This window comes from Ruegeria sp. HKCCD7181 (assembly GCF_057221055.1).
The window spans coordinates 111534-168366 of sequence record NZ_JBWVBC010000008.1; the positions used below are offsets into that span (position 1 = coordinate 111534).

53 protein-coding genes (2 of these 53 only partly in view) are annotated in these 56833 nt (G+C 57.4%); 22 read left to right on the top strand and 31 right to left on the bottom strand.

Annotation, left to right across the window (positions count from 1 at the left end; translation table 11 throughout):
- Positions 1-49, top strand: the final stretch of a protein-coding gene (locus tag AC2TCY_RS16195; RefSeq protein WP_480848889.1) for a hypothetical protein. 92 nt of this gene lie to the left of the window's left edge; 49 of the gene's 141 nt are visible here — the last part of the coding sequence; its start codon lies beyond the left edge, outside the window; its stop codon occupies positions 47-49.
- 325 nt (positions 50-374) lie between these two features.
- The gene (locus tag AC2TCY_RS16200; protein WP_480848891.1) at positions 375-1238 is read left to right on the top strand and encodes an urea carboxylase-associated family protein; all 864 of its coding nucleotides are present in this window, start codon (positions 375-377) and stop codon (positions 1236-1238) included.
- Positions 1239-1287: 49 nt separating this feature from the next.
- Here the strand turns inward: AC2TCY_RS16200 and deoD are convergent, their stop codons facing one another.
- The 3 genes from deoD to AC2TCY_RS16215 form a co-directional block, all read right to left on the bottom strand.
- Positions 1288-1998 carry a purine-nucleoside phosphorylase gene (gene deoD, locus AC2TCY_RS16205; protein WP_480848893.1) on the bottom strand — a complete coding sequence of 237 codons (711 nt, stop codon included), beginning with the start codon at positions 1996-1998 and terminating at the stop codon, positions 1288-1290.
- A 20-nt stretch (positions 1999-2018) separates the two neighbouring features.
- Complete coding sequence (locus AC2TCY_RS16210) at positions 2019-2336, bottom strand: H-NS histone family protein (RefSeq protein ID WP_480848895.1); 318 nt, start codon at positions 2334-2336, stop codon at positions 2019-2021.
- Between the two features lie 121 nt (positions 2337-2457).
- Complete coding sequence (locus AC2TCY_RS16215; RefSeq protein WP_480848897.1) at positions 2458-4425, bottom strand: protein meaA; 1968 nt, start codon at positions 4423-4425, stop codon at positions 2458-2460.
- Between the two features lie 147 nt (positions 4426-4572).
- On the opposite strand from AC2TCY_RS16215, the gene AC2TCY_RS16220 reads away from it, so the two are divergent.
- The 6 genes from AC2TCY_RS16220 (at position 4573) to AC2TCY_RS16245 (ending at position 11480) form a co-directional block, all read left to right on the top strand.
- Entirely contained in the window at positions 4573-5955 is a 1383-nt protein-coding gene (locus tag AC2TCY_RS16220; protein ID WP_480848899.1) for a 1-acyl-sn-glycerol-3-phosphate acyltransferase, read from the top strand.
- A gap of 114 nt (positions 5956-6069) precedes the next feature.
- Positions 6070-7356 carry a crotonyl-CoA carboxylase/reductase gene (gene ccrA / locus AC2TCY_RS16225; RefSeq protein ID WP_480848901.1) on the top strand — a complete coding sequence of 429 codons (1287 nt, stop codon included), beginning with the start codon at positions 6070-6072 and terminating at the stop codon, positions 7354-7356.
- 362 nt (positions 7357-7718) lie between these two features.
- The gene (locus AC2TCY_RS16230) at positions 7719-8438 is read left to right on the top strand and encodes a helix-turn-helix transcriptional regulator (protein ID WP_480848903.1); all 720 of its coding nucleotides are present in this window, start codon (positions 7719-7721) and stop codon (positions 8436-8438) included.
- 84 nt (positions 8439-8522) lie between these two features.
- On the top strand, positions 8523-9161 hold the full coding sequence (locus AC2TCY_RS16235) for an acyl-homoserine-lactone synthase (RefSeq protein ID WP_480848905.1): 639 nt from the start codon (positions 8523-8525) through the stop codon (positions 9159-9161).
- Positions 9162-9222: 61 nt separating this feature from the next.
- On the top strand, positions 9223-10755 hold the full coding sequence (locus AC2TCY_RS16240) for an ATP-dependent DNA helicase (protein ID WP_480848907.1): 1533 nt from the start codon (positions 9223-9225) through the stop codon (positions 10753-10755).
- Positions 10752-11480: an SDR family oxidoreductase gene (locus AC2TCY_RS16245; protein ID WP_480848909.1), complete on the top strand. Its 729-nt coding sequence runs from the start codon at positions 10752-10754 to the stop codon at positions 11478-11480. The genes AC2TCY_RS16240 and AC2TCY_RS16245 overlap by 4 nt, the downstream gene beginning before the upstream one ends.
- Positions 11481-11483: 3 nt before the next feature.
- Here AC2TCY_RS16245 and AC2TCY_RS16250 read toward each other — a convergent pair whose 3' ends face one another.
- The 13 genes from AC2TCY_RS16250 to trpS form a co-directional block, all read right to left on the bottom strand.
- Complete coding sequence (locus AC2TCY_RS16250) at positions 11484-12248, bottom strand: TIGR02186 family protein (protein WP_480848911.1); 765 nt, start codon at positions 12246-12248, stop codon at positions 11484-11486.
- Between the two features lie 2 nt (positions 12249-12250).
- The gene (locus AC2TCY_RS16255) at positions 12251-13171 is read right to left on the bottom strand and encodes a sulfite exporter TauE/SafE family protein (protein WP_480848912.1); all 921 of its coding nucleotides are present in this window, start codon (positions 13169-13171) and stop codon (positions 12251-12253) included.
- 257 nt (positions 13172-13428) lie between these two features.
- Entirely contained in the window at positions 13429-14397 is a 969-nt protein-coding gene (locus AC2TCY_RS16260; RefSeq protein ID WP_480848914.1) for an ABC transporter permease, read from the bottom strand.
- On the bottom strand, positions 14397-15491 hold the full coding sequence (locus AC2TCY_RS16265; RefSeq protein ID WP_480848916.1) for an ABC transporter permease: 1095 nt from the start codon (positions 15489-15491) through the stop codon (positions 14397-14399). Before AC2TCY_RS16265 ends, AC2TCY_RS16260 begins: the two co-directional genes overlap by 1 nt.
- Position 15492: 1 nt before the next feature.
- Complete coding sequence (locus tag AC2TCY_RS16270) at positions 15493-17022, bottom strand: ABC transporter ATP-binding protein (RefSeq protein ID WP_480848918.1); 1530 nt, start codon at positions 17020-17022, stop codon at positions 15493-15495.
- A 94-nt stretch (positions 17023-17116) separates the two neighbouring features.
- A complete protein-coding gene (locus AC2TCY_RS16275; protein WP_480848920.1) occupies positions 17117-18115 on the bottom strand; it encodes a BMP family lipoprotein in 999 nt (332 codons plus the stop codon).
- A 151-nt stretch (positions 18116-18266) separates the two neighbouring features.
- Positions 18267-18686 carry a GNAT family N-acetyltransferase gene (locus tag AC2TCY_RS16280; RefSeq protein ID WP_480848922.1) on the bottom strand — a complete coding sequence of 140 codons (420 nt, stop codon included), beginning with the start codon at positions 18684-18686 and terminating at the stop codon, positions 18267-18269.
- Positions 18683-19273 carry a tRNA (adenosine(37)-N6)-threonylcarbamoyltransferase complex dimerization subunit type 1 TsaB gene (gene tsaB / locus AC2TCY_RS16285; RefSeq protein WP_480848924.1) on the bottom strand — a complete coding sequence of 197 codons (591 nt, stop codon included), beginning with the start codon at positions 19271-19273 and terminating at the stop codon, positions 18683-18685. The genes AC2TCY_RS16280 and tsaB overlap by 4 nt, the downstream gene beginning before the upstream one ends.
- Entirely contained in the window at positions 19263-19826 is a 564-nt protein-coding gene (locus AC2TCY_RS16290) for a NifU family protein (RefSeq protein ID WP_480848925.1), read from the bottom strand. Before AC2TCY_RS16290 ends, tsaB begins: the two co-directional genes overlap by 11 nt.
- A 69-nt stretch (positions 19827-19895) precedes the next feature.
- Entirely contained in the window at positions 19896-20489 is a 594-nt protein-coding gene (locus AC2TCY_RS16295; RefSeq protein ID WP_480848927.1) for a DsbA family protein, read from the bottom strand.
- A gap of 10 nt (positions 20490-20499) precedes the next feature.
- Positions 20500-20955: a universal stress protein gene (locus tag AC2TCY_RS16300; RefSeq protein ID WP_480848928.1), complete on the bottom strand. Its 456-nt coding sequence runs from the start codon at positions 20953-20955 to the stop codon at positions 20500-20502.
- A gap of 67 nt (positions 20956-21022) precedes the next feature.
- Positions 21023-21886, bottom strand: a complete 864-nt coding sequence (locus AC2TCY_RS16305; RefSeq protein WP_480848930.1) for a branched-chain amino acid aminotransferase — start codon at positions 21884-21886, stop codon at positions 21023-21025.
- Between the two features lie 63 nt (positions 21887-21949).
- The gene (gene trpS / locus AC2TCY_RS16310) at positions 21950-22972 is read right to left on the bottom strand and encodes a tryptophan--tRNA ligase (RefSeq protein ID WP_480848931.1); all 1023 of its coding nucleotides are present in this window, start codon (positions 22970-22972) and stop codon (positions 21950-21952) included.
- 86 nt (positions 22973-23058) lie between these two features.
- On the opposite strand from trpS, the gene AC2TCY_RS16315 reads away from it, so the two are divergent.
- On the top strand, positions 23059-23745 hold the full coding sequence (locus AC2TCY_RS16315) for a rhomboid family intramembrane serine protease (RefSeq protein WP_480848932.1): 687 nt from the start codon (positions 23059-23061) through the stop codon (positions 23743-23745).
- A gap of 4 nt (positions 23746-23749) precedes the next feature.
- On the opposite strand, the gene murJ is transcribed toward AC2TCY_RS16315, so the two are convergent.
- From murJ to AC2TCY_RS16330, 3 genes are read right to left on the bottom strand one after another with little or no spacing between them, the layout of a single operon-like run.
- A complete protein-coding gene (gene murJ / locus AC2TCY_RS16320) occupies positions 23750-25291 on the bottom strand; it encodes a murein biosynthesis integral membrane protein MurJ (RefSeq protein ID WP_480848933.1) in 1542 nt (513 codons plus the stop codon).
- Positions 25288-28107 (bottom strand): [protein-PII] uridylyltransferase, encoded by a 2820-nt coding sequence (locus AC2TCY_RS16325; RefSeq protein ID WP_480848934.1) that lies wholly within the window; start codon positions 28105-28107, stop codon positions 25288-25290. The genes murJ and AC2TCY_RS16325 overlap by 4 nt, the downstream gene beginning before the upstream one ends.
- Positions 28067-29239, bottom strand: coding sequence for a penicillin-binding protein activator (locus AC2TCY_RS16330; RefSeq protein ID WP_480848935.1), 1173 nt, complete (start codon positions 29237-29239; stop codon positions 28067-28069). The genes AC2TCY_RS16325 and AC2TCY_RS16330 overlap by 41 nt, the downstream gene beginning before the upstream one ends.
- Before the next feature lie 88 nt (positions 29240-29327).
- Here AC2TCY_RS16330 and rsmI point away from each other — a divergent pair, with 88 nt between their 5' ends.
- The 3 genes from rsmI to gshB all read left to right on the top strand — a co-directional run bounded on the left by rsmI (position 29328) and on the right by gshB (position 31552).
- Positions 29328-30185, top strand: a complete 858-nt coding sequence (rsmI, locus tag AC2TCY_RS16335) for a 16S rRNA (cytidine(1402)-2'-O)-methyltransferase (RefSeq protein ID WP_480848937.1) — start codon at positions 29328-29330, stop codon at positions 30183-30185.
- Between the two features lies 1 nt (position 30186).
- Positions 30187-30558 (top strand): YraN family protein, encoded by a 372-nt coding sequence (locus AC2TCY_RS16340; RefSeq protein WP_480848939.1) that lies wholly within the window; start codon positions 30187-30189, stop codon positions 30556-30558.
- Between the two features lie 61 nt (positions 30559-30619).
- On the top strand, positions 30620-31552 hold the full coding sequence (gshB, locus tag AC2TCY_RS16345; protein WP_480848941.1) for a glutathione synthase: 933 nt from the start codon (positions 30620-30622) through the stop codon (positions 31550-31552).
- On the opposite strand, the gene AC2TCY_RS16350 is transcribed toward gshB, so the two are convergent.
- The 4 genes from AC2TCY_RS16350 to cobU are packed head-to-tail and all read right to left on the bottom strand — an operon-like array spanning position 31549 to position 35150.
- Positions 31549-33063: a YifB family Mg chelatase-like AAA ATPase gene (locus AC2TCY_RS16350; RefSeq protein ID WP_480848942.1), complete on the bottom strand. Its 1515-nt coding sequence runs from the start codon at positions 33061-33063 to the stop codon at positions 31549-31551. The genes gshB and AC2TCY_RS16350 overlap by 4 nt on opposite strands.
- Positions 33064-33110: 47 nt before the next feature.
- Positions 33111-33995: a glutathione S-transferase gene (locus AC2TCY_RS16355; RefSeq protein ID WP_480848944.1), complete on the bottom strand. Its 885-nt coding sequence runs from the start codon at positions 33993-33995 to the stop codon at positions 33111-33113.
- Positions 33996-34053: 58 nt separating this feature from the next.
- Positions 34054-34632: a histidine phosphatase family protein gene (locus AC2TCY_RS16360; protein WP_480848946.1), complete on the bottom strand. Its 579-nt coding sequence runs from the start codon at positions 34630-34632 to the stop codon at positions 34054-34056.
- Positions 34629-35150, bottom strand: a complete 522-nt coding sequence (cobU, locus tag AC2TCY_RS16365; protein ID WP_480848948.1) for a bifunctional adenosylcobinamide kinase/adenosylcobinamide-phosphate guanylyltransferase — start codon at positions 35148-35150, stop codon at positions 34629-34631. Before cobU ends, AC2TCY_RS16360 begins: the two co-directional genes overlap by 4 nt.
- Before the next feature lie 100 nt (positions 35151-35250).
- Between cobU and AC2TCY_RS16370 the strand changes: the two genes are divergently transcribed.
- The 6 genes from AC2TCY_RS16370 to AC2TCY_RS16395 all read left to right on the top strand — a co-directional run bounded on the left by AC2TCY_RS16370 (position 35251) and on the right by AC2TCY_RS16395 (position 41824).
- Positions 35251-36129, top strand: coding sequence for an RNA polymerase factor sigma-32 (locus tag AC2TCY_RS16370; RefSeq protein WP_480848949.1), 879 nt, complete (start codon positions 35251-35253; stop codon positions 36127-36129).
- Complete coding sequence (locus AC2TCY_RS16375; RefSeq protein WP_480848951.1) at positions 36126-36950, top strand: ChaN family lipoprotein; 825 nt, start codon at positions 36126-36128, stop codon at positions 36948-36950. Before AC2TCY_RS16370 ends, AC2TCY_RS16375 begins: the two co-directional genes overlap by 4 nt.
- Positions 36951-37013: 63 nt before the next feature.
- Entirely contained in the window at positions 37014-38210 is a 1197-nt protein-coding gene (gene coaBC / locus AC2TCY_RS16380) for a bifunctional phosphopantothenoylcysteine decarboxylase/phosphopantothenate--cysteine ligase CoaBC (protein ID WP_480848953.1), read from the top strand.
- An 18-nt stretch (positions 38211-38228) separates the two neighbouring features.
- A complete protein-coding gene (gene dut, locus AC2TCY_RS16385; RefSeq protein WP_480848954.1) occupies positions 38229-38684 on the top strand; it encodes a dUTP diphosphatase in 456 nt (151 codons plus the stop codon).
- Positions 38684-39733, top strand: a complete 1050-nt coding sequence (locus AC2TCY_RS16390; RefSeq protein ID WP_480848955.1) for a HesA/MoeB/ThiF family protein — start codon at positions 38684-38686, stop codon at positions 39731-39733. The genes dut and AC2TCY_RS16390 overlap by 1 nt, the downstream gene beginning before the upstream one ends.
- A 75-nt stretch (positions 39734-39808) precedes the next feature.
- Entirely contained in the window at positions 39809-41824 is a 2016-nt protein-coding gene (locus tag AC2TCY_RS16395) for a M3 family metallopeptidase (RefSeq protein WP_480848956.1), read from the top strand.
- A gap of 13 nt (positions 41825-41837) precedes the next feature.
- Here the strand turns inward: AC2TCY_RS16395 and AC2TCY_RS16400 are convergent, their stop codons facing one another.
- Genes AC2TCY_RS16400 through AC2TCY_RS16425 form a run of 6 tightly spaced genes read right to left on the bottom strand, consistent with a single transcriptional unit; the run spans position 41838 to position 48406 of the window.
- Positions 41838-42770 (bottom strand): 2-hydroxyacid dehydrogenase, encoded by a 933-nt coding sequence (locus AC2TCY_RS16400; RefSeq protein ID WP_480848957.1) that lies wholly within the window; start codon positions 42768-42770, stop codon positions 41838-41840.
- A 15-nt stretch (positions 42771-42785) separates the two neighbouring features.
- On the bottom strand, positions 42786-43925 hold the full coding sequence (gene rodA / locus AC2TCY_RS16405; RefSeq protein ID WP_480848959.1) for a rod shape-determining protein RodA: 1140 nt from the start codon (positions 43923-43925) through the stop codon (positions 42786-42788).
- The gene (gene mrdA / locus AC2TCY_RS16410; protein ID WP_480848960.1) at positions 43922-45871 is read right to left on the bottom strand and encodes a penicillin-binding protein 2; all 1950 of its coding nucleotides are present in this window, start codon (positions 45869-45871) and stop codon (positions 43922-43924) included. The genes rodA and mrdA overlap by 4 nt, the downstream gene beginning before the upstream one ends.
- On the bottom strand, positions 45868-46404 hold the full coding sequence (locus AC2TCY_RS16415) for a rod shape-determining protein MreD (RefSeq protein ID WP_480848961.1): 537 nt from the start codon (positions 46402-46404) through the stop codon (positions 45868-45870). Before AC2TCY_RS16415 ends, mrdA begins: the two co-directional genes overlap by 4 nt.
- Positions 46397-47299, bottom strand: coding sequence for a rod shape-determining protein MreC (gene mreC / locus AC2TCY_RS16420; protein WP_480848962.1), 903 nt, complete (start codon positions 47297-47299; stop codon positions 46397-46399). Before mreC ends, AC2TCY_RS16415 begins: the two co-directional genes overlap by 8 nt.
- A gap of 60 nt (positions 47300-47359) precedes the next feature.
- Positions 47360-48406 carry a rod shape-determining protein gene (locus tag AC2TCY_RS16425; protein ID WP_480844102.1) on the bottom strand — a complete coding sequence of 349 codons (1047 nt, stop codon included), beginning with the start codon at positions 48404-48406 and terminating at the stop codon, positions 47360-47362.
- Positions 48407-48563: 157 nt separating this feature from the next.
- Between AC2TCY_RS16425 and AC2TCY_RS16430 the strand changes: the two genes are divergently transcribed.
- Positions 48564-49355 carry a 23S rRNA (adenine(2030)-N(6))-methyltransferase RlmJ gene (locus AC2TCY_RS16430; RefSeq protein WP_480848964.1) on the top strand — a complete coding sequence of 264 codons (792 nt, stop codon included), beginning with the start codon at positions 48564-48566 and terminating at the stop codon, positions 49353-49355.
- A gap of 111 nt (positions 49356-49466) precedes the next feature.
- Entirely contained in the window at positions 49467-51206 is a 1740-nt protein-coding gene (locus AC2TCY_RS16435) for an adenylate/guanylate cyclase domain-containing protein (protein WP_480848965.1), read from the top strand.
- 73 nt (positions 51207-51279) lie between these two features.
- On the opposite strand, the gene AC2TCY_RS16440 is transcribed toward AC2TCY_RS16435, so the two are convergent.
- Complete coding sequence (locus tag AC2TCY_RS16440; protein ID WP_480848967.1) at positions 51280-52854, bottom strand: 2-isopropylmalate synthase; 1575 nt, start codon at positions 52852-52854, stop codon at positions 51280-51282.
- Between the two features lie 288 nt (positions 52855-53142).
- Here AC2TCY_RS16440 and AC2TCY_RS16445 point away from each other — a divergent pair, with 288 nt between their 5' ends.
- The gene (locus AC2TCY_RS16445) at positions 53143-53808 is read left to right on the top strand and encodes an SDR family NAD(P)-dependent oxidoreductase (protein WP_480848969.1); all 666 of its coding nucleotides are present in this window, start codon (positions 53143-53145) and stop codon (positions 53806-53808) included.
- 6 nt (positions 53809-53814) lie between these two features.
- On the opposite strand, the gene AC2TCY_RS16450 is transcribed toward AC2TCY_RS16445, so the two are convergent.
- Positions 53815-55302, bottom strand: coding sequence for an MORN repeat-containing protein (locus AC2TCY_RS16450; RefSeq protein ID WP_480848970.1), 1488 nt, complete (start codon positions 55300-55302; stop codon positions 53815-53817).
- Positions 55303-55456: 154 nt separating this feature from the next.
- Here AC2TCY_RS16450 and AC2TCY_RS16455 point away from each other — a divergent pair, with 154 nt between their 5' ends.
- Positions 55457-56833, top strand: partial view of an NAD+ synthase gene (locus AC2TCY_RS16455; RefSeq protein ID WP_480848972.1) — the 5' portion only. It continues 282 nt past the right edge of the window; the window shows 1377 of its 1659 coding nt (coding positions 1-1377); its start codon is at positions 55457-55459; the stop codon falls past the right edge of the window.

Here is a 56833-nt window from a genome sequence, read left to right on the forward strand (position 1 = left end):
GGAAAACTCGCACGAGCCGGAATTGTTCGAATACGCCAACGCAGCTTGAGAGCTGTTTTTGCGTACCTGCCACGGATCACACAGCCACAGCACTTGAAAAACCCGTGTGAATCGGCAAAGCAGAGGGATGCCCGTCCTTCTGCTTTTACTTGCTGCCGGAGTGTTCGCCTATTTCGTCTGGCGTTCTCGGACGTCTTCGTTGTCACGTGAGTGCCGGTGGAGACAGCACAAGGCCCAAGGAGTCTGGCAGTGCAGCTTTTGTGGTGCGATCTCGCCTTCCGATGCGCAGCCGACGCAATGTCTTAAAGGCCAGTCTTAACGGTTGCGCATGACAGGGGTTTCCCGCGGCTTCAAACTGCGCCACTTTGCGGGTTATGTCCGAATCCGAGATTAAAACCCGCCCGCCCTTGGACGCAGAAGCCCGTCGCGCCGCGGCACCCGTCATCTGTTACCCAAATGATGAATTGCCCAAGCCGGATCTGACTTGGATGCGCGCCATTCGAAATGGTGCGACGAAAACAGATGAAGTTTTGATCCCACCACGCGAGGCTCGCTGCTTCGAGGTACCTGCAGGACATTTTTTTCGGATTACGTCGGTAGAAGGTCCGCAGGTCGGAGATTTGAACCTGTGGAATGTGAATGATCTGTCCGAGCGGTTTTACTCTGGCAAGACACGCGCTTTGCACGGCACTCACCTGACGACGGGCGAGCGGATGTGGTCCAGTTTCCCGTCATTGCGCCCGATGGCCACAATCATTGCAGATACGTTGGGCTGGTACGGTATCGACGAATTCGGTGGCTCGGTTCACGATGTGATTGGCACGCGATGTGATCCTTACACGGGAAATCTGTTGTCCGGGTCCCATTATCACCATTGCTGTCATTCCAACCTGACACGTGCTTTGGCTGATCATCAGAGTGTTCCGTTATCCGAGGCTGAGCTTGCTGTACACGACGTATTGAACGTGTTCATGTGTACAGGGTTTACGCGAGAGACCGGGCAGTACTTCATGAAGGCGTCACCCGTTCGACCTGGAGACTATCTGGAATTCTTTGCTGAGATTGATCTGCTCGGAAACCTCAGCGCCTGTCCGGGCGGCGATTGCTCGTCTGAACACTCCTCGGATACGGCGGCATGCCATCCGCTGTTGGTCGAGGTTTTTTCCCCCGCGAAGGGCGCGTTGGACGGATGGCAAAGCCCGGCTCGAAACGGATATGACGGCTCTCATGGGAGATGAGCTGTATCTGATCTGCAAGCGCGGAGACCCGGGCTTGCAGACATGTCATTCAGTTGGTTGGAAACGCGGCCTGAAGTGCAATTTCTACCATATCGCCAAAGCTGCTCTCGCGATCGGACGAGGGTAGGGCCTCTCCGGTCAGCAGATGGTCGGAAACCGTCAACACGGCCAAAGCCCGGCATTTGTGACGCGCGGCCAGAATGTAAAGCTCTGCCGCTTCCATCTCGACGCCCAGGATGCCATGGCGCACCATTTGTTCGTTCAGGTCAGGGCGTTCGTCGTAGAACACGTCCGAAGAGTAAATGCCGCCGACATGGGTCGGAGTGCCTTTGGCCGCCGCTGCCCGAGCTGCCGCCTGAAGCAAATCCCAATCGGCACAAGGGGCAAAGTTGAGCTCTTTCATGATGCCACGGGATGGCGTGCTGAGCGTGCTTGACGTCATGGCCAGAATGACATCGCGCACAGCGATGCTATCTTGCATCCCGCCACACGACCCGATGCGGATCAGAGTTTTGGCGCCGTAATCCCGGATCAGTTCATTTACATAAATCGAAAGAGAGGGCATGCCCATGCCGCTACCCTGAATAGTGACCGGATTCCCTTTCCAAGTGCCGGTGAAACCCAGCATGCCACGAACATTATTTATCTGTTTTACGTCGCTCAGAAATGTTTCCGCGGCCCATTTCGCGCGATAGGGATCACCGGGCAATAGAACGGTTTCTGCTATTTCGCCTTTTTCGGCGCCAATGTGAATTGTCATTTTGATACAGTACCCTTGATCTAAATTTCCAAATCGGAAATATCGGCACCGGCTTTCAAAGCATCGTGAATCCATTGCGGTTTGCGACCACGCCCCGACCACGTCTGGTCTGGGTCCGCGGGATTGCGATACTTCGGCTTGGCTTTGGTCGCCTTGGCAGAGCGTTGCGTGCCAGAAGACAGTTCGGACAAGGAAAAGCCAAACTCTGCCGCCGCAGCTTCCGCGGCCTTCAACGCTTCCTGGCGTTCTCGGGTTTCAGCATTTTTCAGGGCTTTTTCGATTTGGCCGCGCAATTCCAGTAATTCTTTGCGAGACATTTTTTCAAGATTGATCCCCATCATTATTCTCCGTGCGTTTCAGTTTGTTCGATAAGTAACGCGCACCGTAATTCTATTTGCGGACATTATCTATCCCCAATTAACCGCAAACAGTTTGAGAAAATGGCAGTGAATTAAGTTTCTATTCCGCTGCCAGGTTTTGTGGATCTGCCAATGACACAATATCACCCATAATTGCGTTCAGCTCAAAATTCTTGGGAGTATACACTTTGGCAACGCCCATTTGTTTCAGCCTTTCCGCGTCGTCGTCCGGAATGATGCCGCCGACAACTACCGGAATATTACCAAGACCGGCTTCGGCCAATCGGGTAATCACGTCCTGAACCAGAGGCAGGTGGCTGCCGGACAGGATCGACAGACCGATGACATGGACGTCCTCTTGGGCAGCGGCGGCCACGATTTCTTCGGGGGTCAGGCGAATACCCTCATAGGTGATGTCCATGCCGCAATCGCGGGCACGAAAGGCGATTTGTTCTGCCCCGTTTGAGTGCCCGTCGAGACCAGGTTTGCCAACCAGGAACTTCAAGCGACGTCCGAGGCTGTCGCTGACTGCGTCAACGGCCGAACGCAGGTCGTCCAACCCTTCGGTTTTGTTGGAAACCGACCCCGAAACACCTGTTGGACCACGGTAAGTTCCATAGGCCTTGCGCATTTCTTCCGCCCATTCGCCGGTTGTGACACCAGCTTTGGCTGCGGCAATTGACGGCTCCATCACATTGCTGCCGGTCCGTGCCGCCTCGCGCAGCGCTGCCAAGGCACCGGCGACCGCAGTCTCGTCTCGTTCCGCGCGCCAGGCGTTCAGCCGTGTGATCTGTTCCTGCTCGACCGCAGGATCGACAACCATGATTCCGCCGTCTTCGGTCTGCAGTGGTGAGGGTTCGCCCTCGATCCATTTGTTGACGCCGACAACAACGGTTTCGTTCCGCTCGATCCGGTTCAGACGATCCGCATTCGAGTCAACCAGGCGCGATTTCATATACTCAATCGAAGCAACGGCACCGCCCATGGAATCGAGGTTGGCTAGTTCGGCACGCGCACCGTTTTTGAGTTCTTCGACTTTGGCATCAACGACAGGATTGCCGTCGAACAAATCGCCGTATTCCAACAGATCGGTTTCGTAAGCCAGGATCTGTTGCATCCGCATCGACCATTGCTGATCCCAAGGGCGCGGCAAACCCAACGCCTCGTTCCATGCCGGTAACTGAACGGCACGTGCCCGTGCCTTTTTGGACAAGGTCACTGCCAGCATTTCGATTAGGATGCGATATACGTTGTTTTCAGGCTGCTGTTCGGTGAGGCCGAGAGAATTTACCTGCACCCCGTAGCGGAATCGGCGGTACTTAGGGTCTACCACTTCATAACGTTGTTGTAGAATTTCGTCCCAAAGATCGACAAAGGCCCTCATTTTGCACATTTCGGTAACAAACCGAATGCCCGCATTCACGAAAAACGAGATGCGGCCACAGAGCGCCGGGAAATCTTCGGCCGGAACGCGCGGGCGCAGCTCATCCAGAACGGCGATGGCCGTGGCCAAAGCATAAGCAAGTTCCTGCTCCGGTGTCGCGCCAGCTTCTTGCAGATGGTAGGAACACACGTTCATCGGGTTCCATTTTGGCACGTTGGTATAGCAATACTCGGCCACGTCGGCGATCATCTTCAGCGATGGTTTCGGTGGGCAAACATATGTGCCCCGGCTCAGGTATTCCTTGATCAGATCGTTCTGGACCGTGCCCTGAAGTTTCGAGACATCTGCACCCTGTTCCTCGGCTACGGCAATATACAGTGCAAGCAACCAAGGGGCCGTCGCATTGATCGTCATCGACGTATTCATTTGCTCCAGAGGAATCTGATCGAACAGAATCCGCATATCGCCAAGATGGCAGATCGGAACGCCGACCTTGCCAACCTCGCCCCGCGCCAAGGTGTGGTCGCTATCATATCCTGTCTGCGTGGGCAGATCGAAGGCCACCGACAACCCCGTCTGCCCTTTGGTCAGATTGCTGCGATACAGTGCGTTTGACGCCTGTGCGGTTGAGTGACCGGCGTAAGTCCGGATGAGCCAGGGGCGATCTTTCTGCGACTGCGTCATGGTGCGGGGCCTCGTGATCCAAGGGGTAACAAAATTTCACACAAGGCCTCTAAAGCGCAATTTTATGGACATGTCAATTCGCTGCATCGCGGCATCTTTGTGTTACTACAGATTGTGAGTGGAGGCGTTTGATGTCACTGTGCACCCATGACGCAGACCGTGGAACTTCCGCTTTGGTTATTTGTGCTGATCGTGGTCTTTGCCACGGTCACCTTTGCTTCGCATTTTTTGTTCCCGTCCGTGCGCTGGTTTTTTCGCAGACGCCTGGAGCGCGCGGTTGCGCGGCTCAACCAGCGACTGCAACGCCCGATTCAACCGTTCAAATTGGCTGAACGCCACGACATGATCCAACGGCTGAGCTATGACCCACAGGTCAGCAAGGCCGCGCAGCAATATGCGCAAGAAAATGGCGTGCCCGAGGCCGTGGCTTCGGAAATGGCGCGCCGGTACGCGCGTGAAATTGTGCCTTCGTTCTCGGCGACGGTTTATTTCAGCGTTGCCATTCGTCTGACCCGTTTGCTGAGCAACACGTTCTACAACGTCCGACTCAGCTATGAGGATGAAGAAGCCATAAACACGATCGATCCGGAAGCGACCGTGGTTTTTGTCATGAACCACCGCAGCAATATGGACTACGTTCTGGTCACCTATCTGGCGGCGCGCCAGTCGGCGCTGTCTTATGCTGTTGGGGAATGGGCAAGGGTATGGCCGCTCAGCCGTCTGATTAGGGCAATGGGAGCTTATTTTATCCGACGTAAATCGGGCAGTGATTTGTATCGGCAGGTACTGGCCAGTTACGTGCGCCACGCGACCGAGGCCGGTGTAACGCAGGCAATGTTCCCTGAAGGCGGGCTAAGCCTGACCGGGCGGTTGGGCCGACCGAAGCTGGGATTGTTGAAGTACATTACTGACGGGGCAGACCCTACGGGGCGAGACGTTGTCTTTGTGCCGGTCGCTCTGAACTACGACCGGGTGTTGGAAGATACGATCCTGACGGCCGCGGCTCTTGGAACCGACCGACGGTTCAGAGCGCGGATTGGCGTGATCACCCGGTGGACGCTAAAACAAATCTGGCGACGTCTGATCGGGCGATACAAACGGTTCGGTTTGGCATCCGTCCGCTATGCAACGCCGATTTCTCTGCAAGAATTCCGAAAGGAACACGAACGCGATCTGACCACCGATCTGGCACGTGAGTTGATGCGTCGTATCGCAGGTGCGATCCCATTCGTTCCTCTGCCTGCCGTATGTCGGTTGGTGCAGGAAAACGGTGAGGTCCCTGAAGGCCAACTTGTTGATCGGTTATCTTCCCTAATGGGCAGCGAATTGACGAGCGGTGATAAGCAAACTGTTCAGGATGCTGTCGATCAGCTGGTAGACCGGCGAATTTTGTTGCGTGAAAACGGCATCTTGCGGCCATCTGGGCAGCGCTCGGACCTGTTGGCTTACTATGCTGCGTCCTCCGCCCCAGGAGAACAACCACCTGATGCCGCAGGAGCGAAAGAAATTTCTGCATCTGCTGGGTCATAAAATTTCAAAAACTATATCAAAAACAGTTGCAATATTTCTCGGTGATTAATATTTCATGCTGAGAAGGCCGCGATTCTGCGTCGCGGCAAGAACTGTCACAATAGGGAGGCCAGCATGGCTTTGGACATCGACAGCGGCATCGCGTCGTACGAGGCGCCGGAAAAAGACCTCTATGAGATGGGTGAAATCCCTCCGATGGGATACGTGCCCAAACAGATGTATGCATGGGCTATCCGCAAGGAACGTCACGGCGAGCCCAACACAGCCATGCAGCTTGAGGTCGTCGATGTGCCCAAGCTGGACAGCCATGAGGTGCTGGTCCTCGTGATGGCGGCTGGCGTGAACTACAACGGCGTTTGGGCGTCGTTGGGTAAGCCGATCAGCCCGTTTGATGGCCACGGTCAACCTTTCCATATCGCCGGCTCGGATGCCTCGGGCATCGTATGGGCCGTCGGTGACAAGGTTAAGCGTTGGAAAGTCGGCGACGAGGTTGTGATCCACTGCAACCAGGACGACGGCGATGACGAAGAATGCAACGGCGGCGATCCGATGTATTCACCCAGCCAGCGTATCTGGGGGTACGAAACACCCGACGGATCGTTCGCGCAGTTCACCAATGTTCAGGCCCAGCAGCTGATGCCGCGACCCAAGCACCTGACCTGGGAAGAAAGCGCCTGCTACACGCTTACGCTGGCCACAGCCTACAGAATGCTGTTTGGGCATGAGCCGCATGATCTGAAACCGGGTCAGAATGTTCTGGTCTGGGGCGCGTCCGGTGGTCTGGGTTCCTACGCGATCCAGTTGATCAACACAGCGGGGGCAAACGCAATCGGCGTGATCTCGGACGAAAGCAAGCGTGATTTTGTTATGAGTTTGGGTGCCAAAGGCGTTTTGAACCGTAAGGATTTCAATTGCTGGGGCCAGCTGCCGACGGTCAACACGCCCGAATATGCTGAGTGGTTCAAAGAGGCCCGCAAGTTCGGTAAGGCCATCTGGGATATCACCGGTAAGGGCGTCAATGTCGACTTGGTCTTTGAACATCCAGGTGAGAGCACATTCCCCGTGTCGACCTTTGTGGTCAAAAAAGGCGGCATGGTCGTCATCTGTGCAGGCACCACTGGCTACAACTTGACCTTTGATGTGCGCTACATGTGGATGCACCAGAAGCGCTTGCAGGGTTCGCATTTTGCCCACCTGAAACAGGCGGCCGCCGCGAACAAGCTGATGGTGGAACGGCGTCTTGACCCGTGCATGTCCGAAGTCTTCACCTGGAACGACCTGCCTGAGGCGCACATGAAAATGTTGCGGAACGAACATAAGCCCGGGAACATGTCGGTGCTGGTTCAGGCCCCGCAAACTGGCATGCGAACGCTGGAAGAGGTTCTTGCTGCTCGCGGTTGATTACTGAAGTTTAAAACGAAACACCCGCACTACGCTCAGCCGTTGTGCGGGTGTTTTCCGTTATTAAGCTACTCTTTGTCATTACAAAGACTTAATTACTGCAACCCCGCTATTTCTGGGGAGTAGAAAGCAGTGAATATGCCAAAATAATCCATACATGTTATGGTTGTGTTAACCCTTCGTTAACTATTTCGGGGACACCCTGATGGCGCAAAATGAGTGGATACTGGACGTGTTGTCGGACCTCAACGCCTTTGCGGTGGCGAACGGGTTAACTGCGCTCGCTGAACAGCTTGATGACACCAGGCTGATCGCCGCGGCCGAAATTGCGTCCATTCAAGATGAGGCACGGGCGCCCGCGAATGGTAACAAAGTTCGATTTGAGCCAAATTCCGGGGGATTTGGAAAACACCAGCACGCTTGAAGAGCTGACGGGTATTGCGGTTCGCTTGCGGGACAGCCTGAAGCTGGATCATATCATCTACCATTGGGTTGACGGGGCGGGGGACCAATACGGGTTTACGACCTATCCGGACGCCTGGGCCGATCGCTATCAGGACAGAAACTACCACCGGATTGACCCTGTTATTCTGGGGTGCTTCCAGCGGTTCCATCCGGTCGACTGGAAGCAGTTGGATTGGTCTGGCAAAGCGGCCCGCGCCTTTTTACAGGACGCGCGGGATCACGGTGTCGGAAATCAGGGGTATTCGATCCCGCTGCGCGGGCCCAGCGGCCAGTTCGCTTTGTTTACCGTGAATCATTCGTGTGATGACGAAGGCTGGCAGGCCTTCGTCGGAACTTACGCCCACGATCTGATCCTGATTGCACATTTCTTCAACCGAAAGGCGTTGGAATTCGCCAAAGACCGGCAACCTGAAAACCGACGTGGGCTTTCCCCCCGAGAGATTGATGCAATGACATTACTGGCGCTCGGTTATAGCCGCGCCCAAGTTGCCCATTCTTTGTCCATCTCCGAGCACACTTTGCGTGCTTATATTGAAAGTGCCCGCTCGAAACTGGGCGCGCAAAACACAACACATGCCATCGCGACGGCGCTCAGCCGTGGGTTAATAGTCGTTTAAGCAACGCACGTTGCTCTCATTTTAAATTAACCATGCCTTCGTACCCCCTTTGTTCCAGCTATTGGACGACAAGGGGATCAAGTCATGTTGCGGTACGTTTATGCCGATGAATTACACAAGTTTCCGGATCTGGCCGAGGGAATGTTTCACGATCGTGCCGACCAGTTCAAAACGCGCCTTGGATGGGACGTTCAGGTCGACAAAAACGGATATGAGCGCGATCAATACGATGATCTGAACCCACTATATGTCATTTGGGAAGAGGTTGATGGCAGCCATGGCGGGTCAATGCGGATCTTGCCGACAACCGGCCCAATCATGACAAATGACGTCTTCGGACATCTGACTGGGGGCAAACCGATTCGGAGCCCCCTGATCTGGGAGGTGACTCGTTTCTGCCTGTCACGCACCGCAAGTCCGCATACCGCCGGCGCCATCATGCTCAGCGGGGGGGAAGTGATGGAGGGGTTCGGCCTGACTCATATCGCGGGTGTATTCGATGCACGGATGATCCGAATATATCGGATGATCGGGTCGTCGCCGATTGTTCTGGGATCTCAGGGCAAAGGGCGCGATCAGATTTCAGTGGGATTGTGGCCTTATTCGGCCGAGGATTGTTACCGCGTTGCTGAACGCGCGGGCGTCTCGCGTGAGCTGTCGCGACTGTGGTTCCGAGCCGCGTTTGGAAACGTTGCACAGCACCGATTTGCTTTGTCCGCCTAAGGACATGGAAAAACGGATTCCACATCTGGCCGAGGATGGCGCGGCCCTGTAGGGTCGCGCCATGTCCTTGCCCCTCGTGACCTTTTCCGAAGACCAGGCCGCTGCGTTTGACAGTATCTCAGCGATGCTCAAAACCGCGGGTGTTGACCTGGATGACGACGCCCTGCTGAAGCTGCCCGGCGCCGGAAAATCAGGAGTTATGGCGGTAATTGGTAAGGCTGGATCAGGTAAAACCCTGTTGCTGGCAGAACTATACAAGGCACTAGCTGAAACTGGCGTTCAGATTGTCTCGGGCGATTTCGAAAGCCGCAAGAGCCGCGACAAACGCAGCCTCGCCATTCTGGCGCCGACCAACAAGGCCGCAAGTGTTTTGCGTCTGCGCGGCGTTCCGGCAACGACTATTCACCGGATCCTCTACACACCGGTTTACGATCCGGAATACGAACGCATCGCTGAGTGGCTGGCAGGCAATGACGAGCGGCCTGAAATCGAAGGATTGACGGACGAAGCTCTTGACCGCGCCGCTGCGTTCTATGCCAACAACAAATCTATCCCTGGCGCATTGGCGGCGGCGGGTTTGCGTGGTTCGGATTTCATCACTGGTTGGAAGCGCCGGGATGAGCCTTTGGACATCGGGTTCATTGATGAAGCTTCGATGCTGGATGACCGGCAGTTCGAAGACCTTCAAGAAATATTTCCTACTCTAATTCTGTTTGGTGATCCGGCGCAGTTGGCACCGGTAAACCAATCTGGTTCGATGGTTTTCGAAAGCCTGCCAGAGCCACGCAAGCTGACTCTGCACCGTGTACACCGGCAGACTGCCGATAACCCGATCCTCGACCTTGCTCATGCCCTGTCCGATCCGACCATGGGTTTCGAGGATTTCGAACGCCTTATCGAAGAGACCGCCCGCAAGGATGATCGCGTGGTTTGGGGACAGCGGGTCGAGGTCGATCTGATGGCCCGCAGCCCAGTTCTCGTCTGGCGCAACGCCACTCGCATCCGGCTGATTCAGGCCTTTCGCAATGTTCATGGTGCCCCGGACACCGAATTGCTGGAGGGCGAGCCGCTGATCTGTGATGGCATCGAATTGCCGCTGAAGCACCGTAAGAAACGTTTGGATCTTGAAGCCAGAGGACTGATCAAAGGTGCACAGGTCATCTATTTGGGGCCGGGACGGAAGCCGGGTTTCTCACGGCTGCATGTTATGGGGGCCGAGGACCCGCAGGTCAGTGCGGCATCAATCGTGCAGATTGAAAAGCCAGATGAAGAAGAACCGTTTATCCCCTTTGCCGCGCGCATGGGTGCGACTTTCCTGCATGGGGCTGCTGTCACGATCCACAAGGCGCAGGGTTCGCAGTGGGATACGGTTCAGGTGTTTGCGCCAGACATCTATGCGGCAGCGCGCATGGGCCGGACCGAGGCCGGACAACCGTTGTGGAAACGTTTAGCTTATGTAGCAATCACACGTGCGCAGCAAAGGCTGATCTGGGTTGTTCGCAATCGCTTGTCCAAACCAACATATCCGCTGCGAGTGGATGACTTGCGGTCGATTCCGGCGGCGTCGCTGACCTTGGAGGCGGAAGAGATATGAAAACCATCATCGTCACGGGTGCAAGTTCCGGCATAGGCCGCGCCACGGTTGAACTGTTTCTGGCAGAGGGCTGGACCGTTGGGCTGTTGGCGCGCGGCGCCGTAACGCTAAATGCGATGGCGGAAAGCCATGATAATGCGATCCCGTTGATTGCGGATGTAACCGATCCCGATGCGGTGGAAACGGCCTTTGCGACTTTTACGGATCGTGCAGGGCGGCTGGATGTATTGTTCAACAACGCGGGAGTTTTTGCGCCCGGCGGAACGATTGACGAAATTGCACTGGAGGATTGGTCGCAATCCGTCAACGTGAACCTGAACGGCATGTTTTTTTGCGCTCGCTCGGCCTTTGCCTCGATGCGGCGGCAGTCGCCTCAGGGTGGTCGTATCATCAACAACGGGTCCATTTCAGCGCACGTGCCACGGCCTAACTCGGTGCATTACACGACAACGAAACATGCCATCACCGGGTTAACCCGCAGCCTGTCTCTGGATGGGCGCGCTTTCGGGATTGCCTGTGGTCAAATTGACATCGGCAATGCCAGAACACCGATAGTGCAAGACCTTGTCGACACCGCCATCGCTGAGGGGCGTACGCCTGATCCGACCATGGACGTCGCGAATGCAGCGGCGTCAGTGTTGCACATGGCCTGTCTGCCGCCCGAGGCAAACGTGCAATTTATGACCGTGATGGCAACGACGATGCCCTATATTGGTCGCGGTTAGCGGTCAGCTTTCCCGCAACAGACGGAAAGCTGTCGAAGCACCCCAGCCAGCGGCAATGGCTATAGCCAGCGACATGAGTCCGTACCAAATGGGCTGTTCGCGGGACAGGTTGTAAAGGAACCGTTCCAGCCCAACCTTGCGTACATCAATGACAGTCTCAAGCTGTGAAACAATTTCCCCATCACGCGTCAAAAATATACGTGCCAGGTAATCGCCTTCAGTCAGATCTGCGGGCATTTCTATGGAAGTTCGAAACAGGGTTTGCTCGTCTACGGCCACGGTGTTTTCCCGGACCGAGTAAAGGTGCTCTGCCTTGCGGATACGAATGACCGCGTCGGCAAAGTCCTGCGCGCCTCGAATATGCATAGCGGCCCCGACCGAGCGGATGGCGCGCTCGATCGAAATACGATAGCGCAGATCTTCTGTGTCTGTCAGGATGTCATCAAACGGAGCACTGGTCGCGACCGCATAGAAGCTGGGCGCGGAATCAACTAGAACACTGTCTGTATTCACCCAAATCCCGAATTTTCTTTCCTTGCGCCGGACCGTCACCGGTTCGGAAGGGCCGACAACCGAAACGATCACCTCCAGCGGGGGTCCTTCAGGAATAGGCGCCTCGCGCTTGACCGCCCCGAAAATGAGGATTTCCGAACCGTCGAAATTGGCCGTGATTGACACGCGATCCTGGCTGAGGCCCAGAACCACCTGTTCCTCTGCGGCTAGTGCGGGCAGGCAGAGCAAACACAGTGCGGCAATCATTCGGATCATGATCAATGCCCCCCTGTGTCGCCCAGCGAAAACAGCTCGGCCGGTTGCAGCAGCAGATCAAGTCCCAGTTTCCCGCAGACTACCAAAACCAGCGCGGCAAGCAGAACACGAAGCTGTTCGGCAGGCATCCGAGCCCCGATGACCGTACCGATCTGGGCACCGACAACGCCGCCGACCAAAAGCAGAACGGCCAGAACCACATCGACGGTATAGTTTGTTGTGGCATGCAACATGGTGGTGAAGGCAGTGACGAAGATAATCTGAAACAACGACGTGCCGACAACCACCTTGGTCGGCATGCCTAGCAGGTAGATCATGGCGGGCACCATGATGAAACCTCCGCCGACACCCATGATGGCTGACAACACGCCGACAAACAGACCCACGGCGATTGGCGGGATTACCGAAATATACAGGCCCGAAGTTCGAAACCGCATTTTGAACGGCATCGCATGAATCCAACCACGTTGCCGTCTTTTGGGTGCCGTTGTGCCAGCCTTACGTGATTTGCGCAGTGCATTGACGCTTTCGATAAACATCAGACCGCCGATGACACCAAGGAATACGACGTAGCAAAGCTTGACCAGCAGATCGACCTGACCCAGGCTTTTGAGGTAGTTGAATACAACCACACCCAGTGCGGCCCCGGCCAAGCCTCCGACCAATAAAACCGAGCCCATTTTTAGATCAACGGTTTTTCGTCGAAAATGCGCCAGAACGCCTGAAAACGAAGAGGCGACAATCTGGTTTGCCTCGGTTGCCACAGCGACTGCAGGCGGAATGCCTATAAAGAACAACAGGGGCGTCATCAGGAACCCGCCCCCGACGCCGAACATGCCGGAAAGGATTCCGACCATACCGCCCAGCCCAAACAGCAAAAAGGCGTTCACTGAGACTTCGGCGATGGGTAGGTAAATCTGCATGGCTACTTCTAAACGGTCCCGGCTGCGCCGTGCAACGCGACAAAGCCTCTGGTGACATTAATCTCAAGTGGCGGAACGCAGAGCGCGGACCGAAAAGAGCACATCCCTAACGCCGTTCGAGCACAGGGGATTTCCATGTTGAACAAGGTGAAGCGGGATGCATCCATACCCCCTTAGAGCGGTTGCGGCATGCAAAATCAACTCTGCATGCCGCTTTGCAGCAATCAGGACTGAACATGTGTCCTGAACTGGACCTATCAGCGTTCTTTCACATAGGGTTCGCCGCCTGCGCGCGGAGGAACGGCTTTGCCAACAAACCCGGCCAAAATCACCACTGTCAGGATATAGGGCAGGGCATCCATCACCTGCACTGGAATGACCACGCCACCCAGATCAATGTTCTGGAACCGAAGGGCAATCGCCTGCAGTAATCCGAACAGCAAGCAGGCCCCCATTGCGTGCCAGGGCCGCCACTTTGCAAAGATCAACGCGGCCAGCGCGATGAACCCTCGCCCGGCGGTCATGTCCTTGACGAAACCGGCCTGCAACGCCGTGGCCAGATAAGCCCCTGCTATGCCGCACAAAATACCGCAGATCGCAACGGCGGCATAACGCAGGCCGACAACCGAAACACCTGCGGTATCCACAGCTGCTGGGTTTTCGCCCACCGCGCGCAGACGCAGGCCGAACCGGGTGCGGAACAGAATCCACCAGGTTGCCGGAACCATCAGGAACGCGATGTAGACAAGGATCGAATGCCCTGACAGCAGCTCGGAATAGATGGGTCCGAATATCGGAACGCCACTGAGCGACTCGGCAAAAGGAAAGTTGATTGGCTCAAACCGTCCGCCGCCGAAAAGGGACGGTGTGCGCCCGCCTTGGCTGAACCAGCTCTGGGCCACAAGAACCGTCATACCGGCAGCTAGAAAGTTGATGGCAACACCCGAGATCAACTGATTGCCCCGGAACGTGATCGAAGCCATCCCATGCAGGCCTGATAACACCAGCGAAGATGCAATACCTGCCAAAAGCCCCAGCCAGACCGAACCTGTCACAGCTGCGACAGCAGCAGAGAAGAAGGCGGCCATCAACATCTTGCCTTCAAGCCCGATGTCGAAGATCCCGGCGCGTTCGGAATAAAGCCCTGCCAGACAGGCCAGCAGCAAAGGCGTGGCCAAACGGACGGTTGAATCGAGGACCTGGATCAGTGTTAGAAAGAACTCCATCAGGCCGACCCTTTCCGCAGTGCCATGAACAGCTTCTCAAGCGGCATACGCACCATGTTGTCCAGTGCTCCGGTGAACAGAATCACAAGCGCCTGGATGACCACGATCAGTTCGCGCGGGATTGAGGTCCAAAGCGCCAGTTCGGCACCGCCCTGATAGAGGAACCCGAACAGGATTGCCGCCAGGAAAACACCAAATGGATGGGATCGCCCCATCAGCGCCACCGCGATGCCGATAAAGCCCGCGCCTTCGGTCGAATTCAGAACCAGTCGTTCTGCCTCGCCCATGACGTTGTTTGTCGCCATCAGACCCGCCAGAGCGCCCGAGATCAGCATGGCGACGATGGTGATGCGCACGGGGGAGATACCGGCATAGACAGCACCGGTTTCCGAGTGGCCGTAAGCACGAATCTCATATCCCAGCCGCGTGCGCCAGATCAGCGCCCAGACGACAAAACAGGCCAGTATTGCCACGAAGAACGAGACGTTGGCAGGGGCGCCGCGGAAAACAACATTTTCAGCAGTCGAGAACATCGATTGGAAGGTTGGCAGATGCACTGCTTCGGGGAAGCGTGCAGTTGCCGGGTCCATCGAACCCTGCGGGCGCATCACGTTCACCAGCATGTAGTTCAGGAAAGCGGCTGCAATGAAGTTGAACATGATCGTGGTGATCACGATGTGGCTGCCGCGTTTCGCCTGCAGATAGGCCGGGATGGCGGCCCAGGCGGCCCCAAACAACATGGACCCCGCGCACGCTGCGAGCAAAGCTATGCTCCAGTGTGGCCAGGGAATATAGAGGCAGACCATGGCGACACCAAGACCGCCCAACATCGCCTGACCTTCACCACCGATGTTGAATAGGCGCGCATGGAACGCCACGGCCACGGCAAGGCCGGTGAACATGAAGTTCGTGGCGTAGTAAAGCGTATAACCCCAGCCATATGTTGACCCCAGCGCGCCGGTGACCATCAGGTTCACTGCCTCGACAGGGTTTTCACCGATGGCGAGGATGACCAGCGCTGACAGTATTGCGGCCAATATCAAGCTGATGACAGGGATCAGCACCACATCGGCCCATTTGGGCATCTTTTCCATGTTACGCGGCCTCCCCCGCAACACCGGCCATCAGAAGGCCAAGTTCTTTTTCATCTGTTTCGTGGGGCAGGCGCTCGCCCATAATATGTCCGTCAAACATCACGGCGATCCGGTCGGAAAGCGAGAAGATTTCTTCGAGCTCAACTGAGACCAGCAAGATCGCTTTACCCTGATCGCGCAGTGCGACGATCTGTTTGTGAATGAACTCGATCGCGCCGATATCCACGCCTCGGGTCGGCTGACCAACTAGCAACAAGTCGGGGTTGCGTTCTATCTCACGTGCAACAACGATTTTCTGCTGATTGCCGCCCGAAAAGTTCTTGGCAGACAGCCATCCATCGGGTGGGCGCACGTCGAATTTCTCGATCTTGCGTTCGGTGTCGGCGCGTAGGGCAGCGTTGTCCATGAAAATACCGCGATTGTAAGCCGGATCACGGTGATAGCCGAAAGCCACATTTTCCCAAGCGTGGAAATCCATGATCAGCCCTTCGCGCTGACGGTCTTCTGGAACGTGCGCAATATGTTGCGCGCGCCGCGCTTGACCGTCTGATCCGGCACCGCTTAGTGCCAGAGGCGCACCGTTCAGTTTGATCGAACCTATCCCGGGGCGCATCCCGCCCAGGACCTCGAGCAACTCCGACTGTCCGTTGCCGGCGACACCGGCGATACCGACGATCTCGCCCGCGCGGACGGCCAAGTCGATGCCCTTGACGCGCTCGACACCCGCTTCGTCGATGACACGCAGATTTTCAATTTCGAGTATCGGTTTTCCGGGTTGCGCCGGAACTTTGTCCACCTGCAACAGAACCTTGCGGCCAACCATCAGTTCGGCCAGTTCCTGCGGATTGGTTTCCGCGGTTTTGACGGTTGCCGTCATCTGGCCACGACGCATCACGGAGACGGTATCGGTGGCCTCCATGATCTCGCGCAGCTTGTGGGTTATCAGGATGATCGTTTTTCCTTCTGCCCGCAAACGGTCGAGGATACGGAAAAGCTGATCCGCCTCGGCTGGGGTCAGAACGCCCGTTGGTTCGTCCAGAATCAGAATCTCTGCCCGACGATAAAGCGCTTTAAGGATCTCTACACGCTGCTGGGCCCCAACGCCGATTTTATCGATGCGCTTGTCCGGGTCGACGAACAGCTCGTATTCTTCCTCAAGCTCTTTCAGCTCTTTGCGCGCCTTGGTCAACGACGGGGCAAGCAGTCCGCCGTCTTCGGCGCCCAGAATGATGTTTTCAAGTACGGTGAAATTTTCGACCAGCTTGAAATGCTGGAAAACCATCCCGATACCGGCTGCAATCGCGGCCTGGCTGTCGGGGATGTCGGTCTTTTGACCGTTGATCCAGATCTCACCTTTGTCTGCTTTGTAGAAACCGTAGAGAATGCTCATCAGCGTGGACTTGCCCGCACCGTTCTCACCGATGATTCCGTGGATCGTGCCGGGGGCGACGCTGATGGAAATGTCCTTGTTGGCCTGAACCGGCCCAAAGGCTTTGGATATCCCTTTGAGCTCAATGGCGGGGACGGTCATGTCTTGTCCTCAATTGCCGAAGGGGTTGCACGATTGCCAAATGGCAAAGCGGCAGAGTGGAAGCGGGACGGGGGGGTCCCCGTCCCACGCGATATCAGAACTGCAGCGCCGGGCAGCTGTCGTTCTCGTAGTAGCTTACAACCGCGACGTTGCCGTCGATGATGTCCTGACGTGCCTTGTCGACAGCGGCTTGCATGTCTTCTGACACCAGTGCCGCGTTGTTGTCGTCCATTGCTACGCCAACACCCTCTTCAGCCAGGCCCATAGTGAAGACTCCGGTTTCGACACCTTCACCCGCACTCATTGCGTCATAAACAGCAACGTCTACGCGTTTCAGCATCGAAGTAAGGACTTTGCCCGGATGCAGGTGGTTCTGGTTGCTGTCAACGCCGATCGATAGGATACCTTCGTCGGCCGCGGTCTGAAGAACACCAACGCCTGTACCGCCAGCAGCAGCATAGATCACGTCAGCGCCCTGGCTGATCTGAGCTTTGGTCAGTTCCGAACCCTTCACCGGGTCGTTCCAGGCCGCCGGAGTGGTGCCGGTCATATTGGCAACAACATTGACGTCAGGGTTTACAGCCTTGGCGCCCTGGGCATATCCGCAGCCAAAGTGACGGATCAGTGGGATGTCCATGCCACCGATGAAACCCACGGTGCCTGACTGCGACGCCATCGCGGCCATCATGCCAACCAGATAAGAGCCTTCGTGCTCGGCAAAGCTGACCTGACGAATGTTCGGGTTCTCCAGCCAGTTCACATCAACCGCGACGAACTTGGTGTCAGGGTAATCCCCTGCAACGGCAGACAGCGGGTCGGCCATGGCAAAGCCCATGGTTATGATCGGGTTCGCGCCCGCCTCGGCAAAGCGACGCAGGGCCTGTTCACGCTGCGCTTCGGACTGAAGCTCGATTTCGCGATAGCTACCACCGGTTTCTTCGGCCCAGCGCGAGGCGCCGTTGTGCGCGGCTTCGTTGAACGACTTGTCGAACTTGCCGCCCAGATCAAAGATCAGAGCCGGTTCGGCCATGGCAGCGCCTGCAGTCAGCGCAACTGCAGCTGCGGCACCCATCAAGGATTTCATCAGGGTCATTTCTTACTCCCGTTGTTATCGTTGGTCCGAGGCCAAGATAGCCTCGATTACCCACTCAGAGCGAGCATAACTGTTGTGATGGCGGGAATTAAGGCCGTTTGCAACAGGTTGGGTCAACAGAAATTTGACCAAACGGTTCAAAAAACTTTACTTAGGGCCGATCCAGGGCACATTCCATTAGGACAGCGTCCACTTTTGGGCCGTTTTCACGTAGGTAATATTCCTTCCGCGACCCGCACGGGACATAGCCACAGGCCTTATACAAAGCGATTGCCGGGTGATTATCCGCAGCGACGTCTAAAAAACCGCGGGCCGCACCCAATTTCTGCGCGACAAGGTGCCACTCTGCCATGCATTGCCGGGCCAAACCCCGTCGCTGATGGGCGGGGTGGGTCGCAATGGTCAGCAATTCGGCCTCATCCACGACAACTTTGAACAGGGCAAAACACCGTGGGCTGCCAACAGCTTGTACAAATGGGTTGGCCAGCAGATCAGCAAACTCTTCAGCCGTCCAGGGGCGCGAATTTAGAAACGCCGCTGCATGAGTTGCTGCCATGTCGTGCGGTGTCATTCGTCCAACATCACTGGCGGTAAATCCTTAGACGGCGCAGCATCCGCCGGTCGGACATAGAGCGGTGCAGGAGGTTCAGCCACAGTCGTTGCCCTGCGCGCGGCAATCGTAGCAATCGCGCGCACTTGGGCCGCGGGATCGTCGCAGAAAAAAAGGGGACAAGGCAATTCAAGTTGCTCAAGCGCGATCAGTTTAGGCTCTTCATTGGGCAATCGGATGTAAGCCTGTTCGCGAGGTGCACTTATCGCAGGGATTTGACCGTCTGGCGCAAATTCCGCCAATGCATCAAATCCATCAATCCCGATGGCCGGAACCCCAAGGCCAAGTGCGAGGCCCCGCGCGGCGGCGACCGAAATGCGTATGCCTGTGAAATTGCCGGGGCCGGTGCCAACGCCAATGGCGTCGAGATCCTGCCAACTGCACCCAGCTTCGCTCAGAACTTCTTCAAGCAGCGGCATCAGGCGTTCAGCCTGCCCGCGTGTCATAGGTTCGAAACGGGATATCACGATGCGGCCAGCGCGCAGCAAAGCGGCCGCGCAATGCGCGGCCGACGTGTCGAATGCCAATACTGTCAGGTCAGACGGCAACCGGACGAACCTCGGTCACTTCGGGAATGTAGTGACGCAGCAGGTTCTCGATCCCCATCTTCAATGTGAGGGTCGAGGAGGGACAACCCGCGCAAGCCCCTTGCATATGCAGATAGACAACCCCCCGGTCAAAGCCGTGGAAGGTTATGTCACCACCGTCTTGCGCCACGGCAGGACGCACGCGACTGTCCAGCAGGTCTTTGATCTGGTTGACGATTTCGGCATCTTCACCGGTGTGTTCGGCATGGGCAGGCGCCGTTTCAACGCCTGCGCCCATGACGGGCTGACCGGACTGGTAATGCTCCATCACCGCGCCCAGAATCGCGGGTTTGATGTGATCCCATTGTACGTCGTCGGATTTGGTAACCGTGACGAAATCATTCCCGAAGAACACGCCCGTTACGCCGTTTACGCCAAAAATGCGTTGTGCCAGTGGAGATTTTCCTGCGGCTTCAGCAGTTGGAAAATCAGCTGTGCCAGCGTCCAGAACTGTCTGACCAGGTAAAAATTTCAGGGTGGCCGGGTTGGGGGTGGATTCGGTCTGGATGAACATAGCGCGGCTCCGTTTGGGTTGCCTTTGATATGCGCGCGCAGGCAAGGGAAGTCAAGATTTGGAACGATTCTAAATCTTGGATGCGTAAGCAATTGCGCTGTCGAGGCGGTCGTCACCCCAAAATAGCTCATCCCCGGAAACAAAACTCGGGGCGCCGAAGATTCCAAGGGTTTTTGCTTGACCTACTTGTTCATGGAGCTTGGCCTTGATTTCTGCGTCACCTGTACGAGAAAGCAAATCAGGGGGTGCGTCAGAAGCGCTCAGGCAATCTGCCAGAATGGCTTCATCCGAAATATCGTGGCCCGAGCCGAATTCGGCGGAATAAACCGAGCGAACAAATTGTGCTCTTTGGTCTTGGGATTCGATGGCTAGTGCCAGGCGCGCTGCCCTAAGGCTGTTACGCGGAAACTCGGCCGGGCGCTGAAAGGGCAGGTCATGCTCAGCACACAGACGTTCCATGTCGCGCCACATGTAGCGCCCCTTGGCAGGATAGATATTAAACGGAGAGTTGTTCCATCCCTGTTCGGCAAAGATCGGGCCCAGCAGGAATGGCTGCCACGAAACGCTAACTCCTTTTGCTGACGCGGCCCGCTCGATCCGCATCGCGCTGACGTAGGAATAGGTCGAGGCAAAATCGAACCAGAACTGGATCTGCGTGGCCATACGATCGCTTTCAGGTGATCTCTTCCAGCTTTTCCTTGCTCAAGTCGCCTGGAACGATGGTGATCGGAATCGGTAGGCTGCCTGAGTTGCGGGTAAGCTGAGTCACAAGCGGTCCGGGCCCTTTCTTGTCCGTGCCTGCGCCCAGAACGAGCACGCCGATCTCCGGGTCGGCCTGAACGTGTTCGATGATCTGAGGCACCGGATCACCCTCGCGAATGGCCAATTCGGGCTCCACGCTTTGTTTGTCGCGCATCCATTTCGCGAAAACTTCGAAATGTGCGTGGATCCGTTCGCGGGCCTCTTCGCGCATGACTTCGGCCACACCGATCCAGTGGTTGAATTCATCCGGTGGAATCACCGACAGAATTGTAACACCGCCACCAGTATGGGCCGCACGCATCGCAGCAAAACGCATAGCGTTCAGGCATTCGCGGCTGTCATCCAGAACGACCAGGAATTTGCGCATGATTGTCCTCATTATTTTCCGGGATCATGCCCGACCGGTTGCGCCCTGGCAACTGGAACGGGATGGCCTAGCGTGTGCTGGCCGCCCAATCCCAGTACATTTCGCGGGCTCGACGGGCAATAGGGCCAATCTGGTATTGCGTGTCATCCAGCGCCGTGATCGGGGTGACCTTGTTCATGTTGCCGGACATGAACACTTCGTCGGCATTGTGGAAATCGTCGAAACTCAGAACAGTTTCGTGGACCGTCACACCGTCTGTACGCAGATTCTTGATGTGACGCGCGCGGGTGATGCCGGCGAGGAACGTGCCATTGGGGATCGGGGTAAACACCTCGCCGTCACGGACCATGAAGATATTGGCCGTGGCCGTTTCGGCTACATGTCCCATTGCATCAGCGACCAGGGCGTTCGCAAATCCTTTGGACCGAGCCTCATGCAGCATTCTGGCATTGTTCGGGTAGAGGCATCCTGCCTTGGCATTCACCACCGCGGATTCCAACAATGGGCGGCGAAAGCGTGTGGTGGTCAGCGTGGCCGATGCGGTTTCGGATGCCATCGGGATTTCCTCCAGGCAGACGGCAAAGCCGGTACTGTTTTCCTGCGGAACGATCGCAGTGGCATCCCCGTCGATGCCCCAATACATCGGACGGATGTAAACTGCGGCATCTGGCCCATAGGCCTGCAAGCCTTCTTTGACAATCTCTACCATCTGTTCCGTCGTGACGGTCGGTGTCAGCATCAACGCCTCGGCCGAGCGGTTCACACGGGCGCAATGTGCATCAAGATCGGGTGTCACTTTGTCGAAAAACCGGGCGCCGTCAAAGACAGACGATCCCAGCCAGGCACCGTGATCTGCCGCGCGCATAATGGGGGCGTCACCGTCGTGCCACCGACCTTCGAAATAAGTACGGATATTCTTGCCGACTGCCATGCGCCCTCCCAAGCTTTTGGCAAACCTAGGAAGGCGTTGCACCAAGGTCCAGCGTAATCAGCGCTATTTTGCGCCGACCATGCCCACGATTTCGTAGGTCTGCCGCAGGATCGGAGCCGCAATTTCCCGCGCTCGCTCAGCACCACGGGCCAGAATACGGTCAATCTCGGCCTCGTCGCCCATCAATCGCGCCATTTCGGTCGAGATCGGCGACAGTTTGGAAACGGCCAATTCGGCAAGCATGGGTTTGAATTCACCAAATTGCTTACCGCCCGCTTCGGCCAGAACTTGTTCGACAGTCTGATCACTGAGCGCGGCATAGATATTCACCAGGTTCCGTGCTTCGGGTCGGTCTTCCAGGCCCTTTACTTCGGAAGGCAGGGCACCCGGATCCGTTTTTGCCTTGCGAATCTTTTTGGCAATGGCGTCGGCATCGTCGGTCATGTTGATCCGGCTCATATCGGACGGATCTGACTTCGACATCTTCTTTGACCCGTCCCGCAGGCTCATGACACGGGTTGCAGCGCCCTCGATAACAGGCTCGGTGATCGGGAAGAAATCGACACCAAAGTCATTGTTGAATTTGATCGCAATGTCCCGGGTCAACTCAAGATGCTGTTTCTGGTCATCGCCCACTGGCACATGGGTCGCGTGATAGGTCAGGATGTCCGCGGCCATAAGAGACGGGTAGGCGAACAGCCCCAGCGAGGCGTTCTGCTGGTTCTTTCCCGCCTTGTCTTTCCACTGTGTCATCCGTTGCATCCAGCCCATGCGGGCGACGCAATTGAAAATCCAAGCCAGTTGCGCATGTTCAGGAACCTGGCTTTGGTTGAACAGGATCGATCCCTCGGGGTCGATTCCGGCTGCGATGAAACCTGCACACAATTCGCGGGTTGAGTGCGCCAGCTCCTTGGGGTCTTGCCACACGGTGATCGCGTGAAGGTCGACCATGCAATAGACCGTCTCCATCTCGGGGCCCTGCATATCGACAAAACGCTTTAGCGCACCCAGGTAATTGCCAAGGTGCAGGTTTCCCGAAGGCTGGATGCCGGAAAACACGCGCGGCGTGAACTGGGTCTCAGTCATCGAAGGGAACTCCCGTCTGGAAAAATCAGCCCCCGTCGCTTACCCATGAGGCCAAGGGACGTCAACAGCCTCGAAAGGCCAGCCCAATGAGCAGTGAGCATTATGCACCGCCCGTGAACCCATTGCCGCCCGTCGTGGTGGCTTTGACCCTGTTCATCATGGGGATCGAACTGGCCTTTATGCTGGGAAGCCGGGGGCTGATCGGAGGACCATCAGCGGTGGGCTGGCGGTTGGATGCGCTACAGCATTACTCATTTTCACCAGATATCTTCGATTGGATGCTTCAGAATGGACGCTGGCCGTTCGAACATGTCATCCGTTTTGTGACTTACCCCTTCGTGTCAGGCAGCTTCACGCAGGCCATTTTTGTCTGCGTTTTCGTATTGGCCATGGGCAAGATGGTCGCCGAGGTTTTTGGCGGCGTTGCGATGTTGCTGATCTTTGTCCTGTCGGGAGTGGGCGGCGCGCTGGTCTACGCGCTGCTGCTGGATCCGGCCTATCCTCTGGTCGGAGGTTTTCCACCAGTCTACGGTCTGATCGGCGCGTTCACATGGCTGTTGTGGCGTAAGCTATCTCTGGTCGGGGAAAACCAGGCGCGGGCATTTCAATTGATTGCCGTTCTGATGGGCATTCAGCTTTTGTTCGGCCTGATCTTTGGCGGCACGCCGGACTGGGTGGCAGATTTGGGCGGATTTGCCACGGGGTTTGGCTTGTCCTTCTTTCTGGCCCCCGGCGGTTGGGCGCGTATTGTTGGTCGTATCCGCCGGGATTGATCTTTTACGAGCGGCGCAGGGCGCGCTTGAAATCCGAGATTTCAAAGGCCTTGAAGACGTGCCCAAGGAAGAAATAGGCGGTCGCTGCAACTGCGATTAACAGGAGCAGGGCCAGATAGCGCCAACCTGAAAGCTCAAAAGCCCATCCGAATAGGTTGATCGCTGCGAATAGGACTACGCCCATTCCTGCCGAGGCCGCCACAATTCGCCATGCCCGGCGTTTGAAACGGTCGTCGAACCGCGCCTCGTCCCCCATCCGTCGCGCGCCTATGACCAGCAGGACGACCATGGCCCAGCCGGCGGTCGATGCCGCGATGGCCGGTGCGATCCATCCGACCACCGGGTAAAGGCCGAAGGCCAAGACTGCATTCACCACCATGGCAACAATGGCATAGTGGAATGGCGAGCGGGTATCTTCTCGCGCGAAAAACAACGGTTGCAGCAGCTTTTGCAACATGAAGGCAGGCAACCCAATGCCATAGATCGCCACGGCCAGAGCAGTTGCCGTGGTATCTTCAGCACTGAACTGACCGCGTTGGAACAACACCGATACCAGCGGATTAGGAACAATTACAAACGCCACTGTCGACGGGATCGTCAGCAAAAGCATGAACTCTCCGGCCCGAGAAAACGCATTGCGTGCGCCTGCTTTGTCATCGGCCCGCAGGCGGCGGGACAGGTCGGGTAGCAACACGATCCCCACCGCGATACCGACCACTCCCAAAGGCAGTTGATACAGACGGTCGGCGGCAAACAACCAGCTGACCGCCTTTTCTGTTTTGGAGGCAACCAGCTGACCCACAACCAGATTGACCTGCGTAACCCCCATTGCCAGAGCTGCGGGGACAGCTATACGAACCAGATTGCGCATTTCCGGGCTGAGTTTGGGCATCCCCGGGCGTATTCGGAAACCCGCCCGTTCGGTCGCGACCCAGACGAGAATAAGCTGGGCGACACCCGCAACGGGGATAACGGTGATCAGCCACCAAATCACCTCGCCCCCTGACATCGCGCCAAATATCAGCGCTGAACAGGCGAAGATGTTCAACAAAACTGGAGCAGCAGCTGCTGCCGCAAACCGGCCCGTAGCGTTCAGGACGCCAGAGAACAGCGCGGCTAGCGACATGAACAGGATATAGGGGAAAACCACGTACCCATAGTCGACGGCGAGATCAAAGCGCTCGTCGCCATAAAACCCTTCGGCGGTTAGCCAGACCAGTCCGGGCATGAACACCATGGCCAGCCCAACCAAGGCCAATACGGCCACAGCGAGCAGGTTGAATGCGTCCTGCGCGAAGCCTTGCGCATTCTCGTCGCCTTCCAGGCGTTTGGAAAACATCGGCACAAAGGCCGCGTTAAACGCACCCTCGGCAAAGAAGCGGCGGAACATGTTCGGCAGGCGGAAGGCGGCGACAAAAGCATCCATCACCGGGCCGGGGCCGATATAGGCGGTCAGCAGAATCTCTCGCAGGAAGCCCAGAATTCGGCTGGCCAGAGTCCAGAAACCAACTGTGAACAGGCCCGAGAACAACCGGATTTGTTTCATGAGGCGGCGCGCTCCGCACCTTCGGTGATGGCGGTACGTAGTTTGCTCTCTAAGCCGCGCTGTTTGCTTTCTGAGTGGTATTTCAGGCCAAACATATCCTTGACGTAGAAGGTATCTACCACCTGTTCCCCATAGGTCGCGATCACCGCATTGGCGATATAGACATTCGCCGCTGCCAGTGTCCGAGTCAGGTCATAAAGCAGGCCGGGCCGGTCGCGGGTGTCGACCTCGATGATGGTGTAGATTTCTGATCCGTCATTGTCGAAGGTGATATGTGTCGGCACGTTGAATGCGCGTTCACGCTTTTTGATCTTGTCGCGGGATTTCAGTGCGTCCCGGGCCACGACTTCGCCTTTGAGCGTTTTGTGAATCATTTGCGTCAGGCGGGGCAGGCGGGATGCCTCGAACGGGTGTCCTTCGGCGTCCTGTATCCAGAATGCATCCGTTACGTACCCATCTTTGGTCGTATAACTTCGGGCATCCACAACATTGGCACCAACCAGCGCCAGTGCGCCTGCGATGCGAGCAAAGATACCGGGGTGATCCCCCATGGCAAAACACGCACGGGTGGCGTCGCGATCCTCATCAGGGTGCAGTCGGATCTCCATTTCGCCGGGATCGCCCCCAAGTTCCAGCGTACGCAACATTTCGGCAAATTCCACATGGGTCGACAGTTTCAGACCTTGCCAATAAGGCGCGTAGTGGCGTCCTGTTTCTGTTTTGAGGTCTGTCTTGGTCCAGTCTGACAACGCTGCCCGTAGTGCTTTCTTGGCTTCGGCTCCGCGATTGGCTCGGTTCAGGTCTTCCATACCGGTTTCAAGCGCGCGTTTGGTTTCTGCGTGCAAGGCGCGGAGCAAGGTGGCTTTCCAGTTGTTCCAGGTATTCGGCCCCACGCCGCGGATATCGCAAACCGTCAGCACAGTCAGCAGGTCCAGCCGTTTGACGGTCTGAACCGCCTTGGCAAAGTCGCGGACAGTCCGCGGATCGGAGATGTCGCGTTTCTGAGCCATATCCGACATCAGCAGATGATACCGCACCAGCCATTCGACAGTCTCGGAATCTGCTTTGTTCAATCCCAGGCGCGGTGCCACCTTGCGCGCAATCTGTGCGCCCAGGATCGAATGATCCTCGGGCCGTCCCTTCGCGATGTCATGCAGCAGCAGGGCCACATAAAGAACCCTGCGATTGACGCCCTCTTTCAGAATGGACGAGGCCAGAGGCAGCGATTCAACCAGTTCGCCGCGCTCGATCTGGGCGAGATTGACAATGCACTGAATGGTATGCTCGTCCACCGTGTAGCTGTGATACATGTTGAATTGCATCATCGCCACGATGTGCTCAAACTCAGGCAGAAACGCGGACAAGACGCCCAGCTCGTTCATCCGCCGCAGGGCGCGTTCCGGGTTGCCGTGCTTGAGCATCAGATCAAGGAAAATGCGCCGAGCTTCCTTGTTGTTGCGCATGTCGTCATCGAAAAGGTTCAGATTGGCAGTCACCAGCCGCATTGCGTCCGGGTGGATCAGTAATCCGGTGCGCAACCCCTCTTCGAACAGCCGCAGAATGTTGACTTTGTCTGACAGAAACTTTTCCGGGTCCGCCACGTCCAGACGGCCATGGACAACCTGGTACCCTGCCTTGACCCGGGGGCGGCGGCGAAAGATGCGTTCCAGCATTGGCGCGCCTTTCATGTGGGCCGCCTCCAGCTTAGTCAGGAAAATCCGAGTCAGCTCGCCGACGCGTGTGGCCTCGCGGAAATAGCGCTGCATGAAAACCTCGACTGCGCGTCGCCCGGCGCGGTCCTCGTATCCCATACGGTCGGCCACTTCGACCTGCAAATCGAATGTCAGTTGCTCCGTCGCACGCCCGGTCACCAGATGAAGGTGCGAACGGACGGCCCAAAGGAAATCTTCGGCCTGGACGAAGCCCTTGAACTCTTCTGGTGTAAACAAACCCAATGGTACGAGCTCGGCCACATCCTGAACGCCGTAGATGTACTTTGCGATCCAATAAAGCGACTGTAGGTCGCGCAACCCGCCTTTGCCCTCTTTGACGTTGGGCTCGACCATGTATCGCTCGCCCTGCTTTAGGTGGCGCGCGTCGCGTTCTTGCAGTTTAGCTTCGATAAATTCGCGTTCGCTGCCTTTGAACAGATCGCTTTTTAGACGCTGTTCCAATTCGGCTGCCAGTACCTTGTCGCCAGCCAGATAACGCTGTTCCAACATTGCGGTTCTGATCGTGAAATCATCGCCGCCCAGGCGCAGACAATCTTTTATCGTGCGCGAGGAATGGCCAACCTTCAGCCGCAGGTCCCACAAGATGTAGAGCATGGACTCGATTACACTCTCGGCCCAGGCGGTGATTTTATATGGCGTCAGAAACAGCAGGTCCACGTCTGAAGACGGCGCCATTTCCCCGCGCCCGTACCCTCCGACCGCCAGAACGGCGATCTTTTCGCCCTGCGTCGGAGTCGCCAGCGGGTGCAGACGTTCACTGGAGACGCGCATGGCCGTGCAAACTAGCTGGTCGGTCAGATAGGTGTACGAGCGCGTCAAAGGGCGCGCGTCAAAGGGGCGCTGGGCGAAGGCCTGCGCAATGGCTTTGCGGCCGGATTTTTGCGCATCTCGCAGAATACGCACCGTTTCGGCGCGTATAGCCGAGTTGTCTTTGCTGGTCCCGAAGGCGCTCGATAACCGAGTGGAAACTCCGACACTGTCGAAAATTTCTTCAGCCGGACAGATCAACGCACCATTGGGCGCACCGGTTTGTGCGAGCTGATCAGAATCCGGCGCCAGAGAAGCTTTGTGGGGCAGGGTCAATCACAACCACCTGTTTGTTCTGGATCGTGGCCACAGCCAGACCGCGTTCGTTGGTACCATTCGGACGCAGACGGAAAATTCCGCCTACACCTTGAAAGCCTGCGTTTTGTGTGAGGGCAGCGCCGGTCAAAGCATCGGATTTCCCCTGACTAACCAACGCGGCGATCGCGGCGATGCCATCATAAGCCAGCCCGCTGATGGGGTGCGGCGCCTCGCCGTAAGTCGCATTGTAACGCTGACGGTACGCTTGCGCCTTGGCTGGGTCAGGCAAGGCGAACCACCCGCCCTGAACACCGGGCAGTTCCAGCGTTTGCGACGGTATATCCCAGCGCGTCAAGCCGATGTACTGCGTTGTTGCTGGCGAAACGCCGGCCTCAGGCAACAGCTGCGTGAGCAATGGCAAAGCTCCGGCTGTAGTTGAGGTTAGAAAGATCGAATCGGCGGCGTTTGCATCCACCGTCGCCTTGATGGTCGGGACCGAGTTGATCACACCTTGTTGCGACCGGTCATATCCGACTGTGCCGGCATTGTTGACCCGGCTGTTAGTTAGTGCGCCGGCAATGGCGGATTGCCCAAGCTGACCAGCGGCATCGTTGCTGTGCACAATGACCACCCCAGTTTTGCCCTGTTGCCCCGCATAGCTGACCAGACGGTTCGCCGTGTTTTCAAATGTTGGCCCCAGAACAAAGACATTGCCGCCGGCAATGCTGGTGTTGTTCGAAAACGACAGGACGTTGACGTTGTTGTTCAGAACCGCAAGGCCGGCGGCGTTGGCCGCCTGTGCATAAACGGGCCCAATGATGATCTTGGCGCCATCCGACACCGCCTGCTGAGCAACGGTGGACGCTGTTGCGGCACTACCCGCCGTGTCATAGACGCGCAGATCGATCTGAACGTTCTGCAGATCGGACATCGCCAACCGCGCCGCATTCTCGAGGCTTCGAGCCAGAGACGCATCACCGGATTGGGGCGAGCCGCTGGGAACCAGAAGGGCGACAGGCACTGGTTTGGACGTGTTGATCGAGGGACCTCCACCTAGCCCGCCCGGCTCGCATGCAGCCAAAAATGCTGCGGTGGCCAGGACAGCTGCGGATTTCGCCAGCTTGCGAACGGGCTTGCAAACGGTAAACATCTAAATGAAAACTCCCTGATCCAGCGGCCAAAGCAACTGCTATTATGTTGAGCCGCGATAATAAACGTCACGCGGTGAGGGTCCAGCTTTGAATTTCCAAAAGGTAAGATTGAGCGCAGGTCTGTATTTCGTGGCCACTCCGATCGGCACGGCACGCGACATCACGCTCAGGGCACTGGATGTGCTGGCCTCGGCGGACATGATTGCTGCCGAGGATACCCGCAGTCTGCGTCGCTTGATGGAGATTCACGGCGTCCCTTTGGAAGGTCGGCGCATTCAAGCCTATCACGATCACAGCGGCGCCGGTGCACGCGGCAAGATCATAGAAGCTCTGGAACAGGGGAAATCCGTCGCCTACGCGTCCGAGGCCGGTATGCCGCTGATTGCAGATCCCGGATATGATCTGGGTAAACAAGCGTCAGAGGCGGGATACGCTGTCACCTGCGCCCCCGGTCCCTCGGCTGCGCTGGCGGCGCTGACCTTGGCGGGACTTCCGACAGATGCATTCTTTTTTGCAGGGTTCCTGCCCAACGCTTCCGGTGCGCGTCGTACAAGGATTGAAGCGCTACGAGATATCCCCGGAACACTTGTGTTTTACGAATCACCCAAGCGCGTCGCGGCGTGCCTTGCAGATTTGGCGCAAGTGCTGGGTTCTGACCGAAAGGTGGCGGTGTGCAGGGAACTCACGAAAAAATTCGAAGAGGTCAGACGCGGTACGTTGGATGAACTGGCAACCGAGTTTCAGGACGCATCTGTCAAAGGCGAGATCGTTTTGTTGGTGGACCGTAGCCATTCGCCCTCTGTTAACGAATCTGACGTAGAACAGGCTTTGAAAAGAGCCCTGGAAACCCATTCCGTGCGCGATGCGGCTGACCTTGTGTCAGAAATGTACGACCTTCCGCGCCGTCCCATATACCAGAAGGCTCTGAAGCTGGGGAAGGGATGACATGACCAGACGATCTGCTCAGGGTTCGATTTCTTTTCACTCTGGGCAGGCCGCAGAAACGTGTGTGGCCGCGGATTACGAACGGCGGGGGTTTACTATTGTTCATCGACGCTGGCGCGGTGTCGGCGGTGAAATCGACCTGATTGCGCGTAATGCGGATGGGTTGGTGTTCGTCGAAGTTAAAAAAAGCGCCAGTTTCGATCAGGCTGCGGTCCGTATCAGCCGGCGGCAGATGGATCGAATTTGCGCTTCGGCTGCCCAGTTTCTCGAACACGAATCTACGGGGCAACTGACCAATGTGCGCTTTGACGCGGCCCTCGTTAATGCTGAGGGCGCGGTCCAAATCATCGAAAACGCCTTCGGACAGGTCTGAACGGCATTGAACCCTTGGACGTGCTGAGCCATGTATCAGGCGTCAAAACGAGGGACGCGCCATGAAAATCGCCTTTCAGATGGACCCAATCGGGGCCGTGGATATCAATGCCGACAGTTCATTTCGTCTGGCCGAAGAGGCGCAGGCGCGTGGTCATCAGCTGTTTTTCTATGGACCGGACCAATTGGCCTATCAGGAGGGCCGCATCACGGCGCGCGGGCAGGACATGACCGTTCAGCGCGTTCCCGGTGATCCGGCGGTGCTGGGTCCCGAGCGCGAAGTGGATCTGGCCGAGTTCGACGTGGTCTGGCTGCGGCAGGATCCGCCCTTTGACATGCATTACATTACCTCGACCCACCTGCTGGATCGGTTGAACGGGCAGACTTTGGTGGTGAACGACCCTTTCTGGGTGCGTAACTACCCGGAAAAGCTGCTGGTGCTGGACTTTCCCGATCTGACGCCGCCGACAACTGTCGCGCGTGATCTGCAGACCATTAAGGCGTTCAAGGAAAAGCATGGCGACATCATCCTGAAACCGCTTTACGGTAATGGCGGTGCTGGGGTTTTCCGCTTGGATGCAGCTGACCGCAACTTAACGTCTTTGCACGAGCTGTTCACCGGGTTTTCGCGCGAGCCTCTGATCGTGCAGAAATTCCTGCCTGATGTTCGCAACGGCGACAAACGTATCATTCTGGTGGATGGCGAACCTGTCGGCGCGATCAACCGCGTCCCGGCCGAAGGCGAAACCCGCTCGAACATGCATGTGGGTGGACGCCCCGAAAAGATTGGGCTGTCCGAACGGGACTTGGAAATCTGCGCCGCTATCGGACCACTGTTGAAAGAAAAGGGTCAGATTTTCGTCGGGATCGATGTGATCGGAGATTATCTGACCGAGATTAACGTGACTTCACCCACAGGCATTCAAGAACTGGAGCGGTTCGACGGCGTTAATATTGCGTGCAAAATCTGGGATGCTATCGAAGCCAGAGTCTAAGCTGCGACACGGGCGCTGATCCGAAAACTCAGCGCCTCGGCCACATGCGGGCGGCGTATGTCTGCACTGCCCTCAAGGTCGGCGATGGTACGTGCGACCCGCAGGATGCGATGAAACGCGCGGGCCGACAGCCCGAACTTTTCCGCGGCTTTTACCAGTAGCTCTTTGCCTTCGGCATCCGGAGCTGCAATTTCTTCCAGCATTTTTCCTTCCATATCCGCGTTATGGCGGGTTCCGGGAATGTCTACGAACCGTGCCGCCTGTATTTGCCGCACTTCTTCTACCCGTGCCGCAACCATGGCTGAACTGTCGCCGGAAGGGGGGAGGTCCAGGTCGGTGAACCCGACCGGAGGAACCTCGATACGCAGATCAAAACGATCCATCAGCGGGCCTGAGATACGTCCCAAGTAATCTTCCCCGCATCCCGGGGCACGCGAACAGGCGCGCGCAGGGTCAGTTAGGTATCCACATTTGCAAGGGTTTGCCGCGGCCACCAGCATGAACCGGCAGGGATATTTCACATGGGCATTGGCGCGGGCCACCATGACCTCGCCGGTCTCTATCGGCTGGCGCAGAGTTTCCAAAACCGTGCGTGGGAATTCCGGAAACTCATCCATAAAAAGAACGCCATTGTGAGCCAACGAAATCTCGCCTGGCTTGGCCCCTTTGCCCCCACCAACAATAGCCGCCATCGAAGCTGTATGATGTGGTTCCCGAAACGGTCTGGATCGACTGATGCCGCCTTCGTCCAGCAAGCCGCAAAGCGATTGTATCATTGACGTTTCCAATGCCTCGATCGGTGTCAGAGGGGGCAAAATGCCCGGCAAACGTGCAGCCAGCATGGACTTCCCCGATCCCGGCGTCCCGATCATGATCATATGGTGCCGACCAGCGGCTGCGATTTCCATCGCTCGTTTTGCGCGTTCCTGCCCTTTTACGTCTCGCAGATCTCGGTTGCTTGGGGCAAGGTCGACTTCGCCGGGTGTTGCCGCGGGGAGTGGTGACTGGCCGGTGAAATGGCGCACAACATCGCCAAGTGATCCTGCGCCGATAACTTGTGTAGCGTCGACCCACGCAGCCTCGGCACTGGATAATCGAGGGCAAAGCAAGGCACGGTCTTCCGCTGCCGCTGTCATCGCGGCGGGTAGGGCACCCACTACGGGAACTAGCGAGCCGTCCAGTGATAACTCTCCCAAGGCCACTGCCCCCTCGGCGGCATCCGACGGGATGATTTCCAGCGCCGAAAGCAGTGCAACGGCGATGGGCAGGTCGAAATGGCTGCCTTCTTTCGGTAGATCGGCGGGCGACAGGTTGATGGTGATGCGTTTTGAAGGCAGTGCGATAGCCATGGAACTAAGCGCGCTACGGACCCGGTCGCGAGCTTCAGAGACCGCTTTGTCCGGAAGGCCCACAATCGAAAAAGCAGGCAAACCTGGTGACACGGCGCATTGAACTTCAACCGGGCAGGCATCTACCCCTTGAAAAGCAACAGTGTGGGCGCGGGAGACCATGGCGATCCTGTTCTTGGTTAACAGGTCGTTGCTGCCATGGTTGCGGTTTAAGAAGCGTTAACGGCGCCGGTCATTGCGACGAATTTTGGCCACGCATCCGGGTCAGCGACAGTTTTGTCGCGGCAGAACGGGTTGCAGAAGCCCCAGATTTGTCCGTTTAACTCGAGAAGATCTTTCACGGGCTTACCGGAATAGGGACAAGTTGTGTTTTCGGATTGCCCGTCGGACACTGGTTTGGCCCGTGACACTCCTCCAACCGGCCAGGGTTGGGAAGGCAAATCCTGAGGGTGAGGAAACGGATCGTAGGACACGGTCAAGCCCATCGCTCGCCATTGTCGCACGGAAAGGTCTGACAAAAGTTCAAGGCAGTAAGCCCGGTTGGGGTCTGATACGGGAAGCCCATAGCCGATGATCCGCGCGGCAACAGGGGTATAGAATATCTCGGCCAGAGAATAGGCGCCGAACAACGGCCCAGTTGCTGCCCCTGAAACTGATCGCGCGTGGGCCCAGAGAGTTTCGATCCGGTCAAGATCGGCAAGGGTCTCGGGTGAGGGTACAAACCCGTCCCAACACTTTTGCAGCTGCATAGGGCACTGGCCGCGCAAGGCGGTAAAACCGGCCACCATCTCGGCGCAGAGCCAACGGGCGGTTGCCCGAGACGCCGGGTCCTGAGGCCAAAGGCCAGCATCGGGATGTCGCTCGGCCAGTGTTTCTGCCATGCCGAGGCTTTCCCCTAAAACAGTACCCTCAGGCAGGCGCAAGGCAGGGACCAGGCGCGCTGGTGCAAGAGGTTTCATATCCTCGGCCATAGTGCCGGAATAAAGGCCAATCATTTGGCTGCGATACGGCAGAGCGAACTTTTCAAGCATCAGCCAGCCGCGTAACGACCAGCTGGAGAACAGGCGGTCACCGATATAAAGATCATAGGTCATGAACCAACGATGTCGGAGAGATCTGTATCCGTAAATCAGAGAATTGTGCGCAGTCAGATCACGGACAGTGATTGATGCGGCCCACTGACCACCGGTTGCCGTGATGGGTGATTTCTGTCACCGACAGGTTGTCTATCCGATGTGACAGTGCTTGTAGCGCATCCAAGCCAAGCGCGCGTTGTACCTGAGTCAGAATGACGCCGAAATGGGCAACCACGATCAGGTCCCGACCAGAATGTTGCGTAATCAGGGCATCTATCACGCCATCGACCCTGGCACATACTTCGTTCCAGCTTTCGCCTTCAGGGGGGCGCACGTCGCCGGGGTTATCCCAGTAGGCAAAGGCCAGTTCTGGGTCCTCGGCCTCGATTTCGACGAATGCTCGCTGTTCCCATGAGCCGAAATTGATCTCACGCAGGTCCGGATGGTGCGGCAAACGTTGTCGCCCGCCCTGAATGGCGGAAGCCGTGTCAGCCGCGCGTGAGAGATCAGAGGATACGACCACTGCATCGGACGGCAGATGCGCGTGCAAACGGTCCAACGCCGCGCGGTCGCTCAGGTCTGCGGGCAGATCAGACCATCCGACCATGGTTTTCGCGTGGGTCGGCCCGTGGCGGACCAGATGCAGCCGTGTCATGGCAGTTGTCCCTTGAGTACAAGTGGAAGCCCCGCTGTAACCTGCACAGCCAGCTCGGCCTGCGCCGCCAGTGCGATATTCAGACGTCCCTGCGCTTCGCGGAACCGGCGGGCCAGGGCATTCTCGGGGACAATTCCGTGGCCCACCTCGTTCGAGACAATCACGATCTGCCCGGCGCAGGACTTCAGTGCGTCCATCAATGTTGCCTGCTCCTGCTTCAGGTCATGTTCGGCGAGCAGGTGATTGGTCAGCCACATTGTCGCGCAATCAATCAGACAAACGTCATCTGATGTCAGTTCTGAAAGCGGTTGCACCAGGTCGAAAGGAGCCTCGATCGTGGTCCAGCCAGCGCCGCGTTGTGCAATATGCTGCTTAACTTTTAGCCGCATTTCATCATCAAGCACTTGTGATGTTGCGACATAAACACGTTTTTTTTCTGTTGAAACAACAAGTTGCTCGGCAAGGGCCGACTTTCCTGATGCAGCGCCACCCATGACAAAGGTTAATTCAGGATGCACTATTATTACCTTTCAAGTGATCCACCCGGTTTTGTTCTGCGTATCGACCACAAGTCGGCATGGCAAGCCCGGCCCGCGCCGATGTAAAGGGGAGAGTTGCATGGCACTGGACAACCCAAGAGATTTTTCGATGTCCCGGCAGGCTATGAAGGCCGAGCTTCTGGATGCGGAAACTGAATTGCGGCTCGCCTATGCTTGGCGCGATGAGAGGGACGAGCAGGCTCTGCATCGTTTGATTACAGCTTACATGCGTTTGGCTATATCGATGGCGGCCAAGTTCAAACGCTATGGCGCACCGATGAACGATCTTATCCAAGAGGCCGGATTGGGTCTGATGAAAGCTGCCGACAAGTTTGACCCGGACCGGGGCGTTCGGTTTTCGACCTATGCTGTTTGGTGGATCAAAGCCAGCATTCAAGATTATGTGATGCGCAACTGGTCGATGGTTCGGACTGGCTCGACGTCTTCCCAGAAGTCACTTTTCTTCAACATGCGCCGGGTGCAGGCGCGGCTTGAACGTGAGGCTGCCACAGACGGGCTCGAGCTGGACCGTCATCAGTTGCATCAGATGATTGCCGCCGAGATCGGTGTGCCCTTGCGCGATGTCGAAATGATGGAAGGCCGGCTTGCCGGGTCTGATTTCTCTTTGAACGCGGTGCAGTCGACGGACGAGGACGGGCGTGAGTGGATCGACGCTCTGGAAGATGATCGTGAACAAGCTGCCGAAGCCGTGGAGCACAGCCATGACAACCGGCAGCTGCGTGAGTGGCTGATTACCGCTATGAAAGCACTCAACGAACGCGAGCGGTTTATTGTCAGCGAGCGTAAGCTGCGAGAACCCGCTAGAACATTGGAAAGTCTGGGGCAGGAACTTGGCTTGTCGAAAGAACGCGTACGCCAGTTAGAGGCAGCGGCTTTCGCAAAAATGCGCAAGAACCTTGAAGCCCAATCGCGCGAGGTGCAACACTTCTTCGCATGAAACATATTGCGAATCTGGTGCTTACCTTCGGGTTTCTCGTCGCAGCAATGCGGCCGGGCCTTTCCGCCGAACTCATCCCTGATGATGTGATCACGTCCATGCAAGCGGCGGATGTCGTGATTTTGGGAGAGATTCACGACAATCCCCAGCATCACCTGGTGCAGACCGAGGCGATCGAAGCCATCGCGCCGTCCGCCGTTGTCTGGGAGATGGTTACAGAAGAAGGTGCTCAGCGCCTTGCGCAAAAGGCGGCGTCGAATCCCGAAGAGTTATCGAAAATTCTGCGTTGGGCCGAGTCTGGTTGGCCGCCGCTCAGTATGTATTACCCGGTGTTTCAAGCTTCAGAGGCCCCGGTTTATGGTGCCTTGGTGCCGCGTAAAGCAGCCCGCGCAGCAATGGAGCGCGGGGCAGCCACGGTATTAGGGGCTGATGCGGCGAGCTATGGGTTGACCGTGCCTCTGGCGACCGAAGATCAGGCGGCCCGCGAAGCGGATCAGCTGGCTGCGCACTGCGACGCGATTCCTGCTGAAACGCTGCCTCAACTAGTGGCCATTCAACGACTACGCGACGCTGTGCTGACACGGGCAATCTTGCGCGCCGAAGAAGAAACTGGTGGCCCGGTTGCAGTAATCACCGGCAACGGGCATGCTCGAAAGGATCGGGGTATTCCTACGTTTTTGTCTCGCTTGCGCCCGGGCTTAAAAGTCTTTGTTCTCGGTCAATCCGAGGATGGGGTTGTGCACGGAGAATTCGATGCTGTGATTGATAGCCCAGCAGTGGAACGTGAAGACCCCTGCAAAGCGTTCGAGACACAGAATTAACTGCTGGAACTACCCGGTGGCGTTGCCTAATGTCAGGACCGACCGGAACGGGAAGGGCTGAACATGCTGGCATCCAAACGCATTCTGCTGATCATCGGTGCCGGGATCGCGGCCTACAAGTCGCTTGATCTGATCCGGCGGCTAAAAGAGCGGGGGGCCTCGGTTACACCGGTTTTGACTCGCGCGGCAGAGGAATTCGTGACACCGTTGTCGGTATCGGCTCTGGCCGGAGAAAAGGTTTATCGCGATCTGTTCGACCTGACGGATGAAGCGGAGATGGGCCATATTCAATTGTCCCGATCCGCCGATCTGATTGTCGTGGCACCAGCTACAGCGGATCTGATGGGCAAGATGGCAGGGGGATTGGCCAATGATCTGGCCTCGACCTTGCTGATGGCAACGGACACGCCGGTGCTATGCGCGCCCGCGATGAACGTGCGCATGTGGGATCACCCGGCAACGCGGCGCAATCTCACGCAGTTGCAGGCGGACGGCGTGCGATTTGTCGGCCCCAACGAAGGCGACATGGCCTGTGGTGAATACGGACCGGGGCGCATGTCCGAACCTCTGGAGATCGTGGCTGCAATTGAGGCCGCACTGGGCGAAGGTCCACTCAGCGGCAAACGTGTGCTTGTGACTTCCGGCCCGACGCATGAGCCGATTGACCCTGTGCGCTATATCGCCAACCGCTCTTCAGGCGCGCAAGGGGCGGCGGTTGCGCGTGCGCTGGCCGCACTGGGCGCGAACGTGGTTTTTGTCACCGGTCCCGCCGATGTGCCCCCGCCGCAGGGTGTGCAGGTCGTTCGGGTTGAGACAGCGCAACAGATGTCTGATGCAGTCGATTCTGCACTGCCCGTCGATGCAGGTGTTTTTGCGGCTGCAGTGGCGGACTGGCGCATGGCCACTGCCGCGAGCAAAAAGCTGAAGAAAAGCCGCGATGGTTTGCCAACACTGGAATTCGCCGAGAACCCGGACATTTTGAAACGCGTCGCGCAGATGGAAAAGGGTCGGCCTGCGCTGGTGGTAGGCTTTGCTGCAGAGACCGACAGCGTAGTCGATCACGCAACCGCCAAGCGGGCGCGTAAAGGGTGCGACTGGATCGTTGCCAATGATGTCAGCCCGGCGACAGGGATCATGGGGGGGTCGGAAAACGCGGTAATCCTGATCACCGACGACGGGGCCGAGGAATGGCCGCGCATGGGCAAGGATGCTGTGGCAGACAAGCTGGCGCGCAAGATCGCCGATACTCTTACCCAATAAACACTCAGAGGAAGAACGATGGTAGCAATCCGTGTAACCCGCGAGGAAGGGGCTGACCCATCGGTGGCATTGCCTTCGTATGAGACCGACGGGGCAGCGGGGGCCGATGTACGGGCTAACCTGCCGGACGCGGTTTCGATCACGTTGCAACCCGGTGAGCGCACGTTGGTACCCACGGGCCTGCGGATCGAAATCCCGATGGGATATGAGGTTCAGGTTCGGCCTCGGTCCGGTCTTGCGCTGAAGCACGGCATTACTTTGCCGAACACGCCCGGAACCATCGACAGTGACTATCGCGGCCCTCTGGGTGTGATCGTTTTGAACGCGGGGCAAGAAGCCTTCGAAATCACTCATGGAGAGCGTATCGCTCAGCTGGTCGTCGCGCCAGTGGTGCAGGCACAGTTCGAACTGTCCGAAACCCTGGGCGAGACACAACGCGGGGCTGGCGGGTTCGGCTCTACCGGACGCGGCTGATGCTTCTGGTCCTGCTTCTTTGCGCCGGATTATGGGGCATTGGATATATTGCCGGCGTAACCCGATCCGTGCGAACCGTGTCTGTCGCGGTGCTTTTGGCGGGCGTCATACTGGCGCAACTGGTGCTGCCCGATGGCAACCCTTTGCGTCAGGCGACTGGCGGTTCTGCCGCGCTGTGGTTGATTCTGTGTGGCTTTGCCGCGTTGGCTTTGGTTTATGGCAGGGTATTGAAGGCCTTGCGCACCCGCGCCGCGCCGATCCCGGAGAAGGAAGCCGCTATGCCAGCCAGTCAGTTCACCGAAACGGAATTGGAACGTTACGCACGGCATATTGTGCTGCGCGAACTGGGTGGGCCGGGTCAGAAACGTCTGAAACAGGCGCGGGTGCTGGTGATCGGCGCCGGGGGTCTGGGCGCTCCGGCGTTGCAATATCTGGCGGCAGCTGGTGTCGGCACTATTGGTGTGATCGACGATGACGTGGTCGAAAACGCCAATTTGCAACGCCAGGTGATCCATCGCGACACCGACATCGGAATTCCCAAGGTCTTTTCTGCACAACAGGCGATGGAGTCGCAGAACCCGAACGTGGTAGTCCTGCCTTACCATCGTCGCCTGACCGAAGAGGTCGCTGCCGACCTTTTCGCGGATTTCGATCTGGTTCTCGATGGAACCGACAATTTCGACACCCGCTATCTGGCAAACCGGACGGCGGTTGCACTTGGTAAGCCGCTGATCTCTGGCGCACTGTCGCAATGGGAAGGGCAGCTGAGCGTCTTTGATCCGGCAACGGACGGCCCGTGCTATCAATGTATATTCCCCGAGGCTCCGGCCCCCGGTCTTGCGCCCTCTTGCGCCGAGGCAGGTGTGATTGGTCCTCTGCCCGGTGTGGTCGGATCGATGATGGCGGTCGAGGCCATCAAGGTGATCGCCGGCGCCGGACAGGTACTGCGTGGTGAGATGTTGATCTACGATGCGCTCTATGGAGAGAGTCGCAAGATTACTCTGTCGCGCCGTGCAGCTTGTCCGGTTTGCGGGGGCACAGCCGACTAAAAGACTGTCAAAAGCAACAGGCACTCTGGATCATCCGGTCGACCTTGCCTAGCTATAGAGGCAAAGGAGACATGCATGACCAATCCAATCTTGTCCGACTGGAATACCCCCTTCGAAATAGCGCCTTTTGCTGAAATATCCGATGAGGATTATGCCTCTGCTCTCGAGCAGGCTTTGCAGACGCACAACGCTCAGATCGACATGATTGCAGCAAATCCGGACGCCGCTACCTTTGCCAACACAATCGAAGCATTGGAGGCAGCAGGTGAGCAGATGGACAAGGTGCTTGCGGTCTTCTTCACAGTTGCCGGGGCCGACAGCAATCCCAAACGGGAAGAGTTGCAGCGTGAGTTTTCACCCAAGCTAGCCGCGCATTTCTCGAGCATATCTTCGAACAAGGCGTTGTTTCGCCGCGTGGCCGAGCTTTGGGATCGGCGTGATGATCTGGGCCTGAATGACGAGCAGGCCCGCGTGCTGATGCTCAGCCATCGTGGTTTTGTTCGCGCGGGTGCTGCGCTGCAGGGCGATGAGGACGCAAGAATGCAAGAAATCAAGTCGCGCCTGGCTTCCTTGGGTACGTCCTTTACGCAAAACCTGCTGGCGGATGAACGTGACTGGTACATGCATCTGGCCGAAGGTGACTTGCAGGGCCTGCCGGAATTCGTCGTGAATTCTGCTCGGGCCGCAGGTCAGGAAAAGGACGCGGAAGGTCCAGTGGTGACGCTGTCGCGATCGCTGATCGTACCGTTTTTGCAATTCTCACCCCGTCGGGATTTACGGGAAAAAGCCTATCGCGCCTGGACCGCGCGTGGGGCAAATGGTGGGGATACAGACAACCGTGAAATCGCCGCTGAAATCCTGAAATTGCGAGAAGAACGAGCCAAGCTGCTCGGTTATGGCAGCTTTGCCGATTTCAAACTGGAACCCGAGATGGCCCGCACGCCGGACCGGGTGCGTGATCTGTTGATGAAGGTTTGGGAGCCTGCCAGGGCTCGGGCCGATGCCGATGCGGAAATCCTGACGCAGATGATGCAGGAGGACGGCGTCAACGGCCCGCTTGAGGCGTGGGATTGGCGCTACTATGCCGAGAAGCGGCGAAAATCCGAGCATGATCTGGATGAAGCCGCCCTAAAGCCGTACCTGCAGTTGGACCGAATGATCGAGGCCGTTTTTGCCTGCGCCAACCGCCTGTTCGGTTTGGAGTTTGCGCAGTTGGACGTGCCACTCTACCACCCCGACTGCCGCGCATGGGAGGTTACAAGGAACGGTCGCCACGTAGCGGTATTCATTGGTGACTATTTCGCGCGCGGGTCCAAACGCTCGGGCGCATGGTGCAGTGCGATGCGCGGGCAGGCAAAGTACCCCAAGGATCAGGCGCCAATCGTGATCAATGTTTGCAACTTCGCGAAAGGTGATCCGGCGTTGTTGTCCTATGACGATGCCCGTACTCTGTTCCACGAGTTCGGCCACGCTCTGCACCAGATGCTGTCGAATGTGACTTATGAGAGCATCTCGGGCACCTCGGTAGCCCGCGATTTCGTCGAGTTGCCAAGCCAGCTGTATGAACACTGGCTGGAGGTGACAGAGGTTCTGGCCGAATTCGCGACCCACGCCGAAACCGGTGAGCCAATGCCTCAGGAAATGCTGGAGAAAGTGTTGAACGCCGCCAATTTCGATCAGGGTTTCCAGACGGTCGAGTATGTGGCCTCGGCGTTGGTGGATCTGGCCTTTCATGACGGTGATGCACCGGCTGATCCGATGGCCAAGCAAGCCGAGGTTTTGTCGCAAATCGGGATGCCTAATGCCATTGGCATGCGACATGCAACGCCGCACTTCGCGCATGTGTTTGCGGGCGACGGCTATAGTTCGGGCTACTACAGCTATATGTGGTCCGAAGTTATGGACGCCGACGCATTCGCCGCGTTCGAAGAGGCCGGTGGGGCGTTTGACCCGGAACGCGCCAAAGCCCTTGAGGACATCATTCTGTCGACCGGCGGCTCACGCGAGGCCGAGGATTTGTATCTGGCGTTTCGGGGACGCATGCCGGGCGTAGATGCGTTGCTGAAAGGACGCGGACTGATCTCAGCCTAAGCCATTAGGGCCGTCAGTATCCCAACTGACGGTCCACCAAATGCAGAAACGGTTCACCTGTTTCGCCACGCCTGATGTTTTCGCAAATGACTTGCGCAGCAGTGACCGGTCGGGTTTCCGACGCGATGTGCGGCGTGACAGTGACGTGGGGGTTTGCCCAGTAAGGATGCTCTGGCGGCAATGGTTCTACCCTGAATACGTCCAGCGTGGCATGGCCGACCTGACCAGAGTTCAGAGCCGCCAGCAGTGCGTCGTCGTCGATCAAAGGCCCACGTCCCGGATTGATGATCTTTGCGCCTTTTGGCAACAGAGCGAGTGTTTCTGCGTTCAGAATGTTCTCTGTCGCGGGGGTGTTGGGTAGCAGAAGTACAACGATCTCGGCGTTTGACAGCGCAGTGCGCAATCCGTCTGCACCGTGCAAACATGTCACCCCGGGGATGTTTTTGGGCGTCCTGCTCCAACCGGAGACGTCGAAATTCAGCGCCGCCAGTGCTCGGGCGGATGCCTCACCCAGCGCGCCCAAACCCAAAACGCACACGTTGCGCTGTGAGGCTAAAGGAGGTGCCTCGGGTGTCCACGTACCGTCCTGTTGCGTGATATGCGCGTCCATCCCCAGATGGTATCGCAACACATGCCCAACCACCCATTCGGTCATGCCCTCAGTCAGCCCGTGATCAACCATTCGGGCCAGCGGCACCTTAAGGGTTTTGTTTTCCGATATAGTCTCGACCCCAGCCCAAAGGCTGAGCACTGCTTTCAGGCGGGTAAACGGAGTGAAATCCGCAAGACCTCCATTTGGGGCATAGACAACATAGTCGACCTGATCCGCAGGAACGTTCGTAGCCAGATGGAAGTCCACTCCCGCCTCTTGCAGATACTGCGACAGCAGTGGTTCATACACGGGCCACAGTTCGGGGCGCGCGGAAAACAGGACGTTCACTGTCATGGAGGGCCTTTCAGATCAACGAGGGCGATGGATATGAGCGCTTTGCACAATACCGAAAGCGGCCATAAGCACCAGCATCGCTGATCCACCGTAACTGACCATGGGCAGTGGCACACCTACAACAGGAGCCAGCCCCATCACCATCGACATATTTACGGCAAAGAACAGGAAGAAGTTCAGCGCTATGCCCAGCGTTACCAGCGACGAAAACCGGTCTTTGGCCGACAGTGCCGTAACCATGCAAAACAGCAGGATCAGACCATAGAGAACCAACAAAGTGATCCCTCCGACAAATCCGAATTCCTCTGCCAGCGTTGTAAAGATGAAATCTGTGTGTTTCTCGGGCAGGAAATTCAGACGGGATTGCGTTCCCTGCATGAATCCGCGCCCGTTCCAACCACCCGAACCCAGCGCGATCTTGGATTGGGTGATGTGATACCCTGCACCCAGCGGGTCAGTGGATGGGTCAAGAAACGTGTCGATGCGCCGAAACTGATAGTCCTTGAGCAGCTGCCACTCTGTCCCGCGGCTGTTGAACACCGTCGCGACAAGGCCAACGCCCGCGGCAATCACCACTGCAAAATAGGCCCAATGGACGCCAGCGAGAAACATAAGCCCACCACCTGCGGCCAACAGCAGGATGGACGTTCCGAGATCTGGCTGCCGCAGTACCATGAAGGTCGGGATCAGGATCAGAAGGACCGGGAGGATGACCCAAAGTGGACGAGAAGTTTTGTGCGACGGCAGCCAGTCATAGTAAGCCGCCAGAAGCATTACCAGCGTGACCTTCATCAGCTCTGAAGGCTGTAGCCGCATGAATCCAAGGTCGATCCAGCGCTGTGCGCCCATGCCAACGGTGCCAAACAGCTCAACAAACACCAGCAGGGCGATGGAGCCCAGATAGGCCAGCACCGACATGTTGCGCCAGAACCATATAGGCACAATAGCCACGATGAACATGACCGCCATCCCCAGTCCAAACCGCTCCATCTGCGGTTCGGCCCAAGGTGTCCACGACCCGCCTGCTACTGAGAAAAGCATCAGGAAACCGGCACTGGCAACGCTGATCAGCAACAGTGTCAGCGGCCAGTTCATGTAAAGGACTTTGCGAAACCCTGATGGCGTAGATTTGACTGCGTATTCAAGATAGCTCATGCGCGGTCCTTTTCGTCAGGACGCGCTTTGGGGCGTCGGTCGCCCTCCAGCCGTTTTTGCTGTTCCTTTATACGCTCGCGATCCGCTGTCGGATAAGCCTCGAGCGGGGGGGTGCCGTTGTAAAGTGCCTGCAACATGATGTCCCGAGCCACAGGGGCTGCGGCCTTGGATCCACCGCCACCGTGTTCGACAACAACCGCTACCGCGTATTTTGGATTGTCGTAGGGTGCGAAACTGACGAACAAGGCGTGGTCGCGCCGCTCCCAAGGCAGGTCTTCGTTTCGGATAACACCTGCGGCGCGTTCAGCCTTGGTGATGTTGCGCACCTGACTGGTGCCAGTTTTTCCAGCCATGCGGAATTCATCCGCGATGATCCGACTGCGATAAGCCGTGCCACGTCGGTTGTTCGAGACTGTAAACATCGCTCGGCGCACCTGCTCCAGGTTATTCCGGTTCACGTTCAGAGGCTCACCGGCGCCCGAAGGCTGTTCAACACCGTTCATGCTGCGCACCAGACGAGGCGTTACCGCGCGTCCGGTTGCCAGCCGTGCGGTCATCACTGCCAGTTGCAGGGGCGAGGCCAGCATGAAGCCCTGACCGATAGACGCGTTCGCGGTGTCGCCAACCAGCCATTCCTGCCCGTGCACCCGCCGTTTCCAATCCTGATTAGGCGCAAGGCCTGCGGCAACAGCGGACATCGGTATGTCGTGTTTGACACCCAGCCCAAATGTTCGGGCCATGTCGGATATCTTGTCGATTCCGACGCGCAGGGCTACGTCGTAGTAGTAGACGTCGCAACTGCGCTTCAGCGAGGTCTCAAGATCGACCGTGCCGTGCCCGCCGCGTTTCCAGCAGTGAAACCTGCGGCTGCCCACCTTCAGATGGCCTGGACAATAGACGGTATTGGACGGCCCCATCACCCCGGCCTCCAGCGCGGCCATGGCAGTGATCATTTTGAAGGTCGAACCGGGCGGATAGGTGCCCTGAACTGTCTTGTTGGCCAGCGGGCGGTAATTGTCTTGCGTCAGCGCCCTGTAGTCAGCGACCGAGATACCGCGCACGAACAGATTGGGGTCGAAACTGGGGGCTGAACTGATCGCCCGTACATCGCCCGTTTCGCAATCGATCACGACGGCAGCGGCGCTTTCGCCTGCAAGCCGAGCCTGTGCGTATTGCTGCAGGTCCGCGTCAACCGACAACTGAAGGTCCGCACCGGCCTCACCTTCCTGGCGATCCAGTTCACGCATCACTCGGCCAGTGGCGTTGACCTCGACCCGTTTGGCGCCAGCCTTGCCGCGCAGGGTAATTTCCTGCTTGGCCTCAAGCCCGACTTTGCCGATCTGAAAGCGTGGGATGCGCAGAACCGGCTCGGGGTCTTCGATCTGGCTCAGATCGTAATCACTGACCGGGCCGACATAACCTACGACATGCGCAAAGTCTTCATATCGAGGATACTGGCGGGTCATACCGACTTCGGGAATGACACCGGGCAGGGCGGGGGCATTGACCGCGACTTTCGAGATATCTTCCCAAGTTACTTGGTCGGCCAGCGTCACCGGCAGGAACGGGGCCGAGCGACGCATTTCCGACTTGGCGCGTTCAATCTCGTCTTCGTTCAGGGGGATCAGCTCGGACAGTTTGGCGACGACATTGTCGATGTCTCCGGCGTCTTCGCGCACAATGACGATACGATAAGACGGAGAGTTCTGGCCGATGATCTGGCCATTTCGGTCGTAAATCCGACCGCGTGTAGGTGGGATCAGGCGGATATTGATCCGGTTTTCTTCGGCCAAAAGCCGATATTCATCGGCCTGGTCGACCTGCATAAACCGCATTCTTGCGGCCAGTCCACCGATGAACGCGGCCTGAAGCCCTCCTAGCAACAACGCCCGGCGTGGCAGTCGTTTATAAGCAAGGCCTTGTGATTTAGGTTTGCGCTGCTTCACGGTCGCGCTCCTGCCGTGGCATTATCCGCTGCGGAAACCCGGCGAACTCCGAAGCCGCTTTGACACAGCAGAACGACCAAAGGATAAATTGCAATTGTCAGGACCACTTGTATCACCGTCGGAGCCAGTGCAGCCTGTTGGACCGACAGGATACCAAGTATCACGCGATTCATAACAAAAATCGCCGTGATTACGGCACCGACCGAGGTCCATTCACCGACAAACCCTGTATCCCGCATGCCGGGTGCAGCCGAACGAAGATAGGCCGCTCCCAGAACGACCAGCGCCGCCAGAAGGCCCGGAGGGCGTTGCAGCAGTAGATCTGCCATCAGCATCACGGCCGCGATTGTAAGCGTCGGCACGTATTCCGGGCGGCGCAGAACCCAGGCGAACGTCAAGGCAATCAGAAAATCCGGGAACGGCCAGCGATCCGGCGGTGTGTCCAGCGGCAACAGATGCAAAAACAAGACAAGCGCCGCCAGCAAGAGGTACAAACTGCGCTTGACCCAAAGTTGTGAGGTTGGCTTATCCATCGCCGGGCTCCTGCGGCGTCAGGGCGGCTTCGGGTCTTAAGGGGCCAACGATGCCGCCGGGATCCTGAATGGGATTGGCGGGTTGGTATCGTAGCACGCGCAGAAATTCCAACCGTTCGAAATCAGCGGACAAGCGCACCCGCAGCCGACCTCCCGGGTCAACGGTGACCTGACCGATCAGCAAACCGCCCGGAAACACACCTCCGTCGCCAGACGTGACCACACGATCACCAGGACGCACCAGCTCGCGATTTTCCAGAAACTCCACCACCGGTGCCGAGGTATTGTCCCCGGCTATCAAAGCGGTCTGGCCTGAGGGCTGGATAGTGGCCGGAATGGCGCTTGAGGCGTCCGTCAACAGGATCACCCGTGCTGTGTCCGACCCCACGCCCGAGATGCGCCCGACCACGCCAATGCCATCCATAGTGGCCCAGCCATTCAGGATGCCGTCCCGCTCGCCTACATTCAACAAAACCGATTGCCGGAAAGGTGATCCACTGTCGGCCATCACAACGCCGGTGACATAAGTCAGTCGCGGGTCGAGACGTACGTTGTTAAGGTCCAGCAGACGGGCGTTTTCCTGTTCCAGCTGCAAAGCAGCTTCTTTCCAAGCACGCATCAGGCGCAACTCGCTGCGCAGTTCCCGGTTTTGTTCGCTGAGCCGCTGATAACTCTGAAAATCACGCACCAGATTGATAGCGCCGGTGACGGGCACCATGGCCCACTCCATTGAGGGGACGACCTTGTCCACCACCTGAGCGCGGAACCTTTCGACACGCGGGCTGTCAATACGCCAGACGATGAAGATGCCCAGAAGACACAGAACAACGATCCCCAACAGCAAACGGCGCAGCGGGGCGGTGTAGTCATCGCGCTGTGAACGGTCTTTTGCCACAGGACTCCTTCCCGTGCTGCTCGCGTCCGATAGTCACCCTGTTATGAGAGGGTGCGCGCCTTAGCTTTCGTAGTCAATCGCATGGCGCAGTTGTTTTTCGTATTCCAGCGCTTTGCCGGTGCCCAGAGCCACACAGTTCAGGCTTTCATCGGCAATCGACACGGCCAGACCGGTCTGCTCGCGCAGGGCCAAATCCAAATCTCCCAGCAAAGCACCACCACCGGTCAGCATTACGCCACGGTCGACAATGTCCGCAGCCAGATCGGGCGGCGTGGTTTCCAGAGCGGTCATCACGGCCTCGCAAATGGCCTGAACCGGCTCGGTCAGCGCTTCGGCGACCTGAGCCTGGCTGATTTCGATTTCCTTCGGGACACCGTTCAGTAGGTCACGTCCTCGGATATGCATCGACTGGCCGCGCCCATCGTCGGGCATGCGAGCGGTGCCGATTGTGGTCTTGATCCGCTCGGCGGTGGATTCACCGACCAGCAGGTTTTGCTGACGACGCAGGTAAGAGATGATGGCTTCGTCCATGCGGTCGCCGCCAACGCGAACTGAGCGGGCATAGACAATGTCGCCGAGAGACAGAACCGCAACTTCGGTCGTGCCGCCGCCGATGTCGACGACCATGTTTCCGGTTGGATCGGTGATCGGCATTCCGGCACCAATCGCAGCTGCAATCGGTTCGGCAATCAATCCCGCGCGACGCGCGCCAGCTGACAGAACTGACTGACGGATAGCGCGTTTTTCAACAGGGGTCGCGCCGTGGGGGACGCAGACGATAATCTTGGGTTTCGAGAAGGTCGAGCGCTTGTGAACTTTGCGGATGAAATGCTTGATCATTTCTTCGGCGGTGTCGAAGTCGGCAATCACGCCTTCGCGCATCGGGCGGATGGCTTCGATAGAACCGGGGGTCCGACCCAGCATCAGCTTGGCATCCTCACCAACGGCCAGCACCTTTTTCACGCCGTCCTTGACGTGGTAGGCCACCACCGAGGGTTCCGACAGGATGACACCGCGCCCCTTGACATAAACCAGCGTGTTTGCTGTTCCAAGATCAATGGCCATGTCCGCTGTGAACAAGCCGCCCAGATTGCCAAAGAATCCCATGTGTGCCCTGATCCTGTTAGTCAGATGTTTTCTACTGCCCGCGACTCGACGGTTCCGGGACGGATGTCTTATAGGGTGCGAACCCTCCCGGTAAAAGGGTTGATTCCGCGACAATCAGCACCTTTCCGCCTCATTGATAAGGACTTTAGAAGGCAAAATGCTGTCTTATCAACACATTTACCACGCTGGAAATCTGGCTGATGTACAAAAGCACGCATTGCTGGCGTGGATGCTGAGTTATCTGGCGCAAAAAGACAAACCGTTGTCCTATTTCGAAACCCATTCCGGGCGCGGTCTGTATCATCTGGACGCAGCTGAAGCCGTGCGCACAGGCGAAGCGGCCGCAGGCATTGGACGGGCTCAGGCAGAAGGTTGGTTTGACGCGCAACATCCTTTGTCACGCGCGCTTCGGCTGGTGCAGGACAAACATGGTGCGATGGCTTACCCGGGCTCGCCTCTGATTGCAGCAAATCTGTTGCGAGAAATGGATAGCCTGCATCTTGCCGAGCTGCACCCACAGGAATATGCGGCTTTGACCGACGCCATGAGGTCATACAACGCCAAGACCTATCAGCAGGACGGTTTCGAGCTGGCGCAGTCCCTGCTTCCTCCAACGCCGCGTCGAGGTTTGGCTCTGATTGATCCCAGCTATGAGGTGAAAACAGACTACGACCGTCTGCCAGGTATCGTGGCTAAGCTGCACCGCAAGTGGAACGTGGGCGTGATCGCCCTTTGGTACCCGATCCTTACAGACGGGCGGCAGGCCCCCATGGTTGCAGCGCTGAAGGCACAAAACCTGCCCAAATCGGTTTGTCACGAAGTCCGTTTTCCAGCGGCGCGTGAAGGGCACCGAATGGTGGGGTCAGGGATGTTTGTCGTCAACGCGCCGTTTGGGCTTGTCGAAGAAACCCGAAATCTGGATGCGTTGTTCACCGGCCTCGGAGAGTGATTTACAGGCATTGGGAGCATCATCTGGCCTTGAATACACGCCCTGCATGTACGCGTGAATTCCCTTGTTAGAACAAGGCGCGCGGCACTAGACTTGTCGCAGGGGGAAACCATGGAACGCCGACTTGCCGCAGTTCTTGCAGCCGATATGGTAGGCTACAGCCGTTTGATGGAAATTGACGAACAAGGCACGCTGGCTCGGCTGCGCACCCATCGGATCGAGCTGATCGATCCGTCGATCGAAAAGAACCGGGGCACGATCATAAAGACAACAGGCGACGGGATGCTGGTAGAATTCGCCAGTGCCTGTGATGCTGTCGCCTGTGCGGTCGAGGTTCAGAACCGGATGTTTCGTCGAAACGCTGATGTGCCCACAAACCAGCGTATCCTGTTTCGGATCGGTATCAATCTTGATGAAATCATCTTCGAAGACGGGGATATCTTTGGCAGCGGTGTCAACGTGGCTGCACGTCTGGAGCAGTCTGCCAGTGCAGGAGAAGTGCTGATCTCCGGGGCGGTGCATGAACAGGTGATCAGTCGTCTGGATTTGCATTATGAGGATCTGGGGAACCTTTCGCTCAAGAACCTGTCTCAGCCTGTCCAGGCTTTTCGCGTTGGCCTGGATGGGGTGACTGAGGCTGGCGATGAAGATACCACGGGTGATGGTTCCACCAGGGTCGTCAAACCATCCATTGCAGTTTTGCCGTTCGAGAACATGAGCGGCGACCCAGAGCAGGAGTTTTTTGTCGATGGCTTGACCGAGGACCTGCTTACCGAACTTAGCCGTCGGCACGAATTGTTCGTGATCTCGCGCAATTCCAGTTTTGTCTATAAGGGGCAGGCCGTTAACCTGCGAGATGTGGGCGAAACACTGGGCGCCAGATACATCGTCGAAGGTAGCGTGCGCAAAGCGGGGAAACGATTGCGTGTAACCGTGCAGCTTATCGACAGTCAGAACGATGCCCATATTTGGGCCGAGCGGTATGATCGCGACCTGGACGATATCTTTTCCATCCAGGACGAGGTCACGTCAGCCGTCGTCGCAACCCTTCCCGGTCGGATCGAAGCATCGCAGCAGGAAGGATTGACGCGAAAACTACCATCGAACTTTGCGGCCTATGAATGCGTTCTGGCGGCCAAGGCTCTGCATCATCGCAGTACGCGGGAAGACAATGCCGAAGCGACCAGGTTGATCGACCGGGCAATCGAGCTGGATCCCGAATATGCGCATGCGCATGCCTGGAGCGGATGTATACGCGGGCAGGCTTGGGGGTATGGTTGGTGCGACGACCCGGAAGAGATGCTGGCGCTGTGTGAAGCGGCAACTTACAAGGCGGCGTCTCTGGACGACAACGACGCCGATGTGCACCGATTGATGGCAGCGGTTGCAATTCTGCGAAACAAGCTGGCCCGGGCGCGTTATCATCAGGAACGGGCTCTGTCGTTAAATCCCAACTATGATCTGGTTGTTGTCCAAATGGGCGAGTTACTCACTTGGACAGGGCGACCACACGAGGGGGCGGAGTGGATTCAGAAAGCAATGCGCCTTAATCCGCACCATCCTGCCCGGTTCTGGAGCCATCTGGGCCGCGCCCGATTTGGGGAAAAGAACTATGAGCAGGCCATTGATGACTTTGCTCATCTGCCCTTGCTGGACACAGCGCAGAATGCCTATGTCGCCGCGTGCCATGGTTGGCTTGGGAACGCGGAAGATGCAAAAAGGCACGTCGAGGCAGTCTATGGTGCCCAGCCGGAATTCAAGATCGAAGACCTGGTCGCGACGCTGCACTACGCCAATAACGAAGATCTGCAGCATTTCGTCGAAGGCATGGAAAAAGCCGGACTATCCTGACTACGCCATGAAACGACCGGCAAGAAGGTAACGGCCCGGATTGCCGAGCCGTCTTTGTTTGTTCATTTGCCGATCAGGTCAGGTCTTTGTAGCTGATTTCCCGTGCATCTGCTCCGGGGCCGGCCTTTGCGCGACGAACGATCAACCGGTTCAGGGCGTGTATGTACGCTTTGGCCGATGCAACGACTGTGTCGGTGTTGGCGGACTGGCCTGTGGCGATCATGCCGTCTTCTTCCAGTCGGACCGAAACTGTGGCTTGTGCATCGGTCCCTTCGGTAACCGCATGCACCTGATAAAGCTGCAGATGCGCCTCGTTTGGATAGACAGCCCGGATCGCCCGAAAGGCCGCATCAACGGGACCGTCGCCATGTTCTGTGGCTGTGACATCCGCGCCATCAACCTCGAGTTCAACGGTAGCTTCTGCTTGCCCACCCGTGCCACAGGTCACCTTCATCGATACCAGTTGCAGGTGATCGTTGGCCTCGTCATCGTCCAGCGTCATCAAGGCGATGAGGTCGTCGTCGAACACCTCTTTCTTGCGATCGGCCAGATCTTTGAAACGAACGAAGATATCTTTCAGTTGGTTGTCGCCGACTTCATACCCAAGGGTTTCCAGCTTGTCGCGCAATGCTGCACGGCCGGAATGTTTGCCCAACGGCAGAGATGTGCCCGACAGGCCGATATCTTCGGGACGCATGATCTCGAAGTTTTCGCGGTTCTTCAACATACCATCCTGATGGATGCCACTTTCATGGGCAAACGCGTTCTTGCCGACGATGGCCTTGTTGAATTGAACGTTGAAGCCCGAAACCGTAGCCACACGTCGCGAGATGTGCATGATTTTGGTGGTGTCGATTCCGGTTTTCCAAGGCATGATGTCGTTGCGCGTGCGCAGTGCCATCACGACTTCTTCCAGCGCAGTGTTGCCCGCACGTTCGCCAAGACCGTTAATCGTGCATTCGATCTGGCGTGCACCACCGGCAACAGCCGCCAGCGAGTTCGCGGTCGCCATGCCAAGATCGTTGTGGCAGTGGGTGGCAAAGACAACTTCATCCGCGCCTGGAACCGTTTCGATCAGCCGCTTGATCAAGTCCGCAGACTCGAGCGGGGCTGTATAACCCACAGTGTCGGGAATATTGATCGTGGTGGCGCCCGCCTTGATCGCAATCTCGATCACACGGCACAGGTAGTCCCATTCGGTCCGGGTCGCATCCATCGGCGACCACTGCACGTTTTCGCAAAGGTTGCGGGCATGGCTGACCGTGTCGTGGATCTTCTCGGCCATTTCGTCCTGCGTCAGGTTCGGAATGGCCCGGTGCAGCGGAGAAGTGCCGATGAACGTGTGGATGCGGTTCTTTCCGGCGTGTTTCACCGCTTCCCAGCATCGATCGATATCAGCGAAATTAGCGCGGGCGAGGCCGCAGATGCGGCTGTTTTTCGACCGCTGTGCAATCTCGGACACGGCCTTGAAATCGCCCTCGGACGCAATCGGGAAACCGGCTTCGATAATGTCGACGCCCATCTCGTCCAACAGCTCAGCAATTTCCAGCTTTTCGTCATGGGTCATGGTCGCGCCTGGGCTTTGCTCGCCGTCGCGCAAAGTGGTGTCAAAGATCAAGACGCGGTCTTGGTCGGTCACGTTGGTCATGGGAATCTCTTTCTTGTCTGTCCTAAAGCCTATGGCGCGCGGGCGTCCTCCTCTGAGCGGGCGCGCCGGGTGGCACGCTCAGAGGCGGATTAGGATCAGTAGGCCACGCAGCGACGCACCGCGAAGGGCGGCGTCGGCAAAAGCGATATCTGCGCGGTTGATCATGAAGTTGAGGTTATACAGTTCGATCCCGGAATGAAAAGAAGGAAATTGCCCAAGCGTGAGCTTTGCACATTATTTGGCGGCGTACGGTGTTGATTGGTCAGTGTTACCGGCTAGCTTCCCTTCATGGAAACGGCGTTGATCATAGGTGCAACGGGTGGAATTGGCCGGGCCGTGTGTGACCGGCTTGAGGCACAGAATGTTGTGGTTACCCGGGTGTCACGGTCTGTGGATGGGTTTGATCTGAGGCGACCAGATGTGGCTGAACGAAAACTCTCGCAGATCGAGGGCCCGTTCGATCTGATCCTTGTTGCCACAGGCGCGCTTGAGATTGACAATGCAGCGCCGGAAAAGTCGCTACGTGCGGTCACGGCGCAGGCGATGATGGATCAGTTCGCTCTGAACGCAGTTGGACCAGCGTTGGTGTTGAAACAGGCAGCACGTCTTTTGCCGCGCGAACGTCGGTCGGTATTGGGGGTTCTGTCCGCGCGAGTTGGGTCGACCGGCGACAACAAGTTGGGAGGATGGGTCAGTTACCGCGCAGCCAAAGCAGCCGTAAACCAAATCGTCCATACCGCCGCTATTGAGCTGGCGCGAACCCACAAGCAGGCCATATGTGCATCGCTTCATCCGGGAACAGTAAAAACTGACTTTACCACAAAGTACCTCGGTAGGCATCCGGCTGTGGAACCGGAAACCGCAGCCGAGAACCTCTTGACTGTGATCGACGGCCTGTCGACTGCCGATACGGGCGGATTCTTTGATTGGGCTGGAAAACCAGTGCCTTGGTAATTCGGTTTATCCGTCCGAAGTGTCTCCGTCCGGCGTGTCTTCGGCAGGGTTGGTTTCCGGAGGCGTAGGTTCAGCGGCAGGTGCTTCGGCATCGTTTTCTGCCTCGGATGACAGTTCGCCGTTTTCCCAGACTCCTGTCTTCTCCTGCCCGCTCGCATAGCGCATCGTGCCATCGCCATGGCGTTTGTTGTCCAGGAATGTGCCTTCATAGACATCGCCGGTTTCATAGGTTGCGACACCGACACCGGTGATTTTCCCCTGGACCCAGTCACCGTCGTATTCGAAGCCCGTTGAAGTAACGATCTTGCCCCTGCCGTGTCGGTTCCCGTTGTCAAAGCTGCCTTCGTATACTGTTCCGTCGGGGTAGGTTGCCTTGCCCTGTCCCTGCCTGACACCATCCACCCAGTCGCCGTCGTAACGGTATCCGTCGGCGAAAGTCAGAACACCCTTGCCGTGGTTCTGGGCGTTTTTGAATTGGCCCTTGTACACGGTTCCGTTGGGAAATGTGGCGGTTCCGCTGCCTTCGAATACGCCAGCGATCCAGTCTCCGTCATATACTGCACCGTTGGGATAGGTCGTCTGACCTTTGCCGTGAGGCAGGTCAGCCTCAAAATCGCCGACGTAGACCGAACCATCAGGGTAAGTCATTTCGCCCAGGCCTTCGATCTGGCCTTTTGTCCATGTGCCGGAATAACGGAAACCGTCGTTGCCGGCAAAAACACCCTGTCCATGACGTTGGTCGTCGACAAAATCACCCTCGTATACCGCACCGTTTGCGTATGTCGCTTTGCCTTTGCCCTGGCGGCGTCCTTCGACCATATCACCTTCGTAAACGTCGCCATTGGCCTGAGTCGCCCGGCCGGTGCCGGTCATGTGACCCTCGACCCAATCACCAACATAGCTCATGCCGTCTGGAAAGGTCATGGTGCCTTTCCCGTGGCGTTGGCCTGCCCGGATGTCACCTTCGTAGATGCTACCGTCAGCCGAGGTGATTTTCGCTGTACCCTGTTTGACCCCCTCGACCCAATCACCGTCATAAACAAATCCGTTCTGATCGGATAATACGCCCTTGCCGTGGCGGCGCCCATCTTCGAACTGACCTTCATAGCGCATACCGCTTGAATACACAGCGACGCCCGTCCCGTTGACTGCGCCGTTTGCCCACTCACCTTCGTAAGAGCCGCCATCGGCAAACAGTATCTTGCCTTGTCCCTCGGGCTGGCCTTTGGAGAATGCGCCCTCGTAGATGGATCCATTGGCGTATCGGGCCGTTCCTTGCCCCTGAATCTCACCCGCGACCCATTCGCCTGAATACTCGAACCCGTCGGGCAATCGGTAGGTTCCGGTTCCATGGCGCAGCCCGTTTTCGAATGTACCCTCGTAAACGCCGCCAACCTCATCGTCGGCAATGATGATCTGTCCTTGCTGTGCCAGGGTAGCCTGCGCCGCCAATGCAAGCGTTACTATGGCAATTGAGTTGCGGATCACATTCATGCTGGTTCCTGCCTGCCCTGTTTTTCGGGTTGCATACTTTTTCGCAAAACTAAGGTACCGTCGGGGGCAGAGCAACGGCTTTTGCCGCATTTGTCTTTTACTCACGGTGTGATCTGCTAAATCCCTTTGGGACCTACAAGAACAAGGGGGCAAAATGGCCGATCGTTTCCGCATCACTCTGGCGCAGCTCAACCCCGTGGTTGGGGATCTCGAGAGCAACGCGTCGAAGGCCATGGAAGCCTGGGAGCAAGGGCGCGATGTCGGGGCCGATCTGGTGGCGCTGCCCGAAATGTTCATCACCGGCTACAACACGCAGGATCTGGTGATGAAGCCGGTGTTTCATCGCGCCGCGATGGCCGCGGTCGAGGTGCTGGCAGCGAAATGCGCAGACGGCCCGGCGCTTGCCATCGGTGGGCCCTGGTTCGAAGGCGGCAGTCTGTACAATGCCTACTTGATTCTGAAGGGCGGGCGCATCACCAGTAAGATGCTGAAACATCACCTGCCGAATGAAACCGTGTTCGATGAGGTGCGCCTTTATGATGCTGGGCCGCTGGGCGGGCCTTATTCCGTCGGCAATACACGGATCGGCAGCCCAATCTGCGAGGACGGCTGGCACGAGGATGTCGCAGAGACCCTGGCAGAAACGGGTGCCGAGTTCCTACTGATCCCAAATGGTTCGCCCTATTTTCGCAACAAGTATGACGTACGCCTGAACCACATGGTCGCCCGGGTGGTCGAGACCGGATTACCGCTGATTTATCTCAACATGGTCGGCGGTCAGGACGACCAGGTTTTTGATGGCGGCACGTTCGGGCTGAACCCGGGCGGCGAGCTTGCCTTTCGCATGCCGGTTTTTGATGAAGCCGTGACCCATATTGATCTTCAACGCGGCGACGACGGGTGGCAGATGGTGCCGGCTGAGATCGTGCCGCAGCCGGATGAGTGGGAGCAGGACTATCGCGCCATGGTGCAATCCCTGCGTGATTACATGGGCAAAACCGGGTTTGGGAAGGCGGTGCTGGGGCTGTCCGGCGGGGTCGATTCCGCGCTGGTCGCTGCCATAGCGGTTGATGCGATCGGGGCAGACAATGTGCGCTGTGTGATGTTGCCGTCAGAGTATACCAGTCAAGATTCCTTGGATGATGCCGAAGCGGTGGCCCAGGCGCTGGGCGTGCAGTATGACTTTGTGCCGATCTCGAAGGGGCGTGCGGCGGTAACCGAGACTCTCGCTCCGCTGTTCGCCGGGCGCAATGAAGACCTGACCGAGGAAAACATTCAGTCTCGTTTGCGGGGTTTGCTGCTGATGGCGATCTCGAACAAATTTGGCGAGATGTTGCTGACGACCGGCAATAAATCCGAGGTCGCGGTGGGGTATGCCACGATCTATGGCGACATGAATGGCGGCTACAATCCGATAAAGGATCTGTACAAGACACGGGTATTTGAGACCTGTCGTTGGCGCAACGCCAACCATCGTGACTGGATGATGGGACCTGAGGGCGAAGTCATTCGACCTTCGGTCATTGATAAA

Coding starts and splice junctions, on each gene's coding strand:
- AC2TCY_RS16200 (WP_480848891.1), top strand. CDS start 375: ATGTCCGAATCCGAGATTAAAACCCGCCCGCCCTTGGACGCAGAAGCC.
- deoD (WP_480848893.1), bottom strand. CDS start 1,998: ATGACAATTCACATTGGCGCCGAAAAAGGCGAAATAGCAGAAACCGTT.
- AC2TCY_RS16210 (WP_480848895.1), bottom strand. CDS start 2,336: ATGGGGATCAATCTTGAAAAAATGTCTCGCAAAGAATTACTGGAATTG.
- AC2TCY_RS16215 (WP_480848897.1), bottom strand. CDS start 4,425: ATGACGCAGTCGCAGAAAGATCGCCCCTGGCTCATCCGGACTTACGCC.
- AC2TCY_RS16220 (WP_480848899.1), top strand. CDS start 4,573: ATGACGCAGACCGTGGAACTTCCGCTTTGGTTATTTGTGCTGATCGTG.
- ccrA (WP_480848901.1), top strand. CDS start 6,070: ATGGCTTTGGACATCGACAGCGGCATCGCGTCGTACGAGGCGCCGGAA.
- AC2TCY_RS16230 (WP_480848903.1), top strand. CDS start 7,719: ATGGTAACAAAGTTCGATTTGAGCCAAATTCCGGGGGATTTGGAAAAC.
- AC2TCY_RS16235 (WP_480848905.1), top strand. CDS start 8,523: ATGTTGCGGTACGTTTATGCCGATGAATTACACAAGTTTCCGGATCTG.
- AC2TCY_RS16240 (WP_480848907.1), top strand. CDS start 9,223: ATGTCCTTGCCCCTCGTGACCTTTTCCGAAGACCAGGCCGCTGCGTTT.
- AC2TCY_RS16245 (WP_480848909.1), top strand. CDS start 10,752: ATGAAAACCATCATCGTCACGGGTGCAAGTTCCGGCATAGGCCGCGCC.
- AC2TCY_RS16250 (WP_480848911.1), bottom strand. CDS start 12,248: ATGATCCGAATGATTGCCGCACTGTGTTTGCTCTGCCTGCCCGCACTA.
- AC2TCY_RS16255 (WP_480848912.1), bottom strand. CDS start 13,171: ATGCAGATTTACCTACCCATCGCCGAAGTCTCAGTGAACGCCTTTTTG.
- AC2TCY_RS16260 (WP_480848914.1), bottom strand. CDS start 14,397: ATGGAGTTCTTTCTAACACTGATCCAGGTCCTCGATTCAACCGTCCGT.
- AC2TCY_RS16265 (WP_480848916.1), bottom strand. CDS start 15,491: ATGGAAAAGATGCCCAAATGGGCCGATGTGGTGCTGATCCCTGTCATC.
- AC2TCY_RS16270 (WP_480848918.1), bottom strand. CDS start 17,022: ATGACCGTCCCCGCCATTGAGCTCAAAGGGATATCCAAAGCCTTTGGG.
- AC2TCY_RS16275 (WP_480848920.1), bottom strand. CDS start 18,115: ATGACCCTGATGAAATCCTTGATGGGTGCCGCAGCTGCAGTTGCGCTG.
- AC2TCY_RS16280 (WP_480848922.1), bottom strand. CDS start 18,686: ATGACACCGCACGACATGGCAGCAACTCATGCAGCGGCGTTTCTAAAT.
- AC2TCY_RS16290 (WP_480848925.1), bottom strand. CDS start 19,826: ATGTTCATCCAGACCGAATCCACCCCCAACCCGGCCACCCTGAAATTT.
- AC2TCY_RS16295 (WP_480848927.1), bottom strand. CDS start 20,489: ATGGCCACGCAGATCCAGTTCTGGTTCGATTTTGCCTCGACCTATTCC.
- AC2TCY_RS16300 (WP_480848928.1), bottom strand. CDS start 20,955: ATGCGCAAATTCCTGGTCGTTCTGGATGACAGCCGCGAATGCCTGAAC.
- AC2TCY_RS16305 (WP_480848930.1), bottom strand. CDS start 21,886: ATGGCAGTCGGCAAGAATATCCGTACTTATTTCGAAGGTCGGTGGCAC.
- trpS (WP_480848931.1), bottom strand. CDS start 22,972: ATGACTGAGACCCAGTTCACGCCGCGCGTGTTTTCCGGCATCCAGCCT.
- AC2TCY_RS16315 (WP_480848932.1), top strand. CDS start 23,059: ATGAGCAGTGAGCATTATGCACCGCCCGTGAACCCATTGCCGCCCGTC.
- murJ (WP_480848933.1), bottom strand. CDS start 25,291: ATGAAACAAATCCGGTTGTTCTCGGGCCTGTTCACAGTTGGTTTCTGG.
- AC2TCY_RS16330 (WP_480848935.1), bottom strand. CDS start 29,239: ATGTTTACCGTTTGCAAGCCCGTTCGCAAGCTGGCGAAATCCGCAGCT.
- AC2TCY_RS16340 (WP_480848939.1), top strand. CDS start 30,187: ATGACCAGACGATCTGCTCAGGGTTCGATTTCTTTTCACTCTGGGCAG.
- gshB (WP_480848941.1), top strand. CDS start 30,620: ATGAAAATCGCCTTTCAGATGGACCCAATCGGGGCCGTGGATATCAAT.
- AC2TCY_RS16350 (WP_480848942.1), bottom strand. CDS start 33,063: ATGGTCTCCCGCGCCCACACTGTTGCTTTTCAAGGGGTAGATGCCTGC.
- AC2TCY_RS16355 (WP_480848944.1), bottom strand. CDS start 33,995: ATGACCTATGATCTTTATATCGGTGACCGCCTGTTCTCCAGCTGGTCG.
- AC2TCY_RS16360 (WP_480848946.1), bottom strand. CDS start 34,632: ATGACACGGCTGCATCTGGTCCGCCACGGGCCGACCCACGCGAAAACC.
- AC2TCY_RS16370 (WP_480848949.1), top strand. CDS start 35,251: ATGGCACTGGACAACCCAAGAGATTTTTCGATGTCCCGGCAGGCTATG.
- AC2TCY_RS16375 (WP_480848951.1), top strand. CDS start 36,126: ATGAAACATATTGCGAATCTGGTGCTTACCTTCGGGTTTCTCGTCGCA.
- coaBC (WP_480848953.1), top strand. CDS start 37,014: ATGCTGGCATCCAAACGCATTCTGCTGATCATCGGTGCCGGGATCGCG.
- dut (WP_480848954.1), top strand. CDS start 38,229: ATGGTAGCAATCCGTGTAACCCGCGAGGAAGGGGCTGACCCATCGGTG.
- AC2TCY_RS16390 (WP_480848955.1), top strand. CDS start 38,684: ATGCTTCTGGTCCTGCTTCTTTGCGCCGGATTATGGGGCATTGGATAT.
- AC2TCY_RS16395 (WP_480848956.1), top strand. CDS start 39,809: ATGACCAATCCAATCTTGTCCGACTGGAATACCCCCTTCGAAATAGCG.
- AC2TCY_RS16400 (WP_480848957.1), bottom strand. CDS start 42,770: ATGACAGTGAACGTCCTGTTTTCCGCGCGCCCCGAACTGTGGCCCGTG.
- rodA (WP_480848959.1), bottom strand. CDS start 43,925: ATGAGCTATCTTGAATACGCAGTCAAATCTACGCCATCAGGGTTTCGC.
- AC2TCY_RS16415 (WP_480848961.1), bottom strand. CDS start 46,404: ATGGATAAGCCAACCTCACAACTTTGGGTCAAGCGCAGTTTGTACCTC.
- AC2TCY_RS16425 (WP_480844102.1), bottom strand. CDS start 48,406: ATGGGATTCTTTGGCAATCTGGGCGGCTTGTTCACAGCGGACATGGCC.
- AC2TCY_RS16430 (WP_480848964.1), top strand. CDS start 48,564: ATGCTGTCTTATCAACACATTTACCACGCTGGAAATCTGGCTGATGTA.
- AC2TCY_RS16435 (WP_480848965.1), top strand. CDS start 49,467: ATGGAACGCCGACTTGCCGCAGTTCTTGCAGCCGATATGGTAGGCTAC.
- AC2TCY_RS16440 (WP_480848967.1), bottom strand. CDS start 52,854: ATGACCAACGTGACCGACCAAGACCGCGTCTTGATCTTTGACACCACT.
- AC2TCY_RS16445 (WP_480848969.1), top strand. CDS start 53,143: ATGGAAACGGCGTTGATCATAGGTGCAACGGGTGGAATTGGCCGGGCC.
- AC2TCY_RS16450 (WP_480848970.1), bottom strand. CDS start 55,302: ATGAATGTGATCCGCAACTCAATTGCCATAGTAACGCTTGCATTGGCG.